Below are 57,347 nucleotides of genomic sequence, written 5' to 3'. Positions count from 1 at the left end.
AGAGAACGTGATGATCCGATTGATCACAGACAGTGGTGCTGATGCACCAAAAGACATGTTAGATGCATATGATTTTACGGTCATGCCGTTCGGCGTATTGATCGACGAAGACACGTTCTTCGATGGAGAATCGATATCTCCGAAACAACTATATGATAAGATGCGTGACGGTGCAGCACCGAAGACATTCCAGGTCGAAGTCAGCCGGATGGTCGAGGTGTTCACGCGTCACTTTGAACAAGGGGACCCCTTCCTCTACCTCGCTTTCTCAAGTGAATTATCAGGAACGTATCAAACAGCGAAGATGCTCGCGGATGAACTCGCCGAAAAATATCCGAACGTTCCTTACCTCGTACTCGATACGAAAACGGCTTCGACAGGACAAGGATTGTTCGTTCTCGACGTCGCAGAATATGCGAAGACGCATTCGTTCGAAGAAACAGTAGCTTACGCTGAAGCCAAGGTGAACACGATTCGTCATCTCTTCACGGTAGAATCACTCGAATATTTGATGCGCGGTGGACGCGTTTCGCGAGCTAGCGCCTTTATTGGTGGTCTCTTATCGATCTTGCCACTCTTGACAGTCGAAGACGGAAAGTTGATTCCAAAAGAAAAAATCCGCGGTCAGAAAAAAGTCATGAACCGGATCGTCGAGTGGATGGAAGAAGCACGTCCAGCGATTGACGGACACCGGATCATGATTGGTCACGGGGATTCGATCGAACGGGCAGAACAGTTAAAACAATTGATTGAAGCACAGTTTTCACCAAGCGAAGTCATCTTGACGATCGCCGGCGCAGCCATCGGTTCACATACAGGACCAGGACTCGTCGTCATTGGGTATGACCTTCCACGTTAATGGCATTCATCCTTATCTTATAGTATGACAAAACGGGACAGACTCTGTTTAGAGCCTGCCCCGTTTTTTTATGAATTGTATCCGAAGAACAGTAGTGCCATGCTTAAGCCGAGCGAGGAGACGATAAACACGATCGCCATCCCACCCATTCCGAAGACTAACAGCTTCGGTAAATCACGTCGCTTCTTAAGAAGGGCAGTCAATAACCCGACGTTAATCAAGAAGACGACGAGGAACGGAAGCAACAGCATCCAACGTTCTTGCAGTAGAAATAAACTATCCATTTCTTTGCTCCCTTCTTTCGGACTTAAAGAATGGTCGGAATAGATTCAGACATAGGAAACGGAATAAAACATAAGCGAACAGAAGTGTCGATACTACTTCGAAACCAACATATCCGACATCACGCCACGTGATTCCTGTTGTCACCCCAGCGAACCAATACGGGAAGTCGACCGTCAACAGACTGCACATCAAAGCGAGAACGGCTTCCTGACGTGTTTGTCGATCGTAAAGTGAGTAAGATACCTTCTTTATGTTGAATATATTCGCGATTCCTTCATCCGATGTGTACCCTTTGATGATGCCAATCGCGCCACCCAGTACCGCCAGTACATACCATGGAAGCGGCCAAGCGATGTGGAAAACAGGAGTGCGAACACAATCAATAAGACGCGGATTGCCATCAGTCTTCTGTTTTCGACGCTGCCACTGCATCATGGGAATTCAAGTTGACCGTCAACGGCTTTGCTGTTCCTTTACCGGAGAAGTTCTCGATCAACTCTTTGACATCGAGTCCTGACGACGCTTTTAACGTCTCTTGCAGTGATGCCATCAAATCTGTTGCGTAACCGGTGACACGGTTCGCACCGCCCCCTTCACCGCTACCTGTATCGACGACCGTGATCTTATCGATGTTACCGAGTGGTGTTGCAATTTCTTTTGCGTATTCTGGCATCATCCGAATGACCATGTCAAGGATTGCTGCTTGTCCGAATTGTTCGAACGCCTGCGCGATTTTTTCTTTCGCTTCTGCTTCCGCAAGACCTTTCAGACGAATGATCTCCGCTTCTGTTTCCCCTTGTGCCCGCTCAGCGTCCGCTTTCGCAAGACCATCGAGACGAATGCGTTCTGCATCGGCTTTTGCTGATGCCTCGATCCGGTATTTCGTTGCATCTGCTTCCGCATATTGCTTCGCACGATCCGCTTGGGCTGCTTGCTCAATCGAGTAACGATCGGCATCGGCGCGTTTTTTGACTTCCGCGTCGTATTGTTTCTCACGACGCAGAATTTCGCGCTCTTCAAGCTCGATTTGTTTTTGACGCTCAATGATTTTGATCTGCATCTGTTGCTCCGTGACTTCTTGTTGCGCACGTGCGTTTTCGAGATCATATGCTTGGTCGGCTTTCGCCTTCGCGATATCTTGTTCGCGGCGGTAATCTGCCATCTTCAACTGATTTTCTTTTTCCGCTTCAGCGATTTCCGTTGCACGTTCGAGTTCTGCTTTTTTCGCATCCTTTGAAGCTTCCGCCCGTTTGATGCGTGTCTCTTTTTCCGCGTCTGCCGTTGCGATGTCGGCATCACGGCGAACCTGTGCAATCCGCGGTTTCCCGAGCGATTCTAAGTATCCGTTCTTGTCACGGACGTCTTTGATCGTAAACGATACAATGACGAGTCCCATCTTCGCCAGGTCTTGAGACGCGACCCGCTGGACTTCTTGTGAGAACTTATCACGGTTCTTATAAATTTCTTCGACGGTCATTGACCCGAGAATCGAACGCAAATGCCCTTCAAGGACTTCACGCGCTTCCCCTTCCCGCTCTTCTTTCGATTTTCCGAGGAACTGCTCTGCTGCTGTCGCAATTTCAGAAATCGAACTGCCGATCTTGATGATCGCTGTACCGTCTGCCATGACCGGTACGCCTTGCTCCGTGTAGACTTCGGGTGTCGTGACTTCAAGCTTACTTGATAACAAGCTTAGCGGTGTCGCTTGTTGGAAGACAGGTAATACAAATGTTCCGCCACCACGAATGATTTTTACCCGGTTACCGGACTCATCGGTATTGACGTTGCGTCCTCCGAGATAACTCCCCGATACGATCAGCGCTTCTTCCGGACCAACTGTTCGGTACTTCGTAATGAATAAGACGATCAACGCAACGATCAATGCGACCGCGACGATTGATACGATTAACACTGGATTCATGTAAACATCTCCTTTTTCCATTGTTGGGGGTACGTCACGACAGACGCGACGCCTTGTTTGATCTCGATGACGAGCACCTTCGTGCCTTGTGGTAGGGCAGGTCCTTCAAACAGAACGGCTGACTTTGATACGCGTCCTGAGACGTCATCAAGTAAGATTTCACCATATCCTTCAGTCGGAATCGGCACGATGACGGTTGCACTGCGTCCTTCTAGCATCTGTTCCGAAAATCCAAGCGACTGTTCGGCTTGTGCCATCGGAACGAATAAGAAAATATGCATCAGCGTCGTCACTAATAACGCAATCACACTGCTGGTGATTAGAATCAATAGCGAACCAAGCGGACTTAGCTGTTCGAGCCCGAATCCGATCGCTGACGTGATGATGACAAAAGATAAGATCAACGTGGGATGAAAGATTTGATCGACGCCTGGAATGACGTCTGAGAATAGGATGGACACAAACACACCGCAAGCAGCAGCCGCTAACGCATATAAATAAAGTGTACTAACGTCCATCTTCGTTCACCTCGATGTAAGGATGTGAGCCATACAGTTCGTGGTAAGCCCTTTGATAAGCAGTCCGGTTTTCCTCAAACAATAAACGAGCCAATTCTTTGTCTCGTTGATCAATTGCCTCTTCTTGACGGCGTAAGTATTTTTTCTGTGCGGCAAAATGACGGGCTAATCTTGCCTCAATCGACGGTTTTCGTTCACGCTGCAACTCCTGTTTCATCGCTCCACTCCTTTCTGAAGTACTGGCTTTCTTTCTCTTCTACGCTTAATTTTTAGAAAATGTTTCAAAATGAATTCCATTTCTTTTCCTTTCATTAAAAGAAAAAACGCTCGTCCTATACATAGGACAAACGTTTTTGAATAATTAGCGTTTATGAACGATTCGGTCGACGAACAATCAGACCGTAATAGAGGATGAGCGCCAGGCAATCTAAGGTCATGATGATCAAACCCATCGGAACAGCCGATTGCTCCCCCATGATTCCGACGAGTGGTGACACGAGCGAGCCGACGAGCATTGGCAAGAGTCCTAGCAGTGCCGAGGCACTGCCTGCCGTTGCTCCATAATTTTGCATCGCTAAGGTAAAACCGAGCGTCGAGATCAAACCAACGCTCGAAACGACGAAGAACAGTGGAATCATGACGAAGATCAGCTGCTCCGTTAACGTCAAGGCGAGGAACAATAAGATACTCGCACTCGCAACGATCGTCAAACTAATTCGCATCAGCCGCTCTGAATCGACACGACCCGCAAGACGTCCAGCGATTTGTGCTGCTAAAATGATTCCGATTCCGTTTAAACCGAACAAAAAACTGAACTGTTGCGGCGAAGCGCCATAAATATTTTGTAAGACGAACGGTGAACCGGAGATGTAGGCAAACATCGCGCCCATGACGAATGCTTGTGCGAACGCATAGCCGATGAAGACGCGGTCCGTCAACAAGCGTCCGAACGTCTTCAACGTCGTCGTCAGGTTTCCTTCGACGCGTCTCTCAAGCGGGAGCGTTTCCGGTAAACGAAGTGCGACGGCAAGTAACATCATCGTGCTTAAAATCGCGAGCAAGTAGAAGACGAAATGCCAATCACCGAACCGAAGCAACTGTCCCCCGATGACGGGTGCGAGAATTGGTGCCGTTCCGTTAACGAGTGACAAGGCAGCAAAAAACCGCGTCAATTCAGGTCCGTCAAACAAGTCACGAACGATTGCCCGGGAAATGACGATTCCTGACGCTCCAGCTGCCCCTTGGATAAATCGAAGCGCGATCAACACTTCGATCGTCGGTGCCATCGCACAGGCGAGAGAAGCGAGCAGATATGCGAGCAGAGCAACCATCAGCGGTCGTTTACGACCGCGAACGTCACTCAGTGGACCAACGATCAATTGTCCGAGCGCCATCCCAAGCATACAAGCCGTCAAGCTCAATTGGATTAGTGATGCACTCGAATCAAATGAGCGTGACATATCCGGAAAAGCAGGTAGATACATGTCGATTGAGAGCGGTCCGAGTGCAGCGAGTGAACCGAGGATCAAGATCAACGTTAAGCGGCGTGGGGTCATGGTTTCTTTCGTCATGACGTCACGTAATCCAAATCATGCAAGACATAAGCGAGGAAAAAGACGACCGATGGATTTTCATATGTCATCTGAACCTTTTTGAGTTGTGCGCGGTAACCGGTCTCATACTCGACCCCGTTCAACTTCCGTTCCATGTTCATTTTAATCAATGCATCGAGTTTATCGATCACATCAACCATCTGTCCTTCGTATGTCTCGTCTTTTGCTTCCACGACGAACCGACGGAATGGTACTCGGATTTCTTTCGGTAAATTATTGATCAACGTCTCTCCTTCTGCCCGTTCGTAAGCTTCGAAGGCTGCTGCTGTGACCGGTGTCGCATGTTTGACAGGTCCGAGAACATCTCCTGTCGTGCCTTCAACGAGATCATGACACAACAGACGGGAAACGACTTCTTCGATATCGATCGTGACGCCGTATTTTTCTGATTCAATCAGACCATTGAAGATTCCAAGCGAGGCTGCTCGAAACGCATGTGTCGCATCGTTATCATCAATCGTATTAAAACGCCCTTTCCAGCGCCGGATCGTATCCATCATCAAGACGTTTTCAATGAAATGAGACATCTCGTCCTCTTCCATGACCGACTGTGTCAAGCGACGAACCGAAACGAGTGAGTGTCGTTCCAGAACAGCCTGTAATTCCGTTGCTTTTTGTTCGAAAAAGACCGACTCCGTCATCCGTGCTTCTCGGCGTGCGTACAACATCGCATCGAACGTATCGATGGCTTCGACGATTCGTCCCTCTGGCGATTCATCTTCTGCATGCACGAGGTATGTCGTGAACGCTGGTTGAAGCGACTTTGAGAGTAAGGCAACGAGTTGTTCACTTGCTTGTTGTTCCATTGCCTGAATGTGTGCATGTAACGTTGGCTCTTTTTTTGTCCGGTGTTTGATTGGTCCAGTGATGACTTCGTTCATGTCATGGAATAGAGCTTTTCCGAGCAATGTCAGGCGATCGACTGGTGTTTGCCCGTCTGCCTCTTCTAAATAGCTTGCCATCAAACTAAATAAGGCAACACGAAAGCTGTGACTGGCTGCGTTATCCGGAAAACGTGGTGCGTATTCATCCCACCGTGGAACGTTTTGCATCCGCGTCAGCATCCGAATGAAATTACCGTTTTGCATGAAATCTCTCCTAACGAAAGACGGACAGAGAGTACCCTGCCCGCCATTGTATTATTTTGCTGATTTGGTTGAACTGTTTCCGCTACGGAACCAACCAATGATTAAAATCAAGGCAAGTACGACCCAGAAGATCGTTTGCCATAGTGTACTCTCTGGAAACTCATGCGGCAAGACGTCGATCGATGGATGCGCAAGTGTCATGACGACCAGTTTTACTCCAACCCAAGCGACGAGCCAAAAGGCAGCTTCTTCGATACCTGGCCGTTTTTGAAGCAAGACGACGAACCAGCTCGCGAAGTAACGCATGATGACGAGTCCGATGATCCCACTGAAGAAGACGACCCAAAATTGCCCTGTATTCAGACCACCGATCGTTCCACCAATCATTGGTAATGTCGTTGCCATGGCGACAGCAGCAAGTGTCGAGTCGACAGCGAACGCCAAGTCAGAGAACTCAACTTTAACGACCGTCCACCAAAAATTCGGTGAGGCTTTTTGTTCGGCAATCGAATCCGGTACTTGGTGTTTGTTCGATCGTGCCTCGACGATTCCTTTAAACGCCACGTAGAAGAGATAAATTGCTCCGAGTGCCTGAAGCTCCCAAATCGTCGCTAAGTACGAGGCAAAGAAGATTGCCACGAAACGTAAGACGAGTGCTCCAACTAAACCGTAGAAAAGTGCTTTTTTGCGTTGATCGTCCGGTAGCGGACGGACCAGGACGGCCATGACCATCGCATTGTCGGCGGATAGTAATCCTTGCAAAATGATCAGTACGAGCCCGACGGTCGCATACTGTGTAATTAATCCAATATCCATACTAACGAATCCCCTTTTTTGTTCAGTCTATTCATTATATGCCGGTCGACCGGAAAGAAAAAGATGCAAGCTCAGCTCAAGTACTTAACCTTGTGTTTTATTCCCATTGTTTAAGAAAACCTAACACAAAAAAACGACCCGCCATCGACGGATCGTTCCATTTCTTATAAGTTTTGATCGACTTTCTTTTCAGCATCTGGATTTGGTTTTGTTTTTGGTGAAGAGAACCAACCCCAAAGAGCAAGACCGACCATGACTGTCCAGAAGAATGCCTGCCACGGTGTACTGTGGGCGAATCCTTCAGGAAGTTTTAAGGCTTCAAAGATTGTTCCTTCGATCGATGCGTGGTATTTCGGGTGCTCGAGCGCAAGAACGGCTAACTTTACACCGACCCAGGCAACGATTGCAAAGGCTGCTGTCTCAAGACCTGGGCGATCTGCAAGTAACTTCACGAAGACACGTGCTGCGAACCGCATCAAGACGACACCCATCAAACCACCTGTTAAGATGACGATGAAGTGACCTGTGTTCAAACCACCGATTTCACCTGTTCCCCAGTTTGGAAGGGCAACGGCAAGGGCAACGGCAGCAAGAATCGAATCGACTGCGAACGCTAAGTCTGCGAACTCGATTTTCGCAACTGTCCGCCAGAATTCACCTTTTGAAACTGGCTCTTCCGACTTCGGTTCTGCATCTAGCTCATTTTCAGCCCCATGGTTCTCACCGAGCTTCCTTGCTTTAACGGTCTTATAAATATGCCGTAGTCCCATGATGAGCAAGTACGCCGCTCCAAGTGCTTGGATTTGCCAAATATCGACGAGGAACGAAATCGCGAACAATGCCGCGAATCGTAAAACGAACGCTCCAGCTAGTCCATAAAAAAGTGCTTTCTTTTGTTGTTCTCCTGGTAAGTGCTTGACCATGACCGCGAGTACGAGTGCATTATCTGCTGAAAGTAATCCTTCAAGCGCGATCAAGACGAGTACGACCCAGGCATACTGTAATAGTAACTGCCAATCCATCTCTGTCATCCCTTTCTTTAACTACCTGTAAAATAAAAAAACTTCAATTTCTGACCATGACAAAAAAACAATGATTACACGTTCACCTGAACATATACTATAGGATAGTATACCCGATTGCAAGTAAGTTATTCCTACAGATATAGAATGTGTCGATTTTGAGTCGTGCGAGTTTCGTTTATCGAACGTTCGTGATAAAATTCAAGACAATACTTCTAGCGATGAAAAGATGAAACACATTTGCGGAATCATCAGACTTGCTCGTCTCTAGCATTCCTGTCATGTTATTACTATTGAAACACTACAAAAGGACAAAGGGGCCAATGAATATGTCTACCTACCCGATTACGTTACCAACAAAAGAAGAGCGCCATAAGCTGTTCGGTTCGGTACCACCGATCAAAGGAACAAAACCGACTGAAAAAGATAAGATGGTCGACTTGCAAAATACACCGAAGAACTTCCTGTTCGCACTAGATGCTGTCGGAATCTCGAACGTCAAACACCCTGTCGTCATCCAAGACGGAGACAACACACAAGCGACAGTCGCGACATTCGAATTGTCGACATCACTCGTACAAGACCGTAAAGGGATCAACATGAGCCGTTTAACGGAACAACTTGATCAATACCATAACGAAGGTTGGACGGTCACGAACGAGTCACTCATTCAATTCGCGCGTGATTTAGCAGACCGCATGGAACAAACGGAAGGTCAATTGACGATCCGTTACCCATGGTTCTTCACACGTAAAGCACCTGCAACAGGTCTTAGCGGCTTGATGAATGCTGAAGTATGGCAAACGGTCAGCGTCAACACGGAAACGGACGAAGCGACGTTGTCTGTCGGCTTGACGATCAACGTCACGACACTTTGCCCATGTTCAAAAGAAATCAGCGAATACAGTGCTCACAACCAACGTGGTTACGTCACGATGGAAGCATCGTTACGTGATGAAGCAGAAGACTTTGATTGGAAACAATCGTTGCTTGATGCTGCGGAATCAAATGCCTCAGCGCCACTTCACCCAGTACTCAAACGTCCGGATGAAAAGCGTGTGACAGAGATGGCATACGAAAACCCACGTTTCGTAGAAGATATGGTTCGCTTGATTGCTGCTGATTTGTACGAAATGGATCCAATCGCTTCGTTCTACGTCGAATGCCGTAACGAAGAAACGATTCACCAACATGACGCGATCGCACGGATCACGTTCGATAAAGACGCACAATAAGTAAGTCTGCCGTACTCTCTCTTAAACCGAGCGAGTACGGCTTTTTTGTATACCGGCATTGCTCTCCCTTTTGCGAGCGTTTACACTTAACTCGAATGGAGGAATGCACATGTTGGAACTGATTCCTTTTTTACTCGAACGACTTGGTATCATGATCATCTTAGCGTTCATCCTCGCCCAGTGGGGACCGACACGACGGCTGCTGCGTCAACCGGAAGCGGGCTGGCAATTTCGTGTCCTCGTCCTGTTTTTTGCGACGTACGGTATTTTAAGTAACTATACAGGGGTCAAAGTCGACTTAGCTGAATTCTTACCTCATGCTTGGCTCGAAGAAGTCGACGGAACATCAGCGATTGCAAACACACGAACGATGATCGTCGTCATCAGCGGATTGCTCGCTGGTCCGCTCGGTGGATTGATGACCGGATTGATCGTCGGGGTTCACCGGTATTCCCTCGGCGGATTCACAGCGTTCGCTTGCGCGCTTTCCACCGTCATCGCCGGTGGTGTCAGCGGTCTCTTACGCTCCTATTGGCGCGACCGTCTCAGTAGCCAAGCGTTATTGCCCGTGTGTCTGACTGCTTTTTTAATGCTGTTTGAAATGTCGTTGATTTTACTATTCGCCCGCCCCTTTGATGCAGCAGTCGAACTCGTCCAGTTCATCTTCTTACCGATGACACTGATCAACGTTCTCGGTGTCTGGTTGTTCTTATCAATCATCCGCCTTGCTGCGCGAGAAGAGGAAACGGTTCGGGCAAGAGAAGCAGAACGATCGTTGCATATCGCTGATTTGACGCTGCCGCATCTGACGCGTGGTCTACATATCCATACGGCAGAAGCTGTCGCGGAAATTCTGTTGCAGCAAACACGAGCCGAAGCCGTCTCACTGACGGATCGTTCCGTCATCCTGGCCCATATCGGTATAGGGAGCGACCACCATCAAGCTGGGAGTCACTGGACGACGAAACCGACCGAGCATGTCTTGCAGGACGGACAAGTCCGTCTTGTGACGGAACGACTCGACATCGGATGTCCCGTAACGGATTGTCCGCTTCAAGCCGGCATCATCGCTCCGCTGATTGTCGGAGAAACGACGATCGGGACGTTGAAAGTCTATTATCCTCATGCAGAATTGCTCGACGCCGTCGAAGTCGAACTCATTGAAGGGTTAGCGAAACTGTTCTCGACACAACTGGCACTCGGGAACGCAGAGCGGCAAGCCGGTTTACTGAAGGATGCCGAGATTCGGGCACTTGAAGCACAAATTCATCCACACTTCTTGTTCAATGCGATTAATACGATTTATGCACTGTGCCGGACGGATGTCGAACAGGCACGGACGTTGTTACTTGAATTATCAACCTTTTTCCGTAGTAACCTCCAAGGCGCACGATCGACGAAAATTCCGCTCCAAAAAGAACTCGAGCACATCGAAGCGTACACATCGCTTGAAGCCGCTCGTTTTCCGAATCGCCCGTTTCTCGATATCGATTTAGCAGACGAGACGACGTCTTTACTCGTTCCACCGTTCATCTTACAACCGTTGATCGAAAATGCATTCCTTCACGCGTTTTCTTCTGAACAGACAGGATATGTCGGGGTGACGGCATGGTGTGAGGCAGACCAACTTTGTCTCGAAGTCGTCGATAACGGACGCGGGATTGACGCCTCGCGTCTTGCCCGTCTCGGCCGAGAAGTCGTTCCGTCCTCAGGCACCGGTACCGCATTATTTAATACGGCAGAACGAATTCGAAGTTTATATGGTGAAAAGGGACAGTTTACGATCACGAGTGACGGTCAAAACGGCACGACGATCGCGATTCGTCTCCCGATTGAAGTCAGAAAGGAGATTCAGCATGCGCACCTTGTTGATTGAAGATGAACCGCTCGCACGTGACGAGCTCCGTTATCACGTGACCGCAGCCGGTCTTGAAGTCGTCGGGGAAACCGGTAGTGTCGAGGAAGCCGAACGACTCGTTCGCTCCCTTCAACCCGACTTAGTCTTTCTCGATATCGAGCTGACGGACGGAAGTGGTCTTGAAGTCGCTAAACGCTTAAAGTCGATGCCACGTCCTCCGGCTCTTTTGTTTGTGACGGCGTATGATGCTCATGCGCTTGAAGCGTTTGAGCTGAATGCTTATGACTACATCTTGAAACCCTATGATCCGGCACGGATTGTCCGTGCGATTGAAAAAGTGGCGCGACCGCTTCCGAAAAAAGCACCTCGACTTGAACGTTTAGCCGTCGAGACGGGCGAACAACTGAAATTATTGTCTCCTCAAGATATCGATTACATCGTCGCTGAGAACGGGAAGACGAAAATCGTCACGGAGCACCATGCGTATCCATCGAACGAGACCTTACTCGAACTCGAACGAAAGCTTCAAGATCATCGCTTTTTACGGGTTCACCGCTCATATCTCGTCAACTTATCAGCAATCGATGCCATCGAACCTTGGTTCAACGGGGCCTATAATTTAAAAATTCATCAGATTGATGTGCCAGTCAGTCGGACGTATGTCAAACTACTGAAAGAAGCGCTCGGTATTTAAGCGCTTCTTTTTTGTGATTCAAGGTCCATTTTCAACCTTTCATCGAACGAAACCGACAGCTCATCTAAAAATTAAAGAAAGCGTTTCCATAACTTGTATACTAAATCCATCATAGTTCATTCAAGAGGAGGAATTTTAGATGAGCGCTACTCCAATCGTTATTGCTGTCATCTGTATCTTATTAATCGCGTATCGTCTCTACGGCACGTTCATGGCCGCGAAAGTCTTAAAAATCAAAGATGATCGCGAAACGCCCGCTCATAAATTAGCGGACGGAAAAGATTACGTCCCAACGAACAAATGGGTCTCGTTCGGACACCACTTCGCAGCAATCGCTGCTGCCGGACCACTCGTCGGACCTGTCCTTGCTGCACAGTTCGGATATCTCCCCGGCTTACTGTGGCTTTTGATTGGTGCCGTTATCGGTGGAGCGGTCCATGATATGGTCGTTCTTTTTGCCTCGATGCGCCAAGACGGTCAGTCGCTGTCTGAAGTCGCTAAAAAAGAATTAGGTCCCGTCGCTGGTTTTTGTGCCGGTCTCGCGATGCTCTTCATCATCACGATCACGATGGCTGGTCTATCAATGGTTGTCCTGCACGCACTTGAACATAACCCATGGGGTACATTCGCTGTCTTCTCGACGATTCCGATCGCGATGTTCGTTGGGATTTACTTACGTAAAGGTGGCAATCTAGCCCTTGCTTCAACGGTTGGTTTCTTACTGATTCTAGCGGCAATTGGTTTTGGTCCTCAGTTGACGCAAACATTCATCGGCGATTGGTTCGATTTGTCGTCACGTCAACTCGCGATTGCTTTACCGATTTATGCGTTCTTTGCTGCTGCACTGCCAGTTTGGCTCTTACTCGCACCTCGCGACTATCTATCTAGCTTCATGAAGATTGGTGTTTTCCTTGCGTTGATCGTTGGTGTCTTCATCATCAACCCGGACATTCGATTCCCAGCATTCACGAAGTTCGTTGATGGCGGTGGTCCAATCATCGCTGGTCCAGTCTGGCCGTTCATCTCAATCACGATTGCCTGTGGTGCGATTTCTGGTTTCCATGCTTTCGTAGGTTCTGGTACGACACCAAAGATGATCAATCGGTGGAGTGACATCAAACCGGTTGCTTTTGGTGCTATGCTCGTCGAATGTCTCGTTGCCGTCATGGCATTGATCGCTGCGACATCCCTTGAAGTCGGTGATTACTTTGCCATCAACTCCACACCAGAAGTATTCGCGACGCTTGGTATGAGCACGGTTTATCTCGATGATTTATCTCGTGAAATCGGTCTTGACCTGGCAGGTCGAACAGGTGGTGCCGTCTCACTCGCCGTCGGTATGACGTTCATCTTCCGCGCCATCCCGTGGTTTAAAGAGATTGCCGGTTTCTTCTTCCAATTCGTTATTTTGTTCGAAGCGGTCTTCATCCTAACAGCAATCGATGCAGGAACACGTGTCGCCCGTTACTTGATTCAAGATTTCTTCGGAGAGTTCTACAAACCGCTCAAACGCGTCGACTGGATTCCAGGTGCGATCTTCGCTTCGGCACTCGGAACGTTCTTCTGGGGCTATCTCCTGTTCTCAGGTGACATCGGTTCGATTTGGGCATTATTCGGGGTATCGAATCAGCTGATGGCGTCGATTGGCTTGATCATCGGAACGACGATCATCTTGAAAATCGCCGACAAAAAAATCTATGCCCTGACGACGTTCATTCCGCTCGTCTACCTTCTAATCACGGTAACGTTCGCAGATATCTGGATGGTCGCAAACGTCTATGCGAATCCCGATTCTCCAGGTTTCAGCATCTTGAATACGGTCTTGTCCGTCACGATGGGACTACTCGCGATCGTCATCACGATCTCAGCCGTCAAGAAATGGATTGAACTGTTGAATTCACCACGTTGGGAAAATCAAAAACGATCTGCGTAAGTGGATCAGTGATATGACAAAAGGCAGTGGACGCATCCACTGCCTTTTTCGTATCTTATGCTTAAAACGGATTATAAAAGCGATTGCCATCATAGAAAGTGACGACGAATGACAAAACCGTCAAAAGTAGCACACAGCCGATCGCGACATAATCGATTCGTGTCATCGTCTGTTGGTTATACCACGTCCGTTTTCGCCCAGCACCAAATCCACGAAGGTCCATCGCGTTACTGACCGTCTCAATCCGCTCCAAACTCGTAAACAGCAAGGGAAGCAAAATCTGGATACTATTACGCGCCCGTTGCCAAAGCGAACCGTGCGAGACGGCAATTCCACGTGCTTCCTGGGCATTCGCGATCGTCCGAAAATCCGCTTGTACGTCTGGAATGTAACGGAGTGCTAAGGAAACCGCAAAGGCGATTTTATACGGAACACCAATACGATTCAATGAAGAAGCGAATTCCGTCGGATGGGTCGTGACGAGAAACAACACAGCAATCGGAACGATTACACTGTATTTTAAAATGAGATTAAACAGATAAAACAACTGTTCTGCCGTTACTGTAAAGCGTCCGATGCCTTCCAGTAAAACATGACGTGACCCGTAAATTGCTACACCCTGTTCTGGTTCGAACAGATAAACAGCAAGCGCATTGATCAGGACGAAAATTGCTGTAAAGATCAAGACGAACCGGACTTCCCTAAACTGGATACGCGACAATCGGAATAACACGATGCTGACTAATCCCATGACAAGTAGGACACGTGTATCATAGGTGAACATCGTTGCTGTCGTAAATAACAAGAATCCAATCAGTTTCGTCGTTCCCGTCAATCGATGAATCGGTGACGTTTTTTCAATATAGCCAAGCATTTCTACAGCCATTGTTCCCGCTCCTTTCGCTCCGCCGTAATCACGGACTCGACGAATCGTTCCGGATCGACTTCAATATGCTGTGCTATCGTAAAGAGCGATGTTTGTTTTAAATGGGCATGATGCAGCAATTGTTCTTGATTCAGTAGTCCAAACGACGTTCCGGCGTAACGGATGCGTCCGGCTTGCACGAGGCAGACTTGGTCGCTGTATTCTAAGACGAGGTGCATGTCGTGCGTGATGATGAGTAACGTCATCCCGTCCTGCTTCAATCCTTCTAAAAAGTCCATCATATCCGAATAATGACGGTAATCTTGACCGGCTGTTGGTTCATCGAGAATCAAGATATCCGGTCGTCGAACGAGAATCGAAGCGATCGTCACTCGTTTCTTCTGACCAAAACTCAGTGCTTGGATCGGCCAATTGCGAAACGGATATAATCCGCAACGACGTAACGTCTGCTCGAGACGTTCGTTTTCTTCCGCCTCACTTAATCCAAGCGCCTGCATCCCGTAGCGGATTTCCTCATGCACGAGGTGCTTTGAAATCATATGATTCGGATTTTGCAGGACGAATCCGATCGACCCTGCCCGTTCTGCGATCGATTGGTGCGTGATGTCGATCCCGTCAAGTAGGATTCGCCCGCCTGTCGTCCGTTGATAACCACTCAACACTTTCGCAAGCGTGGATTTCCCGGCACCATTCTGACCAACGATCGTCGTCAGTGTTCCCTTTTGAAAAGTCGCCGTCACATTCTCAAGCACCGGCGTTCCTTGACGATAATGAAACGCCAACTGTTCAAGTTCAAGCAATGCAGTAGAGGTTGCAGTCTCTTTTTGAGGCGCTTCCTCTAAACGCTCTAACACGTCCGTCTGGTTGAACTGCTTTAAAAAGGGATCGATGCGGCTCGGCTGGTCTGAAGATTGTACAGCCATTCCAGCCCAACGCGCGGCACTGACATAGAGGGGTTCACGCAATATCGCTTGTTGAAGCACTCCATTGCTTAAGATGACATCCGGATGATCATCGGCGATGATTTCTCCATCGACCATGACGATGATGCGGTCAAACGGGATAAACAGAACATCCTCGATTCGGTGTTCGACGACGATCAACGTGCGATTCGTCTCCCGTTGCAGTCGATCCATGAGCGCCATCGCCTCTTGTCCGGCTACCGGATCGAGATTCGCGAGTGGCTCGTCAAACAGTAAGATATCCGCATCTTCGACGAGGACTCCCGCTAATGCTGCCCGTTGCCGTTGTCCGCCTGATAGATCATTCAATCGTGCATGCAAGAGCGTCTCGACATCCGTCATTCGTGCGACGCGTTCGACGATTTCCTGCATTTCTGGTCGCCTAGTCTGTTTGTTCTCGAGCGCAAAGGCGATGTCTTCGCCAACCGATAAACCAACGAACTGCGCATCTGGATCCTGTAACACCGTGCCAATATGCAACGAACGATCAAATAACGATAACTCCCGGGCATCTTGTCCTTTGATCAAGACCTGTCCTTCCCACGTTCCCGGGTACGAGAACGGAATCAACCCATTGATGCACTGGGCGAGCGTACTTTTTCCTGAACCCGACGGTCCAACGATTAAGATGCGTTCTCCTGCTTGAATCGTTAACTGAATCTGCCGGAGTGTCGGTTCCGACTGACTCCGATATGTAAATGAAAAATCCTGAAATTCAATCACATTTGTCATGTCTTTCTCCCCCCAAGCCAAATGAGCTATGATCCTGCCGACTCTTCGCACAGGATCATAGCTCATTCGGTCAAACTTCGCGTTTCAAGCTGCCTGCTTTACTTCTTGTTTTGGCATACGTGACGAGTAACAACGTTCCAATGACACCGACTGTCAAGATATTTGATGTCGCAGCGACAGCACCTTGGACGAAGACTTTATTCGCTGGCTCCGAGTAAATTAAGATATCGAGTACCGGGGCGATGATGATCCAACCGATCGCTTGCACGATGGCTTGTGTCGCATTGAATAAGACGATTTTACGTGTCGTCAATCCACCTTCTTCTAAGCGAATCCGGTTAGCGATCAATCCGATACCAAACCCGACGAAGCCGGAGACGATGACCCAACTCCACCACGGGGAACCATATAAAATTGCATCTTTTAATCCATGACCGATTAAACCAATCAAACCGGCTGTGACCGGTCCGAACAAAACTGCCATGAATGCGAGAAATGCATAGGCTGTCTCGATTGACGTGTTCGGTACGCCTGTCGGAATCGCAGCGAATCGACTTAAAATGATGAATACAGCTGCTCCGATCCCGGTTGCGACGATCTGTTTTGTCGTAAATCCTTTCATGTTCGATCTCCTCCTTTGATTTGTTGTACGTTAACACTCCAATCATTTCCGATCCCAACCTCAAATGCATGCGCAAACGAACCTTGATTCAAGGCAAGAGCAATCTGATCTAGCGAATTGATGTAAACGACGCCTGAACCGACTGGTACGTCGGCGAACGAATGACCAAAGAGCAGTGTCTGTTCATAGACGATTCGTTCCCGATACGAAATCATTACCTTGACGTGGCTGCCGATGTCGAGACCCGCCTGACGGACGAGAGCGACGGGAATGTTCGTCCAGACATTTCCGAAGCGAACATCGAGAATCTCGACGATACCAGTAACACCGCTGTCCGACGACGAGGCAACTGTCCGGTCGAGCAAAACGATGTCCGAAGCAGGTAAAACAGGTCCCACTTCCTCGAAGGTGATGACATGGCTTGATAATCGAGCTCCCGTGAAGGCAAAGATATCTCGTCCGTGGAACGTATACGATTCCCCCATCCGCGGTAAGCGATGCCGTCGATCATCGAGTTGCCTCACTTCAGCAATGTATCCGGCTTGCCAAAGATGCGTCAACGTCCCGTTATCCGGTGTGATGATGTATTGATTCGCATGCGTCCGCGCGACGACACTCTTTCGACTTGATCCGACTCCTGGATCAACGACAGAAACGAACACCGTTTGCTCCGTCCAGTACGGCACCGTCTGCAGTAACCGATAGGACGCTTCCCAAATGTGGAACGGTGGAATGTCGTGCGTCAAATCAAAAATCCGAATCTCCGGATTGATGCTGTGGGCTACTCCATACATCGCACTCACTGCCCCGTCACTCACGCCAAAGTCTGATTGCAATACCAATGCTTCTGCCATCTCGTCATCCTCCTCCTGCGCGAACGTCCCCACAAAAAAGACACCACGCCCTCATCTCTCAGGACGTGATGTCTGATCACGTGGTACCACCTTCGTTCATGGCTCAACTCACGTTCAGCCACCTCTAGGAGTACGAGACTCCATGGAATGCTAACGGTATCCGTCCTACCGGTCGGTTCTACTGATGAACACCGTTCACGTTCTTCCGACTGCTCCGGGACCATCTTCAAATGACGAAATCGTCTCATTTCCAGCAACAGAGACTCTCTATCGATTTCTGATCATTTTACTCTTCCCGTCTACGCATGCAGATTTAGTTGTCTGAAAATTTAAATTAATAGTACAACCGTTTCATTCCTGACGCAAGGTTTTTTTATTCAGAAATTTTTAAATTCGTCGTCCGGATCGTTCCCCATGGTGACACATCCGCACGGACTTCTAGTGCTTTAGCTTTCTCGTATTGTTTTCCGCTTCCCTGTTCGACATAATACTGCGTCAACTGTGGAATCGACACGTATTGATCGTAATAGTCGCCAGCAACACTTCCGAAGAATCGTTCATTCGAAATCCGGTCGATTTGAGCATAACCGGAAGCATCTGTCTCGAAGCTGACATAAACACGCCCATTTTGAATCGTCGGACCTGGTTTTAAATCCGGATACTGAAGCATCACGTATTCACCGTAAACGGGATCAAACGGATCAAACGGCTCTGCCCGAAAACGGTACGATGTTCCGAACCAGGAGGTCGCAAAAAAGCTGACGATCAACAGACCAACGGCGCACGTCTGCAATACAGGCATTAGATAGCGCTTCATGACGTCACACCTCCTCTACGGCGTAACCACCATAAGACACCGGACAATAGGAAGATGAGGAGCGCACCGATGAGGAAAAACAAAGACATGTTCAAACGATCCCACGCATAGATGACGTATATCGCGATTTGAACGAGAATGAAATAGAGAAAGGCTGGCCAGATGACGGCATGACGACGTTCTTGATACAACAGATACAGTAGCGCGGATAGTTCAACGAGGATAGCGAGTAGAATGGCCTGTTCATCAAGCCACAGGACTCCAACGAATCCAAGCGGAACGATAAACAATAAGGAGCGACGTTTTTGATAGAAGAAAATGCCTAACCCGATGGATACGATAGCTAGCAAAATCGCTTCTGTCATGGATGGTAATGCGGCATTTGATTCCGCACGTACAGACAGATAGACGATCGAACTGATGGCAGCAACGACCAGATAGACCATTTCAACGATCCGACGATTGGACTCCTCACGAACAAGCCAGAGAACGGGAACGAGTAAAAATAGCGTCCAGACCGGCCACAGGAATCCGTCATACGATACGAGGAGAAACAAGGAGAGGCCACTGAAGAAGAGAAACAGCCAGCTAAACAAAAGCGATGGCAGACGTTGACTGAAGTAAAACCAACTGAACGACAACACGACCATCAGACCGAACGACGTCCAGTCGAGATAACTCGCCTGCTCCTGACCAAAACCACCAAGACTCGTAAAGATCGTCCATCCGGAAAGGAAGGCGACGACACCGTATGCTTCATGACGCCAAAGCACATAATGCACTAATGCGACGACAAACATACACCAGCTGAGCAGTGATCCTCCCATCGGCAAGTGAAAACTTTGGACAACAACGAGAATCGAGGCGCCAAACGCTAGGATTCCACCGATTCGGAAGACAATCGGATGCAACATACTCCGACGTTCCGAAAGATCCGCCATGACGTAACAGCTCCACATAAGTGCTACGACAAGTCCGATTTTCCAGCCGACCGGCATCGCTTGCCAGTTGGCAGCTAAAAAGCTGAACACAGCCAATACGACGAACGTACCCCCTACAATCAACAAGAGCGGGAGGCGTTGTTTCGTTGAATGTTGCTTTTCGTAGGTCATGATTCGTTCGACGGTTGATTCATCCAACAGACCCGCATCCTGCCACTCACGTATCTTGCGTAACTGCTTCACCGTACCCACCTCCTTCGAAGTGTTAGATACTTATTATTTTCCCGTTTTAACCCCGTCTCAAGCCCGGATTCACAAGGATTCCAAGCTATTTGTTCAGTTCGTCACAGAATAGTGACAGACGAAAAAAAGCAAGGAAGACTAGCTTCCTTGCTTTGTATAATCGATGGCTTAAACACGGAAACGAGCAACGAGTACCTGTAGCTCTTCTGCCATATCGGATAATGCTTTAGCGGATTGCGAAATTTCTTCCATCGCACTCAACTGTTCTTCCGTCGTCGCTGCGACTTGTTTCGACGCCGACGAATTCTCTTGCGCGATATGAGCGATTTCTGTCGCCGATGCTGACACTTCTTGAACGTTCGCTGCGATTTCCTCGACAGTTGCCGTCACGTCTTCGATTCGTGGTGTCATCTCTTGCGTCCGTTCGAGAATCTTCTGGAATCGCTCTGCCGATGCTTCTGTCGTCGTCAAACCAGCTTTCGTCTGTCCCGAGACTTCCTTCATCATCGTAACCGATTGATCCGTCTCCTGCTTGATGTTTTGAATCAGTTGCGCAATCTGCTTCGTTGAATCCTGTGACTGCTCTGCCAGTTTTCGTACTTCGCTTGCGACAACGGCAAAGCCTTTTCCGTTTTCGCCCGCGCGTGCCGCTTCAATCGCCGCGTTCAGGGCCAATAAGTTCGTTTGTTCGGCAATGCTATTGATGACATCGACGATTTTTCCGATCTCATTCGAACGATGTGCGAGTGAACTGATGACGCCACCGAAGTTTTGAACGGAGGCATCGATTTCTTTCATCTGCTGGACGTTCTGCAGTACAGCGACTGTTCCGTTCTCAGCTTCTGTAGCCGTTGAACGTGATAGCTCTGAAACGTCTGTTGAGCTCTCAGCAATTCGCATGATGCCGGCTGTAATTGACTGAAGCGAAACAGCATTCGTATCGAGTTGACGTTTCGATTGATCCGCCCCTGCTGCAACCTGTTGAATCGATCCCGCAATTTGTTCCGATGCGGACGTCGTCTGGGCAGAGTTCGCCATTAATTCCTGCGACGAACCGGCCACTTGTGTGATCGACTGATCGAGATTAATGATGATCGAGCGGAGTGAGTCGACCATGACGTTAAAGCTTTGTGCGACCTGTCCGACTTCATCGTTTGACTCAACGATGACGGGTTCTGTCAAATCACCAGATTGAATCCGTTCTGCCCCACGTGTCAAATGACCGAGTGGACGAAGAATCGAGCGAAGGATGAAGTAGATGAAGACGGCTGCGACGAGTAACATTCCGCCGATGACAGCAAGCGTTGTCCAAAGAATACTCGACGTCGCATCGGTGATTTCATTATCGTACAGTGTTCCGGCAACCTTCCACTTCGTTAAATCGTTCGTCATGAAGTCCATCTGTTTCCCTTCATTTTCGAATTCATATGAAAATTGTCCGGCTGGGTCATCGTAGAGTGGCGCAACCCAGTTCCCAGTTGCCTTTTCACCTGGTTTTAACGTCGGGTGCGTAACGAACTTTTTATTCGAATCAAGAATCGTCACATAACCTTCTTTACCAATTTTAATCTTTTTCGCGATTTCCGCGATCCGGTCGACATCGACATCAATCGCCACGACGCCTTTCCCGTTACCCGTCGTTTGTGACAATGTCACCATCATCTTGTTCGAAGCAGCATCAACGTACGGATCGGTGATGACGACTTTTCCACCTGCCGCTTCCGCTGACTGATACCACGGGCGTTCACGTGGGTCATAATTCTCGGGCATGACCTGTTCCGGGAAAATGTTCATATCCCCTTCCGTCGTCGCGAAATAAATGTTCGCTGCTTGCGGATGCATGTCGAGATATTCTGTCATTTTTTCTTTTAACGCCGCATTCGGTTTTCCTTTTTGATAAAGCGTGCCGTCAATCCGGTCCGCAAAAAAGGCGACATCGCGTCGCATCGGATCAATGATGTTCTGGATCTCATCGTTCATCCGATCGACTCCACCATGTGCCGATTGCAGAATTTGCTCCGTCATCGTTTGTTTCGCCTGATTGTAGGCAACAAATCCGATCACGAGCGCCGGGATTACTAATAAGAGAATCGATGTCAGAATTAATTTTTGTTTGATGCTCATCGTTCGTTTGATCTTTTGTTCCATGTGTCACTCCATTCTCGAGTGCAAGGACTCGCTATTCTACCTTCTCTATCGGAAGAATAACGAAAAATGTTCATAGAAAAATCGATAAACGTGTACTCGTTCACATGAAAAAAGACGACTCATTTCGAGTCGTCTTCCTTGATAACGCTTACCCTTATGCTTCTTGATCGCCTTTCCAGTTCATCATACCGCCTTCGACGTTGACGATATCATATCCGTACTGCTCGAGGAAACGACCAACGTTTTCGCTCCGTCCGCCTGCTTTGCAGATCAAGTAGTAGGTTTCACCTTCTTGCAACTCCGTATAGCGTTCGCCGATCTCAGACATCGGAAGGAAGCGGACGTTCGGAATGTGTCCTGCATCGTATTCATCCTGCTCACGTACGTCGACGACATGTAGCGCCTCGCCTGTTTCTAATCGCTCTTGTAACTCATCTACATGAATCGTTTTCATCTCGTATGACCTCCTGTATGGTTCTGTCGTAAGTGTAGCAAATCTATCGTTAAAACAAAACGAAACCGTTTGATACGAAGTGATGAAAAAGCGGACCCGTTTCCGGATCCGCCCGTTTCCTTATTCTCCTGATGCTTTCCGAATCGACTGACGTGTCTCCTTATGCATTCCCCGTGCATAATAGACAGCAATCAGAATTGCGTACCACAGTGGTCCAACGACCAAAGCGATGCGCGTACTTGCATCAAATGCCATCAAGACGATGACACCGGCAAGTGCTGCAAGTGCGATGTAGTTCGCGACCGGGAAGAACGGAACAGCAAATTCTGCTGAACCATGTACCTTCCGTGCCCGCATCTGAGCGATCAGAATCATCGCCCACGTCCAGACGGCTCCGAACGTCGCGATACTCGTTACGATTGCAAAAACATCTTCCGGTAAGAAGTAGTTCAAGGCGACACCAACTAGCAAGGCGACACCTGAAAGAATCGTCGCCAGTGCTGGAACACCGTTTTTCGAGATTTTCGAGAAGCGACGTGGTGCTTCACTGTTCTCGGATAAGTTCATCATCATCCGGGCTGTCGAGAAGATACCCGAGTTACATGACGAGAGTGCTGCCGTTAAGACAACAAAGTTGATGATGCCGGCTGCTGCCGGAATACCAAGTGAATCAAATAATAATACGAACGGACTACTGTTGTTCGCACCAACTTGATCCCACGGATAAATTGATAAAATGACGAAGAGCGCTCCGATGTAGAATACTAAGATCCGAAGGAAGACGTTATTGACGGCTTTTCGAATCGTTTTTTTCGGGTTCTTCGCTTCCCCTGCTGTGACCCCAATCACTTCAATTCCTAAGAACGCAAACATGACCATCTGCATGGCAAGGAGTACTCCACCGAATCCGTTCGGTAAGAATCCACCATGTGACCACAGGTTCGAAATCCCAACCGGTGTGCCACCGTTTCCAAGACCAATGACGATCGTCAAGGTCCCTAGGATGATCATGGCGACGATCGCGACGATTTTAATCAACGCAAACCAAAATTCGAATTCACCATAAAATTTAACAGCAATGAAGTTGATGCTCGTCATCAAGACAAGTGCTGCTAGTGCCCATACCCAGCCCTGGGAATCCGGGAACCATACTTTCATGTAAATACCGACTGCTGTGATTTCCGCCATACACGTAAAAATCCAGAGTAACCAATAATTCCAACCTGTTAAAAAACCAGCTAATGGACTGACATACTTCCGGGCATACTCCGCAAAACTACCAGCTACCGGCTCCCGCACCGCAAGCTCCCCAAGTGCTCGCATGATGATGAAGATGATAATACCACCGATCAGATAACCAAGTAAGATCCCTGGACCTGCCAGTTGGATCGCTTTCGCTGACCCGAGGAAGAGTCCGACACCGATTGCCGCCCCCAGCGACATTAGTGTAATATGACGTTCTTCCAGTCCCCGATTCAACTCTGTCTGTTGTTTCATTTTTACGACGTCCTTCCCGTCTCTGTTTGTTTCTTAGCAGTTCCCCGTACCGCTACGTTGTCAGTATAAAGAAGATGTGTCGATTTTGTAAACGTTTTCATCCAATATTTCTCACCAAATCCACATACTCGGAATATTCTGATTACAATAGCAATATAAAAAAAAGGAACCATCTGCTACTAAATAGTATACAGGATGGCTCCTTTCGGAAAGTTACAATTGTTAATCAACTTTAGCAAGTGGTACATCTGCTGTCTCGGACTTCCCGGTCAATCGGAAGATGCCATTCAGTAATAATGCCGTCAGCGATCCCGCGACGATTGGGCTATCGGTCAAGACACGGATTTGTGACGGGAGACCGGCTACGATCTCCGGATTCATGCTGATTCCTAAACCAATTCCGAGCGCGAGTGCCACCGTGATGACGTGTTCGTTCTTTGAAAAATCGACCCGGGACAGAATGCGAATCCCGCTCGCTGCGACTGTTCCGAACATGATCAACATTGCCCCACCCAGGACGGGTTTTGGAATCAACGTCGTAAACGTCGCCACTTTTGGTAAGAAGCCGAGCAAGATTAAAAATCCGCCCGCAAATAAGATGACTTTACGTGTCTTCACGCCAGTCAACTGAACTAGACCGACGTTTTGGCTGTAGGTCGTATACGGGAAACTATTGAAGATACCGCCAACGATCGTTGCAACCCCTTCTGCCCGGTAGCCACGCGCTAGATCCTTATCCGTCAAGCGACGATCCGTGATCTCACCGAGCGTCAAGAATACACCTGTCGATTCGACCATCGAGACGAGACCCACGAGCGTCATCGTCAAGATCGCTGTCGCATTAAATGTCGGTACACCGAAGTAAAACGGTGTCACCATTTGGAACCACGACGCTTCTGCCACCGGACTGAAGTCGATCATTCCCATGCCGAACGCAACGAGTGTACTGATCATCACAGCAATCAAGACAGCTGCTGCTTTTGAGAAAACCGTGCCGTAACGATTCAAGATTAAAATCAAGACGATCGTCAGTCCGGCGAGTCCAAGGTAACGCGCGTCACCAAAGTCCTTCGCGCCCTGTCCGCCTCCGATGTCATTGATCGCAGCCGGAATCAAGGAAATGCCGATGATCGTCACGACAGAACCAAGGACGACTGGCGGAAACAGGACTGCAATCTTACTAAACCAGCCTGAGATGACGAGAATGATCAGCCCACTCGCAATCAAAGCACCATAAATCGCCGTAATACCTTGAAGGCTACCGATCGCGATCATCGGACCGACTGCCGTGAAGGTACAACCTAGCACGACAGGAAGACCAACACCTGTGTATTTCGTGACGAGTACTTGTAATAAGGTCGCTACGCCACACATGAAAAGATCAATCGCCACTAAATAAGCGAGTTCTTCTCCCGACAATCCGATCGCACTCCCGACGATCAGCGGAACAACAGCTGCTCCGGTGTACATCGCAAGCACATGCTGAAGTCCGAGACTAGCGGCTTTGAAGTTTGATAGTCTCATACGGTCACCGAATTGACGAACGTCGCTTTTCCGTCCTTCAACGACTCCACGCGAGCGAGTGACTCGACGCGGAATCCAGCGTCGATCAGTTTTTGACGTCCCGGTTGGAACGACTTTTCAATAACGATTCCAAAACCGGCAACTTCTGCACCTGCCTGTTCAACGAGGCGAGCAAGACCAAATGCCGCTTCCCCGTTTGCGAGGAAATCGTCAATGATCAAGACACGCTCACCTGGTTGCAGGTATTTTTCTGCAACCGTAATCGTACTCGTCTGTTGTTTCGTAAACGAGAAGACTTCAGCTGAAATCGTCCCTTCATTCAAGGTGACGGATTTCGTCTTACGGGCATAGACCATTGGTACACCTAAACGGAGCGCCGTCATCATTGCCGGGGCAATACCACCTGCTTCGATCGTCAAAATCCGCGTGATCCCAGCATCTTGGAAGCGGTCCATGAACTCATAGGCGATTTCCCACATCAAGGTCGGATCGACCTGATGGTTTAAAAAGGCATCCACTTTCAATACTTGATCCGATAAGACAATTCCCTCTTGATTAATCATGTCGTGTAGACGTTTCATACATGCATTCTCCTCTGTAAAAACGAAAAAACGTACAGCCGCTACCCGGGGGCAGCCACTGTACGCCAAAAAAGAGAGCAGTAACTCACCACCCGTAGTCGGACCGTTACGGCGATCCGGTAGAGACTCGTGGGCCAATTCCCACTATTATACGAGCGTTGCTATACGTTTACGTTTCGTGATTTTCGTGATGTGTACCATTGTACGGGGTTTAGCGAAAAAGTAAAGACTTTTTCACACTGCGCTTAGGCTTGGCGTTCTTCGACCGCTTGTGCTGCTGTGATGATCGCGAGTTTGTAGACATCTTCTTCGTTACAACCGCGTGAAAGATCGTTGACCGGTTTGTTCAAACCTTGAAGGATCGGACCAATTGCTTCGAATCCACCAAGACGTTGTGCGATTTTGTAGCCAATGTTTCCAGCTTCAAGACTTGGGAAGATGAAGACGTTCGCTTGACCTGCGACATCTGATTCTGGTGCTTTTGATTTCGCGACGCTTGGAACGAATGCAGCATCGAATTGAAGTTCGCCATCGATTGCAAGCTCCGGTGCACGTTCTTTAGCAATACGAGTTGCTTCAACGACACGCTCTGTCTCTGGTGATTTTGCTGAACCTTTTGTCGAGAAGCTGAGCAATGCCACTTTCGGATCGATACCGAATGTTTTCGCTGTTTTCGCAGATGCGATTGCGTTCTCTGCTAGATCGTTTGCATCCGGTGCGATGTTGATCGCGCAGTCTGCAAAGACGTATTGCTCTTCGTCACGTACCATGATGAAGACGCCTGATGTTTTTTTATAGCCTTCTTGCATTTTGATGATTTGAAGTGCTGGACGAACTGTATCGCCTGTTGCGTGCATTGCTCCCGATACAAGACCTTCTGCTTGTCCTGTGTGAACGAGCATCGTACCGAACGTGTTCACGTCTTTTAAGATGACAGCACGTGCTTGCTCTTCAGTTGCTTTCCCTTTACGGCGCTCAACGAACGATGCGACGAGCTCATCGATTCCAGCGTAAGAAGCAGGATCAATCGTATCAAGTCCAGTGACATCGATTCCGTTTGCTGTTGCTGTTTCTTCGATTTGTACACGTGGTCCGATGACGACCGGTGTGACGAGACCGTCTTTCTTCAAACGGACAGCTGCGCCAAGAACACGCGCGTCAATTCCTTCTGGGAAGACGATTTTCGGTTGGTGCGCTTTAATCTTTTGTTCTAACATATCGAATAATTGCATGAGTTTCTCTCCTTTTTAGGTAAACACGACGTCGTCGATTTGATCGATTTTCTTTTCCATCGTTTATTATACACAGTTCTCAATCGTTGTTAAAACAATTTGCAAAAAAGTTATCTAACAAAAGCACTGAAGCCATATTCATCGACTATTACAGTCATTTTCAAGAATGGTACAGAGACTATTTCCAAGCAAAATAATCTCCCCTTCCCCTTTTACCCACTCTCTGCTTTTTTCATGTGTTACGACTTCATGGACAAAGACCTTTTCGGGCGAAGCCCATCCATAGAATGTGATAAGATAGGATATGGAAAAAGACAACTTATTTCAGACTCAGGAGGTCATCCCATGCAACATCAAACATCTGAACCGACTGCTACGCAACAAGCCGCTGAAACACTCGACGGCTGGTATACATTACATGATTTCCGCCGGATCGATTGGTCACGCTTGAAACAAATCGACGCGACAGACCGCGCGCGCATGATTGAAGAGTTCCAAGCCTTCCTCTCGGAGCTTTCTGCTGTCGAAGCAGCAAAAGACGGAAGCCATGCACTCTATACGATCATTGGTCAAAAAGCTGATCTCGTCTTGATGGTCCTTCGTCCAACGATGGAACAAATCCAAGACGTCGAAGTTAAAATGCAGAAACTTGATCTATACGATTACCTAATCCCGACGTATTCTTACGTCTCTGTCGTCGAACTCGGTACGTACCGTGGTTCAGGCGAAGGAAACCCATACGAGAATCCTTACGTGCGTGATCGTCTCTATCCAATCTTGCCGCAAGCGAAGCATATCTGCTTCTACCCGATGAGCAAATCACGTCGCGATGGCGACAACTGGTACACGCTCTCGATGGAGAAACGTAAAGAGCTCATGTATCGTCACGGGATGATCGGTCGGAGTTACGCTGGGAAGATTCAGCAAATCATCGGTGGATCAACAGGATTCGACGATTGGGAATGGGGCGTTACACTCTTCTCAGACGACATTCTTCAGTTTAAGAAAATCGTCTACGAAATGCGGTTTGATGAAGTCAGCGCGAAGTACGGTGAGTTTGGTGAGTTCTTCATCGGCAACCGTCTTGAAAGTGAACAATTAAATACTCATTTTGCACTTTAATGTGTTGAATGACGTTTGATTGAAATATCTCATGGGAATATACTCCTTGCGGCTACAAAACAGGCTACAAAACAGGCTATAAAATAGTAGGTTGATTACGTAAGGAGGAATTACCATGGGGAATGCTATGAACCGATCAACACGATCGCGTGAATTGCAATTCGCTGTGCTTTCAAAAGAGCTGAAACCGGTTGCAGATCGTGTACTGGATCGCTATGAGCAAGCATTATCGAAGCTAAACAAAACACAAACGACAAAACGATGAATTCGTTTTGATACCTACGCCTACTCCATCGCGAGTAGGCGTTTTTTATACAAAAAAAGACCGTTTTTCTTCATGACGGAAGAAAAACGGTCAATCATCATAATCCTTTATAGGCGCCAATTGCGACAAAAATCCATGCTGCGATGAATAAGACACCACCGATTGGTGTGATAGCACCCAGTTTTGTTACGTTCGTCAATGCCATGACGTACAGACTACCGGAGAAGAAGACGATTCCAGCGAGCATCAGCCATGCTGCTAATGACCATTGTGGGATCGATGCTTTTAATAAGAGTCCCCCGAGTGCTAGGATACCGAGCGAGTGTACCATCTGGTAAAGAACGCCTGTCTGCCAGTTCGCGAGCATCCGTTCCGTCAACATATCTTTTAAGGCATGGGCACCAAATGCCCCAAGTGCGACCGATAACATCATCGAGATCGCACCAATCATAATGAATACTTTCATGCTTATTCTCCCCCTAACCGACGTGCTGGTAAATTCCATTCATAATAATACGATAGCATACGTAAAACAGTGATGAGTCCGAGCAATGTGAACAAATGTAGAGGATTCGTCAATTGGAAACGATCAATCACGAGTGCTGCCATGACGGCCCACATCGCATAGATCTCTTTATGCAAGACGAGCGGTTTTCGACCCGCCAGCAAATCACGAATCACTCCACCACCGACACCAGTCAGAACAGCAGCCGAAATCGTCGCTGACAGTGGCAGTCCTTTTGCTGTCGCCATCAAAGCACCTTGAATCGCAAACGCCGACAACCCAAGCGCATCCGCGAGTACGCCCCAACGTGTCCAGTGCGGCAAAAACAACTGGGGTAACATGAAGATCAACAACGCAACGAGAATTGCGACTAAGAAGAGACCACCTTGCGACCAAAGAGCGGATACCGGTACACCAATCAGTAAATTACGAATGGCACCACCGCCGAATGCTGTGATCAAAGCAAGTAACCAGACACCGAATAAATCATATTTTTCTTCCATCGCAACAATCGCACCACTCATCGCAAAAGCGACCGTGCCGATGATATTCAATAAGTCCCAGGACATGCGCACATTTCACCTTTCTACAAAGAAATTCCAATACTTACTATACTCTCTTTTTAGTTTCCGTAAAGCATTAATTTTCTGTCACCGTTTCGACCGTTTGCGAGTGACGTTTTTAGGTAAAGTAACCTATACTGAAACAAACTGTACAGGAAGCTAGGTGACCGTATGAAACGTTGGGCGCTTTATCGCATCGTCGTCATCGTGACGATGTTCGCACGTTACATTTTTACGATCTATCGATTCACCCGGAAAAACCGGCCAGGTACGAACAACGAAGAGTTTGAGCGCATCATGATCCGGATTGCGCGTGACTATAAGAAAAAAGCATTACGGCTAGAAGGATTACTGATCAAGCTCGGTCAGTTCTTATCGATTCGAGCCGATCTGTTTCCACCATCCGTCTTGATGGAACTGACCGAACTGGTCGATAAAGTACCTTCAAGTAAACTTGGAGAGTCACGAAAGATCATTGAAGAAGATTGGGGCATGCCGATTGAAGAGATCATCTCGGACATCAGTCCCCGTCCTGTCGCTTCTGCCTCGATTGGTGAGGTGTACAGCGGAACCTTAAAATCAAACGGTAAAAAAGTCGCGATTAAAGTCCAGCGACCGAATATCGAACAAATCATCAAGACCGATTTCCGTGCCATGCGCATCGTCATCGCCATGTTACGTCGGACTTCATTAAACAAATCGACTGATCTACAAAGTCTGTACCGCCAAATGGTTTTCGTCATTGGTGATGAATTGAATTACCGAACTGAATTAAAAAACGGTCTCTACTTTAAAAAGATGTATGAGACGAATCCTGTCATCTATATTCCGAGTTATTATGAAGAACATTGTACGAATCGGGTGCTCGTCATGGAATGGATTGACGGGACACGTATCACCGATCTTGATTATTTAGCAGAACATCAGATTGACCGTGACGAACTAGCGCGTAATTTATTCTTAAACGCTGGGGAGCAATTATTGTTCGGCGGGAAATTCCACGCCGATCCACACCCAGGTAACGTCCTCGTTCAGTCTGATGGCAAAATTGTCTTGCTAGATTTCGGAATGATTGGAGCGACGACGCCTGATGACATGCGGGCGATTCAACGAATCCTCCAATCTTTCGTCACCTTGGATTACGATGCGATCGTCGATGGTTTAGAAGATTTACGATTCCTGTTGCCGAATGCGAATAAGCAAAACATCCGACAAGCGATTGAAAAAGCGGTCACGTTTTATCTCGAGAGTGATATGGAAAACGTCGATACGAAGCTGATTGAGAAGGTCTTATCCGATATCGAATTGCTCGTCCGAAACGAACCGATCCAGCTTCCTGCCGAGTTCGCGTTCTTCGGTCGTGCTGCCTCGACGATTCTTGGGATCCTTCAGATTCTTTCACCACAAATCAATCTACTCGAGTTAGCCAAGCCAATGGTTCGACGTTGGCTCGATGACGAAGGGAAAAACCAAAACCGTTACCTACAGATTGCCGGATCCTACGGTGCGCGATTGCTTGCCTTCCCGCGCCTTGTCAACGACGCTCTCAGCGAACCGACGCGTTGGCGGATCATGGAGCAACAAAAGTTCTCTCGCGTCGCCAACATCGAATCACTCAAAATCCGGCAGTGGACGAGTTCACTCGTCGGAATCATCAGCCTACCTTTTAGTTATCTCGGCTATTATTTTACGCAGTACGATGTCATGGGGATTTCCTTGACGATTGCGGTCATCGCTTTATGGAATGGTCGTCGGATCGGACGACAAATCGTTCGGATTGCTGACGAACCGTTCCGATAAACGAAATATCAGGAAACGTTCACTTCGGTGAGCGTTTTTTTATTTCAGAATAACTCTTCTTCGCGCTTCGAGGTTTTTCCTCGCGTCTCGCGGGGTACAGCTTCAAGTAGAGAGATAATAGTAAGGAGAGGTGAAACACTTGATTGATATTTTAATTGCCATCGTTCCTGCATTGATGTGGGGATCGTTGCCGCTCGTCGTCTCGAAAATCGGAGGTTCAACGGCGCAACAAATTATCGGTACGACTCTGGGTGCGTTGCTTTTCGCGATCGTCACCTTCTTTTTTGTCAGCCCAGAGCTGTCGACGACTGCTTGGGTCGCCGGATTCTTTTCTGGTGCCTTCTGGGCGCTTGGTCAAAAAAATCAGTTTGCTGCCTTTCGTCAGATGGGTGTCTCAAAGACGATGCCAATCTCAACAGGAATGCAACTCGTCGGAACATCATTGTTCGGTGTTCTCGCTTTCGGAGAGTGGTCAACGACAACTGCGTTGATTCTCGGAATCAGTGCCCTTGTATTGATCATTGCCGGAGCAGCTTTCACGTCTTACAAGGAAGATAAGAGTAAAGAAGATGAGAATATCGGAAAAGGTCTGACGCTCCTCCTCATCTCGACTGTCGGGTATGTCGGCTACGTCGTCATTGCCCGTTGGTTCGATATCAATGGCTGGGAAGCAGTCTTACCACAAGCTGTCGGGATGGTCGTGAGTGCGATTCTTCTTTCTTTACGAGAAGGAGATCTCTTCACGAAAAAAACAGCCGGCAATACGGTTGGTGGACTCATGTGGGCTGTCGGGAACGTCGCTTTACTATTTGCGACGGCAAAAGTCGGGGTCGCGACGAGCTTCTCCCTCTCCCAAACAGGGGTCGTCATCTCAACGATTGGCGGTGTCCTCTTACTGAAAGAAACGAAGACAAAGAAAGAGATGACCTTTGTCATCATCGGTTGTATTTTAGTCGTTGCCGGCGGGATCATGATTGGATTTACGAAACAATAATGAAGGAGTGAAGCATCATGTATGAAAGTTTAAAGGGAAAAGTAGCTATTGTAACAGGTGGATCAATGGGAATCGGTGAAGCCATCGTTCGCCGTTATGCAGAGGAAGGTATGCGTGTCGTCATCAACTATCGCAGTCATCCGGAAGAAGCAAAAAACATTGCGAAATCGATTCAAGATAAAGGCGGCGAAGCCATCACAATTCAAGGTGATGTCTCAAAAGAAGACGACATGATCAATCTCGTCAAAGAGACTGTCGCTCACTTTGGTCAGTTGGATGTTTTCGTCAATAACGCGGGAATCGAGATGCCATCAGCATCTCATGAGATGTCACTCGAAGACTGGCAAAAAGTCATCGACGTCAACTTGACAGGAGCATTCCTCGGTGCGCGTGAAGCACTGAAGTACTTCGTCGAACACGATGTCAAAGGTAGCATCATCAACATGTCGAGTGTTCATGAAATCATTCCATGGCCAACGTTCGTCCACTACGCTGCAAGTAAAGGTGGCGTCAAATTGATGACACAAACCCTTGCGATGGAATATGCACCAAAAGGCATTCGGGTCAATGCGATTGGACCTGGTGCGATCAATACGCCGATCAACGCTGAAAAATTCGAAGATCCGGAACAACGAAAAGAAGTCGAGAGCATGATTCCAATGGGCAATATCGGAAAACCCGAGGAAATTTCAGCCGTTGCCGCATGGCTTGCGTCGGACGAAGCTAGTTATGTCACAGGTATCACACTCTTTGCGGACGGCGGGATGACACTTTATCCGTCGTTCCAAGCAGGACGCGGTTAACCTATTTTGAATAGACAAGGAGAGAACCGCTCATGGCCACTTTTTTCTCATTGATCCGTCGCGGAAATAAGTCAGCACTTGCTGCTGCTGTCGTCAATACAATTATTGCCGCGATCAAGTTCGTCGCCTATATCTTGACCGGGAATGTGGCGATGTTCGCTGAAATGATGCATACGATTGGTGACGCGGCAAATCAGTTTTTCGTCTATATCGGTTCTGCTCTCAGTAAAAAAGCACCGACGAAACGGTTTCCGAACGGATTCGGTCGCCTTGTTAACCTCGTGTTACTGGCTGCAATCATCGTCGTTGCGTTGCTTGCGTATGAGACGATTCGGGAAGGCATCCTGCATATCACACATGGACCTGGTGAAGAGACGACTGGGCTTTGGATCATTTTGACGGCACTTGGAATTGGTGTCGTCCTCGAAGTCGGCGTCTTTTATAAAGCGATGATCGAGATTGCTCATGAAACTGGGCTTAAGTCTAGAGGGCTGACACTCGTTGGTCAAAGCTTCACCCATCTTGGGCAGGCAAAACCAGCTACACGTCTTGTCTTCATGGAAGATCTTGTTGCGACCCTCGGTGGTATCATCGCAATCATCGCCGTTCTGATTTCGCATTACACATCGTTTTATCAAGCAGAGGGCATTGCATCGATTTTGATTGGTCTGATGATGTTCTACGTCGTCTATAATGTCTTTATTCAAAATGCTGCTGGTGCGCTCGGTGAGATTGATGAAGTACTGACTGCTAAAATCGGTGAAATCCTATTACGTGATGAAGCGGTTCGGGATATTGAAAAGCTTGAAGTTATTAAGGAAGGGGATCACTTCCATGTCGAGACAGAGATTGAAGTGGATCCTAACTTAACGATTGCCCAAGCGGACGACATCAAGGACCGGCTTGAACTGCAAATCCGAATTCTTAAAGGGATCACCGATGTCACGATCTCCTTTGATGAAGATGATAAAGTACAGCAGTATCAACCACCACCACCATCTGTATGATCGATAAAAAGCCATCGCTTCCGATGGCTTTTTGTGTGCGCTTATCAGCGTGCGGCGTGGACGAATCCAGCTTCTTCTGCTTCTTTTTCCGTACAGAACCGTTGCTCTGGCTTCACTTCATCGTAGGACTGACCTCCCGGTACATGGTAGATTTTTTTACCCGACCGATTGATGTTACCTTTGATGTCGCAAGATTTCTTTTCTGTAATCGCTTGAGCATCGAAGCCACGATTCGTGACGTAGCCATCGTGCTCCCAAATCTTTGTTTTCGCCTGCTTGGCTTCCTGTTCGATCTGTTCGAACATATCGACATAACGTGTATCCGGCTCATAGACGAACGCTACACGTGCGAGCCCTTTTCGAAGTAACTCCTGATTCAACATCTTATCACCGTACCAGACGTATGCGAGTAATCTTCCGTATCGATCGGTCCGGGAATGATCACGCTCGACCCGAATAGCTGTTCCGCTCGGTAAGGTCTCTTTCGTAAACGCTGACGCTTCCGTTCCATATGGTTGAACCGGTGTATCCGGTTTGACGGTTTCTGGTGTATCGACAAGGAGTAGACGAACGTCCTCCGTTTTTCCATCCGCCAACTTTACTTTTAACGTATCCCCATCGATGACGCGCTCGACCGTCGCCTTCGTGACCTTTTCGTCATCCGGTTGTTTGATGCCAAGCACATCGGTTTCTTCTGGTGCACAACCGATGAGAACGAATAGAAAAAGTAGACTCATCATGGCGTATCGTCTCACTTTTGTTTCGCTCCTTTCCATGAAAATACGGATCCGGTCAAAGCCCGAACCCGCATATGCTATCTTGGTTATTCGTTAGTCTGCTGATAGAACCGTTTCGACTTCATTTCGGTTCGTATAAAGTTGATAGAACGCTTCCGCTACATTTTTTGGATCAAGTGCCGTGCCACGCTTCACTTCTCCGGCAATCGTGACAGTTCCGACGTAGACACCGTCTTCCTTCAATGTATCATGTAACATATGCGTCACTTGTCGAACGCCTGCCTTCCCGATTGAAAGCCCTGGCAACGATTTGATCGCTTGCATCGCAGCGCCGCCTCCAGTAATCAGGATCGCGCCGTCTTTCCGTTCTTGCATCGACGGAGCAACGAGTTGTGCGGCATGCAGTGCACCGAGCACATCGATTTCGAACTCTTTCGTAATCTGTTCTGCTGAGACTTCAAGGACAGACGCTTGATGTAAAATCGAAGCATTGTAGACTAAGACATCGACTTGTCCGTACTGTTCCTCTGTCCATTCGATGAGTGATGCGATATCGGCTTTTCGAGAAGCATCACATTCCACTCCGACCGCTTCCACACCCGCTTCTTTTAGTTCCATGATAACGGCTGCGAGTGTTTCTTGTGTCCGCGCCGCACAAACGACTTGAAAGCCTTCTTGTCCGAATCGTTTGCTGATCTCATATCCATTCCCTGGTCCTGCTCCGATGACGATTACTGTTTTCATGACACATCTCCCCTTCTGATTTCAACTGTGGTGGTTATTCCCTGAATCCCGTCATTTCATTCAAAAATCAAGCAATGAAGTGCCTTTTTCTTCTTTCTCCTGCGAAACGCCCATGAAACGCGCTAACATCGGATCGACTGTTGGTGTTGCCTGAGGTGTTGACGTAGGTAACGATATCGTTGAACTTGATGTCGCCTCAGATTCAAGTAATAGTTCACAGTACGCCTTCATTGCTGCAATCTGCTCTTTCTGCGAGGCTCCTGTCGTTTGCTCAATGCGTTGCATCGCTTGACGCATCTTTTCGATGATGTGTTGTTCCGTAATCATCTTGTATTCCTCCTTATGGTAGATTGAGGGTATGAACTTGAAAAGGATGTGTTTTCCATGATTCGTACCGCTTTAGTTGGTTTTGGTCTTGCCGGTCAGCATTTACATGCTCCTTATTTGCACGCACCTGATTATCAGTTAGTCGCTGTTCAGTCGAGTCGTCCGGAAGCAGTCGCTGCTTATGACGCGACGCTACCTGTTTATTCGACACTTGAAGCCCTGCTCGCTAAAGAACAGATCGATTTAGTCGTCATCGCGACAGCAAATGAACGACATTATCCACTTGCGCGTCTCGCTTTGCTATCGGGCTGTGATGTACTCGTCGAGAAACCGTTCACTGTCACGCTCGAAGAAGCCGAAACGTTGACAGAACTAGCACGTGTACACGATCGGTTACTGACAGTTTATCATAATCGTCGGTATACGAAGGACTTTCGAACGCTGATGACCTTACTCGAATCCGGACGTCTCGGCACGATACAAACGTTCGAAGCGCATTATGATCGCTATCGTCCAGACGTTGAAAATCGTTGGCGCGAACAGGACGTACCCGGTGCTGGTCTCTTGTACGATCTTGGATCGCACTTAATCGATCAAGCACTCGTCGCCTTCGATGAAATTCCAGATCGCGTCTTTTGTGATCAAACAATCCAACGGCAAGGTGGGATCGTTGATGACTATACACATCTGATTTTAGCATTCGGTACACGACGCGCTATTTTGCACATCGGTTCCATCGTTCCGGCTGTTGGTCCTTCGCTTATGGTACATGGGACAAAGGCTAGCTATTTCGTCGATGAAGTCGATACGAAACGCGCGACGTATCAATTGGCTGAAGCAAACGGTCCCCTTGAAGACTTTCCTTTTGTCTCCGGGCAATTTGGGGATTATTATACAGACCTTGCGCCAGCCATTCGACAGCGAACAACTCCACCTGTCTCTCCGAAAAAGGCTGAACTCGTCATGAAAATCATTGATTGTGCTCAAAAGAGTGCAAAATCGGGTACATGGATAAAAGTAGACTAACTATCCATTCAGACGAACAGGGGGAAGACAAGATGTTTTCAAGTACAGAACGGACAGCTTGGTTAGAAGAGATGGGACAAGAACTTTTAGATGTGCTCGTTATCGGGGGCGGTATCACGGGAGCCGGTATTTTGCTTGACGCACAAAGTCGAGGCATGCGGACAGGATTGATCGAGATGCAGGACTTCGCCGAAGGGACATCGAGCCGATCGACGAAACTCGTCCATGGTGGATTGCGCTATCTAAAGCAGTTCGAGATCAAACTTGTTGCCGAAGTCGGAAAAGAACGTGCCATCGTGTATGAGAACGCCCCACACGTGACGACGCCGGAGTGGATGATGCTTCCACTCGTCGAAGGCGGGACGTTTGGCAGCTTCTCGACCTCGATTGGCTTACGCGTCTATGACCAGCTCGCAGGCGTCAAACGCCATGAACGTCGGACGATGCTCAGTAAAGAAGAAACGTTACGTTACGAACCACTATTACGTTCGGAACACTTAGTCGGTGGTGGTCGTTATGTCGAATATAAAACGGATGATGCCCGATTGACAGTCGAAGTCTTAAAGGCAGCCGTTGGTTACGGTGGACGTGCCGTCAACTATACGAAGGCTGAATCGCTCGTCTACCACAATGGAAAAGTTGTCGGTGTCGAAGTCCGTGACGTCTTAAGTGAAAAAACGTATACGATTCGGGCAAAGAAAATCATCAATGCGACTGGTCCGTGGGTCGACGAACTACGCGAAAAAGATGGTTCGAAAGCTGGAAAATCACTCCACCTGACGAAAGGCATTCATCTCGTCATCGATCAAGCGCATTTCCCACTACAACAGGCCGTTTATTTCGACGTTCCAGATGGTCGGATGATCTTTGCAATTCCACGCGAAGGGAAAACCTACGTCGGAACGACCGACACGAACTATAAAGGAGATATTCTTGAACCGGGTGTCACCGTGGAGGATCAGGATTATATCCTAGAGGCGACGAATCAAATGTTCAACGTCGAGTTACGACCTGAACACGTCGAATCGACATGGTCCGGACTGCGTCCACTCATTCATGAAGATGGAAAGGATCCGAGTGAACTGTCCCGAAAAGACGAAATCTTCGTCTCGAAATCCGGGCTGATGTCAATCGCTGGTGGTAAGTTGACCGGGTACCGGAAGATGGCAGAACGAATCATCGATATGGTCGCAGACCAATTCAAGACAGAAGAAAATCGGATTTACCTCGCTTCCCGTACGCACGATATCTTGCTTGGTGGTGGTCATCCACAAGGAAGTAAAGGATTTGCCCGCTACTTGAAAGAACAACAACCAAAAGGAGAAGCACTTGGATTGTCACCGAATGAGGCGACATGGCTCATCCAACGTTACGGTACGAACGTCGAACGTGTCTACGAGTTGATTCGGACACGTGGCGACGAGGCAGCTCGTTATCAATTACCGTTACACTGGTTCGGCGCCCTTCTATATGGATTAGAAGCTGAACTCGTCATGCAACCCGGCGACTTCTTGAACCGTCGTGCCTCGGCCGTCTTCTTTGATTTCCCTCACGCTGAACAGTACGCAGATGGTGTTCTCGCCTTAATGCGTAGCGAACTCGGCTGGTCGGCAGAAGATGAAGCCAAAGCCAATGAAAGTATTCGTCGTGAATTCGATGCGGTCCGCGTCAAAGGACCTGTTCCACTTTCATAACATCAGAAGACCCGATCGCCTTCAGGCGATCGGGTCTTCTTGTGTGTTACTGTTCTTCTTTCGAAGCAGCGAGTTCCGCTGCCGGCATATTTCCTGGGTGTAAATTCGAACTCTTACGTGCAAATGTAAAGTAAAGGACTAAACCGATGGCAAGCCAGATTCCGAATGCAATCCATGTCTCGAGTTTCAAGTTGAACATCAAGAAGAGACATGCAGCGATTGCTGCGATTGGCACATATGGCATACCTGGACATTTGAACGCACGCGGGAGATCCGGCTGTGTCTTACGAAGAATCAAGACAGCGACAGAGATCAAGACGAATGCTGCGAGCGTACCCATGTTGACGAGGTTTGCGATGACATCGAGCGGAACGAAACCAGCAACGAGTGAGCTTCCCAGTCCGATCATCCAAGTCGCCTTGAATGGTGTTTGGTACTTCGGATGCACTTCAGAGAACACTTTCGGGAACATTCCGTCACGCGAGATGGCGAATGCAAGACGCACCATTCCGTAAGTCATGACGAGAATGACCGTTGTGATACCGAGGATCGCACCGAGATCGATGAATCCAGCTACCCAGCTTTGACCCGCCATTTGAATCGCAAGTGAGACTGGATGATCGACACCAGCGAACTGTTGGTACGGTACGATTCCTGTCATGATGGCTGCGACGATGACGTAAAGGACTGTACAAACAGCGAGTGAACCGATGATCCCGCGTGGCAAGTTCTTTTGCGGATCACGGACTTCTTCAGCTGCTGATGTGACGGCATCAAAACCAATGTACGCGAAGAAGACGATCGCGGCACCCGAGAAGACACCTCCCCAACCAAATGGTGTGAACGGTGTCCAGTTCGATGGCTCAACGTAGCCAACACCAACAACGATGAAGAGAATGACGACTGCAACCTTGATGACGACCATGATGTTGTTGACACGTTTCGTTTCCTTGATTCCCATCGACAACAATGCCGTAATGGCAAAGAGGATTAAGAACGCTGGAAGGTTGAAGTATGTCTTGGCTCCTTCGACTGCTCCAGGAGCTGCTGATAAGGCTGTTGGCACATGGATGTTGAATCCTGCGAGTAAGGACTGGAAGTACCCAGACCAACCTGCTGCAACGGCACTGGAGGCAAGTCCATATTCGAGGATCAAGTTCCAACCGATAATCCAAGCGAAGATCTCTCCCATCGTTGCGTACGTGTACGTATAGACGGATCCACTGACCGGAATCGTTGATGCGAATTCAGCATAAGCAAGAGCGGCTAGACCACAGGCGATGGCAGATAAGATGAATGATACGATAAGTCCTGGTCCTGCAGTCAATGCTCCTGTTCCCGTCAAAACGAAGATTCCGGTTCCGATGATGGCGCCAATTCCTAAAAACGTTAAATCCATCGCGCCAAGATTTCGAGCAAGTCCACTGTTTCGTTTACTTGCAGCAATCATAGCGGAAACATCTTTTTTCCGCGTCAAACTCATGATGTATTTCCCCCTGTACCCGTTATAATTCGTCCTACGGAGCGAGTCGTCCGCAAGAACTTAATCAAAAATTTACGAAGTTTTCTGATAAATTGATATAGGTCATTATACCTATTTCTATTTTGTTGAACGCTTTCATTCGTTAAACAAAAAAATCCTTACAAAAAAGATGGCTGTGTAACACATGTTACACAGCCATCTGACAAGCCTCAGTTTGTTAGGTTTTTAATTTGTTTTTCGAGTCTTCACCCACTCCAAAAACACTTGGTAATCCAGCTTTGTTCGTGTCACGTAGGCTTCTGACCAACGCTCGATTTGCTCTAAAAAAGCGGTGTCCGAAACACCAATGGCTTGGATGATTTCAACGTCGGCATGATGCGTTAAAATTTTTTCTTTAATCCCCGCATCCTGATCCGCCCGTGCATGGATTTTCGCGGTGATTTGACCTTGAATGCATAACACATTCTCGAGGTCATCCTGACTTTTGATGTGCTTTGCTTTTAGCTTTTTCTTATACGGTGAGCGCTCACGTACATAATATTCCTTTTGACCAATCGTCAAATAACCAAGATATGGATCTTCATGTGCCTGCATCGCTTTTTGGGACGTGATGATCCGGCGTCCTTGATGAACTGTTTCTGCTTCTGGACGATAGACGGGAAGGAACAATGAAGGGACAGAAGTTTGAGCTTGTTTCATCTCTAGAATCAAATCCTCTTCCCCTCCCTCCCCCTCAATCAGGATGTAATAGCGCTCAAGACCAATCGATGCCGTTCCACTATCTAGTTTCCGCACGATATCCTTGATTGTATAGAACGCTTCTTCACGACGATCCTCTGCGTCAATCGTCTCGATATAGGAGGACCAGGCAGACTCAATCGCTATTCGCGTCGGATCATCTACCGCTTCCATATCTGGTAATGTACAAAAGCGTCTCACGCCATCCACCAGTTCCGTCCGCTCTCCCATTAATTCCTCACGTTTCTTTTCTGCTTTTTTGATCAATTTCTTGATTGGTCCTTTCGTATTATCCCGCGTAAAACAGACATCGCTGGGATCTTTTCCGAGAGCGTACTTTTTTAAATCGTGTAAGTATTCAAGGACGTAATTTCGAATCGCAGGAGTCGGATCGTATCCTGCCTCTTCAGCGAACAACCGGACGGAGACCGCCATACGAATCAAATCATATAAATAAGATCCTAAGTACCCTTCATCAAAGTCATTGACGTCGTAGATGATCTCTCCCTTCGCATTGCCATGGACACCGAAATTCTCAAAATGAAGATCGCCCTGAATCCACGTCGGTTTATCACGAGGCGTATCAAAACCAAGGGGGATTCGCGTCACGTCATAATAAAACAGATGCGAACTCCCACGGAAAAAACGAAACGGACTCAAGCTCATCTTGTCGTACTTTTCCTGACGTGCTTGCTTATCGAGCTGACGGATTTCGTGATCATAGAAATCAAGTACCTTCGCAATCGTCATTTGTCGAATCTCTTCATATACGGGTCGAAACATTCAATTCTCTCCCTTCCATTTGAAAAAAGAGCAGTCAAAACGAAATCGTTTGACTGCTCCTTACGTGTTACTCGAAATGTTTTTTATATTCCCCATATCCTGCTGAATCAAGCTCTTCAAGCGGAATAAATCGTAATGCTGCTGAGTTGATACAATAGCGAAGACCACCAAGTTCTGTCGGACCATCATCGAAGATATGACCAAGGTGACTATCCGCATTCGCAGAACGCACTTCCGTCCGCGTCATCCCGTGGCTCGTATCGAGTTCGACTTCCATCTTGTCTTCTGAGATGGGTTTAGCGAAGCTCGGCCAACCACAGTTTGACTGGAATTTATCTTTTGATGTGAAGAGTGGTGTGCCATCGACGATGTCGACATAAAGACCTGGACGTTCTTCATCCCAATATTCGTTACGGAAAGCGGGTTCTGTCCCGTTCTCTTGTGTGACTTTATACTGAATTGGTGTCAGACGCTCTTTCAGTTCTTTTTCCTTACCATGATCCTTCCACGCTTCCTTGATGAATTTCGCGCGACCTGAGCCGACACTATACATCTGATAACGGAACGGATTCTTTTTATAATAATCTTGGTGATATTCTTCGGCTGGCCAAAATGGCTTTTCTGGACGAATCTCTACCGCGACTGGGCGTGAGAAGCGTCCTGATGCGTCAAGCTCTGCTTTCGAACGTTCAGCTGCTTCACGCTGTGCTTCATCGACATAAAAGATAGCCGGTTGGTAAGATTCACCACGGTCATTGAATTGACCTCCGCCATCTGTCGGGTCGATTTGACGCCAGAAAATATCGAGTAATTCTTCGTACGTAATGATGGACGAATCGTACGTGACTTCAACCGCCTCCAAGTGACCTGTCGTTTCCGAACAGACCTCTTTATAAGTCGGGTTCTCTGTATGACCACCGGTATATCCTGAAATGACCTGCTCTACACCATCATATTTATGGAATGGCTTGACCATGCACCAGAAACAACCACCTGCAAATATTGCTTTTGCCATCTATCTTCCCCTCCTCTGTATGTCTCTATTTTACCGCGTTCAGAGAATGGACTCGACTTTCCTGCTCATTCAATCCTCTGGGTTCGCTTTTAGACGACGCATGACGAAGTAAATCGCCGCAAAGACAAGGAGAAGTCCTCCAAGCGAATACCAGATGTTATTCAAACGATAAATCATTTGGTACAAGGCAAGCGTCACAAGCAATAATGCGATCGGTAAGAAGGCACGCTTAAAGTGATACCAGTAATTCACGAAGATCGCCTCCTGTTTTTCTTTCATCTTACCCGATATGTCATGCCTTCTGCGAGAGGATTATTCGGCTTGACGATACTCTTCTTCGAGATAGGACCGGTACTTCGCTTCCCAGGCGTTTAGCGACACACGCCATAATACGATCGTTGCGATGACAAGTCCTAACGTAACCGGCCAGAACCAACTCGATACGATGCCTGCTGCCGAAGCCAGTCCGATCTTTGAAAACAGAACGTATGTCCAAATGATGGATGTGCATAATAAGATCGAGACCGGAATCGCGAACTTCCATGGAGTAAGCTCGACAGACTGTCGTCGATTGATTTTTCTTGACTGGACGGCCGGGTAACGATATCCCATGAATACCATGAACAGCACTTCAATCACGAGTAGAATACCGTACCCATGAATATAACTAATGCCATGATCCCAGCCGAACAGTTGTTTGAAACCGAAGACAAATAAGTAATACGCGAACACGTGAAAGACAATGACGATTTTCGCCGCAATCGCCGGAATTCGTTTCATGAAAATCCCCATTAATACGATGACGAGAATCGGAATGTTGAAAAACCCTGTGAATTGCCGGATCAAACTCCATAAGCCGTCCGGCGCGTACATCAAGAACGGTGCGATGACGAAAGAAATCAAGGCAACGATCGTTCCGAACCATTTACTGACACGAATCAAATGTTCATCACTCGCCTCTTTCGCAAACACCGGCTGATAGATATCGAGGACAAAAAGTGTTGCAATGCTGTTGAGAAGCGAGTTAAACGAACTGAAGACGGCTCCGAGTAAGACAGCTAAGAAAAATCCCATCAGCGAGACCGGTAGTAACTCCGTGATAAGTCGAGGGTATGATAAATCACCGCTTGTTAGTGTGTTCCCATACAAGTGATAGGCGATGATACCAGGAATCAGCATGAAGATCGGAACTAATAACTTCAAAAATCCTGTCATGAGGACGCCCTTCTGTCCTTCCTTCAAATCTTTTGCCCCGAGCACACGTTGAATGACATATTGATTGAGTGACCAATAAAATAAGTTCGCAAATAGGATGCCCGTGAAAATCGAAAAGAACGGAACGGCATCGGTTGAGCTTCCGATAGCATTCAGCTTCTCCGGTTGTACAGTCGCAATCGTCTTCATTCCTTGAAGCAAATTCCCGTCACCCAGCGCGATAAAGCCAAGCACCGGAACTAGGAATCCAACGAAGACAAGCCCAATCCCGTTCAAGGTATCGGAGACAGCCACCGCACGTAATCCTCCAAAAATTGCATAAATCGCTCCGATGATTCCAACGACCCAGACGACTAACCAAAGGGATTGCGTATAACTGAGACCAAATAATTCCGGAACATCGAATAGCTGCAAGACAGCAATCCCACCCGAATAAAGCATCGAAGGAATCGTGACGCACATGTATCCGAGTAAAAAGAGTAAGACTGTCATCCGGCGAACCGTCTCATCATACCGGTGACTTAAGTATTCCGGTAATGTCGAGATACCAAGTCCGAGAAACTTCGGGAGCAGATAGATGGCCATGATGATCGCAGCAAATCCCGCTGTGACTTCCCATGCCATACTCGACATATTCCCCATGAAGGATTGTCCATTCAGTCCAATCAACTGTTCTGCCGACAAATTCGTCAGTAGTAGCGAACCGGCAATGAAAACGCCACTTAGCCCTCGACCTGCTAAGAAGTATTCATCGACGCCTTGTGTTTTCCCACGCGTCAATCGATAGGATATGTAGGCAACGAGCAACATGAAAAACGCTGCAGAACCTAATGTGAAAAATAATTCAGATGTAGTCATGCGTCTTCCCCCCTATTCTTCATTCATGTTTTCTATTCTTGAATATGTATTCATTGATTCCTTTTTTATACTTTTCCAAAACTATATTTTAGAAAACGTTTTCATTTAAAGAAATAAAAAAACCACCTTCATTATAGAAGGTGGTTCACACATTACGATTGACGCGGATGTTCTGGGAAGTCCATCTCGTCATAACGAACGATCGACGTCCGGTTTTTGAATTTATGTCCTAACCAGAAGGCAAGGAATAATGGAATACCGACATACGTTGCGGCAATTCCGACCCAATCGATTTGATCCGCGAGGAATGCGGCATAGTTTTGACCGACGATGACAAGGAAACAAAGACCGAATGCGAACAGCGGACCGAATGGGAACGCTGGTGCAACATATGGTAAGTCTTTCAACGAGTGACCTTGTGCAAGGAATCCTTTACGGAAACGATAGTGACTGATTGCAATCCCGAGCCATGCGATGAAGCCTGTCATACCGGAAGCATTGAGTAACCACAAGTAGACTTGTCCACCAAACATCGATGTTAAGAAACAGAGCGCACCGACCGCACCTGTTGCGAGCAAGGCATTACGTGGTACACCGTTTTTCGATACTTTCGCAAATAACTTCGGTGCATCCCCTTGGCGAGCCAGTGTATACAGCATCCGAGTCGAAGCATACATACCTGAGTTTCCGGCAGATAGAACAGACGTCAAGATGACGGCATTCATGAGTGCTGCTGAGAACGCAAGACCTGCTTTTTCAAAGACGAGCGTAAACGGACTAACCGCGACGTCCGTGATGTCATTTGAAACCAAGTTCGGACTCGTATACGGAATGAGCATCCCAATGACGAAAATCGCGAAGACGTAGAAAAGTAAGATACGCCAGAAAACTTGTTTAACTGCTTTTGGAACGTTCTTTTTCGGATCTTCCGACTCACCCGCGGCAATCCCGACGAGTTCCGTTCCTTGGAAACTGAATCCGGCAACGAGGATGATTCCGATGACGGCAGGAATACCACCGACGAACGGTGCATCGCCAAGAGCAAAGTTTTTAAAGCCAACCGGTGGCTCTGATGTAAAGACACCGAAAATCATCGCAACACCGACGACTAAGAAAACGATGACGGTAACGACTTTGATCATGGCGAACCAATACTCAGCTTCCCCAAATCCTTTAACGGAGAAGTAGTTCAAGCCAATCATCAGTAAGAGGAACAAGGCACTGAAATAAAATCCAGGAACATCCGGGAACCAATACGTCATGACGATTTGTGCTGCGACGAGTTCGACTGCGATCGTAACTGCCCAGTTGTACCAATAGTTCCAGCCGAGCGCAAAGCCGAATGATGGATCGACGAATTTCGTTCCATATGTCGAAAAGGACCCAGCGACCGGCATGTATGCTGCCATTTCACCAAGACTTGTCATTAGGAAATAGACCATCAAACCAACGATTGCATACGATAGGAGTGCCCCACCTGGTCCTGCTGCTGCAACGGAAGCACCGGACGCAATGAAGAGTCCTGTTCCAATCGCTCCACCGATGGCGATCATCGACATGTGACGGGCTTGTAATCCACGTTTTAATCCTTCTGCTGTCGAATCTGTTGTTTGTTTCACATCTAGATTGTTCATTTCGTTCGCTTCTCTCTTTAATAAATTTTGAGAGGACACTTTTTGAATAAAAAAAACAAAAAGCGCCCTCATCTTCCAGATGGAAGATGAGAACGCAACATAATAAAATGGATGCGCCTCATTCTACCGTCGTGAAAGATAGCTCTCCACAAGTAGGTGATACCCGACTTGTGACAGTATTAGACCTATTTGATCTAATCCCAATCGATCATCTTCAAAGCGATGATTGATTTCGGCAATTCTTCCTTTCAGGTCACCTCATCTGTCGCTTGACGACATCCGTAACCGTACTCTTAAGAATTGCAACCTCCATCCCACTGGTTGAGTGAGAACTGAATTAAGTTAGTTATTACTACGCCATATTACACAAATCGCCACGAAATTGTCAATTGCCTTTTTCGAATATCGGGTAGTCGATGGTAAAAATCCGATATGTTTAGTACACTAAATGGTAGAAGTCCACTGAGAGAAAGGATGCTGCTTGCATGCCACAGGAACGTGATTTGCTAACTTATCGACTCGAAGAACAAATGCGTGTCATTCTTCGTACCCTGCGACGTGAACTTAACCGGCTATTTGAAGGAACGGCGACCCGGAGTGAATTTTTCATCTTACGAAGCCTTTCCGAAAATGGTCCTCAGCGCCCGACGCTTCTCGCGGAACAATTTGAGCTCGCGACGAGTCAAGTCACTGCTTTGACGGATAAGCTGTATAAACAAGGATATGTCACCCGAACACGTTCGACGGAAGATCGTCGTTCAATCGTCCTCGCTTTGACGGAGGACGGGGAACGTGCATTTCGGGATCTCGAAATCGTCCGGAAAAACTATTTACAAGATCGCTTCGGCACATTGACAGAAGAAGAGCTTGAAACGATGGTTCATGTCTTTGATAAAATTTTACAGACGATGGATGAGGATACACTTACTTCGTCTTCTTAAAAACGGTAGATTTCCTACCGTTTTTTCTATTTTATCTAAAGATTTCCCTCTGTCTAACCGTTATCTACTTGAGTATACTGGAAGTATATATATGGAAATCTGTTAGCTGGGGGAGTTGGGAGGATTTGTTGTCCATCATGAATCAATTCATCATTAACTTTTGTCTACTGTTCACAACGATTACTCTCTTGTTCTTACCGTTTCGGAATCAACCGCGTATTTCGCTGAATTCTAGCTGGGGCACACGTCTTATACTCGGCGCGGTCTCTGGTCTGATTGCGGTTTTATTGATGTTTAATGGGATCCAGATCGATGTCGCCCGTGTTGATTTACGTATCGTTCCCGTCGCCATTGCCATGATGATCGGTGGTTTCCCAAGCGCCATCGTCGCCGGTGTGATGATCATCGGGACACGTTACTTTTTAACACCTGTTGATCAAATGGAAGGTTTTTATCTATCTACGCTGATCATCGTCTTGTTCATCACGACGATCGGGATCATGCGTCGCTTCGTTCACATCTCGATGCGTCATTTTCAACTCATGGTATTGGTCGGTATTCTCTATTCGTTACCCGCCATCTACATTCTGACGCACAGCTGGTCGACATTCTTCAAAATCTCGATTGCTTACATCTTCTTTAATCTATTAGCTGGATTTGTTGCCTTTCGACTATTGGCAGAATTACGCCGCCACTTCGAAAACATCCAGTATCAGCAGAAACTTGCCATGACGGATGCTTTGACAGGGCTTGCCAATCGTCGTCGTCTTGATGACTCGCTTTCGCTTGTCGGTTCGACCGACCAAGGCTATTCGCTTGTACTCATCGATATCGATTTCTTCAAGCATGTCAATGATACATATGGTCATGATGCAGGCGATGATGTATTACGCCAACTCGGCATGACTCTCGCTTCCTTGACGCGTCCAGACGACCTCGTCGGACGGTACGGTGGTGAAGAATTTTTAATCATCTTACCAAGTACGTCAGCAAAAGAAGCGCAAAAAATCGCAGAACTAGCCCGGACGACAGTTGCACGTAACCTGTTCCCGACAGCAGATGTACCTGATCTACAAATCACGATTTCGCTTGGAATCGCGCATTCTAGTGGTTCTCATACGTCACTTGAAGCATTACAACAGGCAGATAAAGCGTTGTATTACTCAAAAGAGAGCGGACGGAATCGGAGTACGATCTACACGAAAGAACTTGCATTCCGACAAGCTTAACCTGACTGGACACTTCCGTAGGGAAGTGTCTTTTTTTACGTCTTCATTCCGGCTCTTTAGGAAAACCGATGCTTTCTACTGTTCCAAAGACGATCATCCGACTTAATTGTTCTGCCATATACTCTGATGAATACGGTCGACCGTTTCGTAACCAAGAAATCAACAATCCCAACTGTCCACCAATGACATAGTTTAATAATAAGTCCCGATCGACGAACGTAGCTTCTTCTGTGATTTGCGGTCGAAACACTAGTCGGTAATTCTCTTTCAACGTATCGAGAAAGCGCGAGATGAACGTTTTGATCGGTCCTTGAACAAGCATCGTCTGATAGAATAATTCATTTTCTTCGATATGAATGAACAACCGAGCAAAATAGCGACTCACCTGCTCGACTGTCGGAAAGGCAGTTCCTGTACCGGTGATCCGAATCGCTTGTTCAAGTGCCTTCATTTGCTCCTCAACGATTTGGTCAAGCAAATCATACTTATCCGTATAGTGTGCGTAGAAGGTCGAACGGTTTACACCGGCTCCATCCGTCAACATTTTGACCGTAATACTTGAGAAGCTGTGCGTCTTCAGTAAACGAAATAATTCCATTGTAATACGGTCACGTGACCGTTTTGGTCGAGGATCGCGGCTCTCATTCATCTATATTTCACTCCTTTTTCATCATCTTTTCATTAATGAATCCGTTATCATCTATTTTTCCGACATTTTGTCGGAAATTGTCGGTTGTTTGTTAGCTAACGATCCATATAATTAACTATATTAATTACTCCTCCCCCCAGAGGAGTACTTTTTTTGAATCGATTGTACACAAGAAAGGATGCAAACACACCCATGAGTATGAAAAAATTATTGATCATCAATATCGTGACACTCATCGTCTTGATTGGTGGTGGTGTCGTTGGATACTACTATTACGATCAAGCAACGAGCTACGTCAAAACAGACAATGCAAAAATCGATGGCAAAATGATAACGATTGCGAGTCCAAGCGCTGGTAAATTAACAGACTGGTCGGCAAAAACAGGTGAATCACTCGACAGCGGTACAACACTTGGTCACGTCATGACTGCACAAGCTGGACAAAAGCCGACAGATCTTTCTGTTTCGATGCCTGCGAAAGCAACGATCGTTCAGTCGATGGCGACAAAGAACGGCTTCGTCGCAGCAGGTACACCACTTGCTTACGGTTTTGACTTAAACGACCTTTGGGTCACAGCGAACATCGAAGAAACAGAAATCGATGAAATCAAAGTCGGACAAACAGTGGATGTCTATGTCGACAGCTACCCGGACACGACACTTTCTGGTGAAGTCGAGCAAATCGGGATGACGACGGCTTCTACGTTCTCAATGATGCCTTCTTCAAACGGAAACGCGAACTACACGAAAGTCGCACAAGTCATTCCCGTTAAAGTATCACTCTCGCAAGAAAAATCACTCGACATTCGACCTGGTATGAATGTGACCGTCCGCATTCATAAGGATTAAGGAGGGACGTTCATGTCTACTACCTTCTTGTTCGGATATAGTGCGTTCACGATTCTGATCATCATCGGCGTCAACTGGATCGCCCGTCGAAGTCGCCAATCCGACATGGCACTGGCGACTGACGGACCAACACTTGAGGAATCCCTCGATGCGGAACCGACGATGACTGTGACACCACCAGTCGCAGCACCTTCAAAACAGGTATCGACGGAAAACGTCAGTATCCCGAAAGTACTGACGGTCTTACTAATCGGTATGTTCATTGCTATTTTGAACCAAACGTTGATTAATGTCGCGTTACCGGTTCTGATCAATGACTTCAATGTGTCGACGTCCACTGCCCAGTGGTTGACGACAGGCTTCATGCTCGTCAACGGGATCTTGATTCCGATCAGCGCCTTTTTGATGCGAAGCTATACGTTCCGCCAACTGTTCCTCGCTTCGATGACGCTCTTTTTCTTCGGATCCATCATTTGTTCGATGGCGATGAACTTCCCGGTCATGATGATCGGTCGTGTCGTTCAGGCAGCGGGTGCTGGTATCTTGATGCCACTCGGATCGAACGTCTTCATGACGTTGTTCCCACCGCATAAGCGTGGAGCTGCCATGGGGATGCTTGGAATCGCGATGATTCTCGCTCCAGCTGTCGGACCAACGATCACGGGATATGTCATCCAAAATTATGATTGGCACGTCATGTTTTACGCGATGTCGTTCTTTGGATTAGTGACATTGTTACTTGGTGCTGCTTGGTTCCGACTGACACAGCCCCTCTCGAAACCTTCTTTTGATGCACTGGGCGTCTTATTTAGTACGATCGGGTTCGGGAGTCTCCTTTATGGGTTCAGTGAAGCTGGGAATGACGGCTGGGATAGCCCGATCGTCATCAGCACGATCGTCATCGGTTTAATCGGAATTGCCGCTTTTGCGATGCGTGAACTATCGATGGAAGATCCGATGTTGAACATTCGCGTGTTGAAAGTACCGGAATTTTCGTTCACACTCTTCATCAACGTCATCGTCACGATGGCTTTATTCGGCGGGATGTTACTTTTACCGATTTATCTACAAAGTATTCGCGGTTTTTCACCGGTCGATTCCGGTCTGCTCCTCTTACCAGGATCACTGATCATGGGAATCACTGGACCGATTGCTGGTAGGTTATTTGACCGCTTCGGTATTCGTCCACTTGCCATCTTCGGTTTGACGTTAATGACTTACGGAACATGGGAACTGACGCAATTGAACATGGATACGTCGTATTACTCCATCATGGGGATCTACATGCTTCGGTCATTCGGTATGGCGTTCATCATGATGCCGATCATGACTGCCGGTATGAATGCCTTACCGATGAAGATGATCCCACACGGAAACGCGACGCAAAACACACTCCGTCAAGTCGCTGGATCTATCGGAACCGCGATTCTCGTCACCGTCATGACCCGTCAAACGACGGCTCATTTGGCAGACGACGCGAATCAGTTCACGACGCTCGACCCAACGCTTTCGCAACATTTAAATGATCTTGGACAACAGCTGGGTAGCTCACAAGCCGCTTCGACGAGTTGGTTTACGATGCTGACGAAACAAGCAACGATTCAAGGGATCACCGATGCGTTCTGGATTGCGACCGTTTTATCTGCGCTTGCACTGATTCTGTCCTTCTTCTTGCACGGAAAAAAAGAACCGAATCTGGATTGATTGACGACAGACCAGTTGATGTCCTATCAGCTGGTCTTTTCTTATACTTTACGAAAAGTTCTTCTTTGCACTTCAGCCTTAAAATCGATACACTAGGGACAATGAGTTTCATATCTAAAGGAGATGCTTTATGGTTGCCTTTCTGCAATTTTATGCGTTCATCTTTGCTTGTTGTTTTGCTTGGCAAGTTGGTCGACCATCCCCTTGGTCACAAAAGATCGTTCGTGCCTTTTTAACAAGTGTCAACGGGCTCTTCGTATTCGCACGTGCCTCGATTTCAATCTTTTTATTAGTTGGACCACTATTACTCGTCACTTATCTTGTCTTCCCACGGTTAATCGCTTTTGAAAATGGTTTAGCGATGGTGATCAGCGTGCTCGTCATCGGACTGGTTGATCGTCTCGTCAGTCTCGTCGTCCTGCCACTTATGCGTTCCTTTTTCTTAAAACGTCAACGCGTCATGCCACAATCGGTGGAAATGGTGCTCTATACGATGGCAATGGCTGTCTTGCTCTTCATTCAGCTCCATGCTGTCCCTGGCGTTCAAATTCATGTAGCATTAACGATTTTCCTTGGTTTTACGATCTATTTCGCCCATTATCTATTTGCCCTATACCGGATTCGTCTTATGAAAAAGAAACTAACGACCGTTGCTCAAGATCAAGACGAGGAACGAAAAGCTTCTTAATCCGAATCTAACGAAAGATGATTTCCTCTTGGGAATCGTCTTTTTTGTTTTCTGACAAATAACATTGACAATGATAATCGTTATCATTTATAGTGAAAAAGTACTCAGTGAGGAGATGAAACGGATGCATGCCCAACAAGTGATTGAAACACGCCGGTCGATCCGGTCCTATACGGAACAACCCGTTCCGGTCGAATTGGTAGAAGCATTACTCGACACGGCGATTTATGCCCCGAATCATAAATTACGAGAGCCTTGGCGCTTTGTTCTCGCAATCGAAGACGGACAAACACGGTATGTCGATGCCTTGATGGAATTGCTGACAGCACGTGGTCAATTCGAGACGAAAACGTCTGAACAACGTCAACAGGCTGAACAAAAATTACGGGAAGTCCCGGTTTATTTAACGGTACTTTGTCAGGTACAAGGAACACCAGATCAACAGCTAGAGGATACACTTGCAACAGCTGCGATGATTCAAAATCTGCAGTTGGTAGCAACAGAACGAGGTCTTGGTTGTTGCTGGAAGAGCGGGAAACACTGGTTCACACCAGAGTATGCCTCACTCGTTGACGCTTCTGAAAACGAACGCGTTCTCGGTGTCATTCAAATCGGCTGGCCTGCCATCGTTCCACCTGTCAAACCGAGAACGTCCGCAAAGGACAAGTTGACGCACTTTTAAGAGGTGCGCATTCTGCGAGCTACCCCTGCTCGCGCCAATCAAGCCCCAATTCAAAAATAAAAACGTTCCGATGACGTCTCTCTCCCCAAACGGAGACGCAATCGGAACGTTTTTCTGTATTCACACTGGCGTTTTCGTATAGACAGGCGCCTCTGGAATCGTGTCATATAACATATGATCGACGATTCGTTTGGTCGCTTCTCCGTCCTGATACGTAAAGAACTGATTCGCGAACGTCTCAATTTTATGTGTATCGAATTGCCCACGTTTAATCCAAGCAATGACGTCTTCGAACGTCGACACGATTGGTCCCGGTACGAAAGTTTCGTATGGGAAATAGAAATCGCGTTCTGCTTTATACGACTGCAGATCATTGACGAGGAAAATCATCGGCTTCTGCAACAAGGCAAACTCGAAGATGACAGACGAATAATCCGTAATCAGAATATCCGCAATCTGCATCAGATCATTGATGTCCGGATAGTCTGTCATGTTAATGATTTGATCCGCATACACGTCCGGTACGACTGGTGGATTGAGAACAAACGGGTGCATGCGAAGCAAGAGGACCGTATCCGGTCCAAGCTCCCGACGAAATTTCTCAAAATCGAGCTCTTGATCGTAATGTGCCGTTGTCTGTCCATTTCCTCGGAATGTCGGCGCGAGTAAGATGATTCGTTTCTTACGCCATTCTGGATATCGATCATACAACTTTTCTCGAACACGGGCTTGACGTGCTGTGTTCAGTAGCTGATCTGTCCGTGGAACCCCTAATGGATAAATCCGTTTCTGCTCCATTCCAAAAGCATCCGCATATGGGGCGATACATGCTTCACCAGAAACATAGACCTTGCTATAATTCCGGTGAATCTGGACCATCTTCAAATAATCATCATCCGGTGAATAGGATTTATCAAGCACACTATAGCCGAACTTTTTAAAGGCTCCACAGGCATGCCATAGCTGAATGACTTCTGTCCCTTCCCGTAAGGACGACACATATACAGGGTAATAATAATCATCGATGATGAAATAACGGGCAGTCGCTAATTCATACGTCGCTCGCATCATATGAAAGACATATTGAATTTGTCCCGCCAACGATTGAGGGAATCGCTTTAACAAAAAAACGTATTCATACCCTAAGTCACGTCGTTCTAGTTCATCGTAGACGGCACGAAAGTTATCGACAAGACGATCGGAACGGTACGTTGCAAAGACGACTTTTTTCGGTTGAATCGGTAACCGTTTCGTCAACCAGTACGTCACAGCAAGCAGATAGTGGACCGTCCGTCGTTGCAGTAACCGAATTTTTTGTTTCATAGACGATTCTCCTCTTTTTCAATGCATCTCGTTACATGCACCATTCCATGACCGTCTTTCCGAATCGATTCGTCAAATCATTTTCAAACGCTTTATGAATATCCTCGATTTGACGAATTTGGAATACACCCGAAACCAGATTCGACAGATAAGCTGGAATGTCAGGATGTGTTTGGTATAACTCCATCGTCCGTGCGAAATCAGCCGGCGTACTCCGACTTGAACCGTAGACACGAAGGCCTTTTTCAAGAATCATCCGTGTGTTGATCGCGACGGCATCTTCTGATACGCCGAGCAATGCCATCGTGCCTTCCGGAATGATGTAGTCGATCATCTGATTAATCGCGTATTGACTGCCAATTCCCCCAACACATTCAAAACCGTGATTGAAGGAGACATCGGCTGGAATCTGGTCGATGTGGTACGTCTCGTCTGCAAACGAGAAATAGTCAAGCTTCGACTGCGTTTTACCAAAGACGAGTAATTTTGCTTCCGGATACAACTTACGTAGCAAAAGTGCTGTGATGAAACCAAGGTTTCCGTCCCCCCATACTCCGAACGTCTCCCGACGAGGATGGGCAATCTTTTCAAAACGAGTCAAGGCATGGACCGATACACTGACGAGCTCGGTGAATGCCGCGACTTCAGGGTCAAGATCAGCCGGTACTTCGACAAGACGATCTGCTTTCAGGAACACATAGTCTTGCATATATCCATCGTATCCACTCGAACGGAAACGACTCGTCCGCAGATAGTTTTCACCGATGATGTCATCTTCTTCCGTCGGTGTATTCGGAACCATCGCGACAAGTGTCCCCTTCTTGAATGTTCCACTCGGATCATGCACGACTTTTCCGATGCCTTCATGAATCATGGCCATCGGTAATTTCTTCGCCAATACTTCCGCACTACGGCTACCCGTGAAGTAGCGTTGATCCGCGTGACAAATCGATAAATACGTCGGGCGTACGACGACCCGATCGGTATTCAATGACCGTTCATCATACGTCACTTCGATTTGACGCGGGGCGACGAGTTGATAGACTTGGTTAATCATTGGTGAATCCGCTCCTTCAAGATAGCATTCGCAATCCGTAGGTCGTATGGTGTCGTCACTTTAATATTGAACAGTTCCCCCGTAACGAGTGCGACATCTTCTCCTTTCAGAAGAAGAATCTTACACGCATCCGTCAAAATCGCGCGTTCTTCCGTTGAGAGTGACTCATAATGCGATTTTAACTTCGTGATTTGGAAACTTTGTGGTGTCTGCCCTTGGTACATTTGATCCCGTACCGGAATATCCGTGATCGTTTTACCGTTCGTCGAAGCAACGATCGTATCGATTGCTGAAATGACCGTGTCGCATGAGCCAAATTCTTGCGCTGCTTCGATGTTTTCCTTGATGATGCGGTGCGTCAAGAACGGGCGGACGGCATCATGTGTAACGATGATATCTTCATCAGACAGACCGTTTTTCTCTTCGATCCAGTTCACCGCTGCCATGATCGATTCATTTCGATCCTGTCCACCTGGTGTGATGACAAGACGCTCATCTTTTCCGATGTATTTCTCCAGAATATCGCGCGTATAGTTAATCCAAGCAGTCGGTGTGACGATGATGATGCGGTCAAAATCCTCATGTAATAGGAATTTCTCTACTGTATGGACGATGATTGGACGTTCTCCGATCGATAAGAATTGTTTCGGTCGATCGACGTTCCCCATTCGTGTTCCTTTTCCTCCAGCTAAAATGGCTGCATAAATCATCTTCTGACGCAGTGTCTCATTGAATCCTACAAACGAGACGACCTGCTTCCCTCCCTTATGAAATAATCGTATTTCGGTTTTCTCTCCCTAACGTTCAGGGTATGTCTAATGATGCAGTTTGTGTTGAAGTGTTATTTTACAAAAACACAAAAAAATAAAGAAATCCCTATCAATTTTAATGTCTCACGATATAATGAGTGGTGATTTCTAGTTTCACTATACTACGTTCACATGGATTTTAAAATTTTATCAGTATTGTGTAAATGTAATGTAATTATTCGAGCGAGGAGAGATGGTTTTGACAGAAGAGACACTTGCGCCTACTTTACAAGCAGAGGTCACCTACTTGGAGTTAGCCGGAACGACGTTTCGTTTCGAAGCACGTTTGAGCGGGTTGACTGATTTTTTGCGCGCCGAACAAACATTATTTGAAAATCCTGTATCGCAACAGCAACCTGAACTTGAGGAGCCGGGCGATGATTACATCCAGTCCGAACCTGCTGAAGCGTTGGTGCCTCTCGAACGTGCCATCGTCTTCCGTAATAAACGAAACAAACGGACGTTCATTTGCCGCTTTCCGTTCGAAGGAGACTGGACGGAAGAGTCCTTTGCAGGCGAATTGAATCTGAATCATATCACGCCGACAGGTCGTCCATTGCCGATGGGCTATTTTGATGCGTTCTTCGCCATCGTCCAAGGAAAGACGATCTTACATGAAGCGCCTTTTGGTGACACGCGTTCGTTAATCCCAGTCGCTTACCGCGTCGATACAAAACATAGTAACGCCTTGATCTTACTCGAATACGAACTTGTCGTGCAGTATTCGGAATACAGCAACTCTTTAGGTTTCCATTCCCTAAAGAAAGG

Annotated in this window: 56 protein-coding genes and 2 riboswitches (1 of these 58 running past the window's edge); of the genes, 20 read left to right on the top strand and 36 right to left on the bottom strand. The window is 47.5% G+C overall.

Features of this window, described 5'->3' with window-relative positions:
• Positions 1-10: 10 nt before the first annotated feature.
• A complete protein-coding gene (locus ACZGCQ_RS12375; RefSeq protein ID WP_481266444.1) occupies positions 11-859 on the top strand; it encodes a DegV family protein in 849 nt (282 codons plus the stop codon).
• A gap of 68 nt (positions 860-927) precedes the next feature.
• Here ACZGCQ_RS12375 and ACZGCQ_RS12370 read toward each other — a convergent pair whose 3' ends face one another.
• The 9 genes from ACZGCQ_RS12370 to ACZGCQ_RS12330 form a co-directional block, all read right to left on the bottom strand.
• Complete coding sequence (locus ACZGCQ_RS12370; protein ID WP_029343203.1) at positions 928-1,143, bottom strand: hypothetical protein; 216 nt, start codon at positions 1,141-1,143, stop codon at positions 928-930.
• Positions 1,136-1,579: a hypothetical protein gene (locus tag ACZGCQ_RS12365; RefSeq protein ID WP_481266443.1), complete on the bottom strand. Its 444-nt coding sequence runs from the start codon at positions 1,577-1,579 to the stop codon at positions 1,136-1,138. Before ACZGCQ_RS12365 ends, ACZGCQ_RS12370 begins: the two co-directional genes overlap by 8 nt.
• The gene (locus tag ACZGCQ_RS12360) at positions 1,545-3,065 is read right to left on the bottom strand and encodes an SPFH domain-containing protein (RefSeq protein ID WP_481266442.1); all 1,521 of its coding nucleotides are present in this window, start codon (positions 3,063-3,065) and stop codon (positions 1,545-1,547) included. The genes ACZGCQ_RS12365 and ACZGCQ_RS12360 overlap by 35 nt, the downstream gene beginning before the upstream one ends.
• A complete protein-coding gene (locus ACZGCQ_RS12355) occupies positions 3,062-3,583 on the bottom strand; it encodes an NfeD family membrane protein (RefSeq protein WP_481266441.1) in 522 nt (173 codons plus the stop codon). The genes ACZGCQ_RS12360 and ACZGCQ_RS12355 overlap by 4 nt, the downstream gene beginning before the upstream one ends.
• A complete protein-coding gene (locus ACZGCQ_RS12350) occupies positions 3,573-3,800 on the bottom strand; it encodes a hypothetical protein (RefSeq protein WP_047391922.1) in 228 nt (75 codons plus the stop codon). The genes ACZGCQ_RS12355 and ACZGCQ_RS12350 overlap by 11 nt, the downstream gene beginning before the upstream one ends.
• 151 nt (positions 3,801-3,951) lie before the next feature.
• The gene (locus ACZGCQ_RS12345; protein WP_481266440.1) at positions 3,952-5,154 is read right to left on the bottom strand and encodes a multidrug effflux MFS transporter; all 1,203 of its coding nucleotides are present in this window, start codon (positions 5,152-5,154) and stop codon (positions 3,952-3,954) included.
• Positions 5,151-6,284 (bottom strand): YfbR-like 5'-deoxynucleotidase, encoded by a 1,134-nt coding sequence (locus tag ACZGCQ_RS12340; protein WP_481266439.1) that lies wholly within the window; start codon positions 6,282-6,284, stop codon positions 5,151-5,153. The genes ACZGCQ_RS12345 and ACZGCQ_RS12340 overlap by 4 nt, the downstream gene beginning before the upstream one ends.
• A gap of 51 nt (positions 6,285-6,335) precedes the next feature.
• Positions 6,336-7,100, bottom strand: a complete 765-nt coding sequence (locus ACZGCQ_RS12335) for a TerC family protein (RefSeq protein ID WP_481266438.1) — start codon at positions 7,098-7,100, stop codon at positions 6,336-6,338.
• Between the two features lie 164 nt (positions 7,101-7,264).
• Positions 7,265-8,122, bottom strand: coding sequence for a TerC family protein (locus ACZGCQ_RS12330; protein ID WP_406748429.1), 858 nt, complete (start codon positions 8,120-8,122; stop codon positions 7,265-7,267).
• Between the two features lie 329 nt (positions 8,123-8,451).
• Here ACZGCQ_RS12330 and folE2 point away from each other — a divergent pair, with 329 nt between their 5' ends.
• The 4 genes from folE2 (at position 8,452) to ACZGCQ_RS12310 (ending at position 13,842) form a co-directional block, all read left to right on the top strand.
• Positions 8,452-9,357: a GTP cyclohydrolase FolE2 gene (folE2, locus tag ACZGCQ_RS12325; RefSeq protein WP_035399184.1), complete on the top strand. Its 906-nt coding sequence runs from the start codon at positions 8,452-8,454 to the stop codon at positions 9,355-9,357.
• Positions 9,358-9,466: 109 nt separating this feature from the next.
• The gene (locus tag ACZGCQ_RS12320) at positions 9,467-11,233 is read left to right on the top strand and encodes a LytS/YhcK type 5TM receptor domain-containing protein (RefSeq protein WP_481266437.1); all 1,767 of its coding nucleotides are present in this window, start codon (positions 9,467-9,469) and stop codon (positions 11,231-11,233) included.
• The gene (locus ACZGCQ_RS12315) at positions 11,214-11,909 is read left to right on the top strand and encodes a LytR/AlgR family response regulator transcription factor (RefSeq protein WP_214729667.1); all 696 of its coding nucleotides are present in this window, start codon (positions 11,214-11,216) and stop codon (positions 11,907-11,909) included. Before ACZGCQ_RS12320 ends, ACZGCQ_RS12315 begins: the two co-directional genes overlap by 20 nt.
• A gap of 139 nt (positions 11,910-12,048) precedes the next feature.
• Positions 12,049-13,842, top strand: coding sequence for a carbon starvation CstA family protein (locus ACZGCQ_RS12310; protein WP_481266436.1), 1,794 nt, complete (start codon positions 12,049-12,051; stop codon positions 13,840-13,842).
• Positions 13,843-13,903: 61 nt separating this feature from the next.
• Here the strand turns inward: ACZGCQ_RS12310 and ACZGCQ_RS12305 are convergent, their stop codons facing one another.
• The 12 genes from ACZGCQ_RS12305 to pta all read right to left on the bottom strand — a co-directional run bounded on the left by ACZGCQ_RS12305 (position 13,904) and on the right by pta (position 27,335).
• The gene (locus tag ACZGCQ_RS12305; RefSeq protein ID WP_480003473.1) at positions 13,904-14,728 is read right to left on the bottom strand and encodes an energy-coupling factor transporter transmembrane component T family protein; all 825 of its coding nucleotides are present in this window, start codon (positions 14,726-14,728) and stop codon (positions 13,904-13,906) included.
• Positions 14,719-16,422, bottom strand: a complete 1,704-nt coding sequence (locus tag ACZGCQ_RS12300; RefSeq protein ID WP_481266435.1) for an energy-coupling factor transporter ATPase — start codon at positions 16,420-16,422, stop codon at positions 14,719-14,721. The genes ACZGCQ_RS12305 and ACZGCQ_RS12300 overlap by 10 nt, the downstream gene beginning before the upstream one ends.
• A gap of 70 nt (positions 16,423-16,492) precedes the next feature.
• Positions 16,493-17,044, bottom strand: coding sequence for an ECF-type riboflavin transporter substrate-binding protein (locus ACZGCQ_RS12295; RefSeq protein WP_058704610.1), 552 nt, complete (start codon positions 17,042-17,044; stop codon positions 16,493-16,495).
• Positions 17,041-17,898: an SAM hydrolase/SAM-dependent halogenase family protein gene (locus ACZGCQ_RS12290; protein WP_214772019.1), complete on the bottom strand. Its 858-nt coding sequence runs from the start codon at positions 17,896-17,898 to the stop codon at positions 17,041-17,043. Before ACZGCQ_RS12290 ends, ACZGCQ_RS12295 begins: the two co-directional genes overlap by 4 nt.
• Positions 17,899-18,271: 373 nt before the next feature.
• Positions 18,272-18,715 (bottom strand): GDYXXLXY domain-containing protein, encoded by a 444-nt coding sequence (locus tag ACZGCQ_RS12285; protein WP_481266434.1) that lies wholly within the window; start codon positions 18,713-18,715, stop codon positions 18,272-18,274.
• A complete protein-coding gene (locus ACZGCQ_RS12280) occupies positions 18,712-19,899 on the bottom strand; it encodes a DUF2157 domain-containing protein (protein ID WP_481266433.1) in 1,188 nt (395 codons plus the stop codon). Before ACZGCQ_RS12280 ends, ACZGCQ_RS12285 begins: the two co-directional genes overlap by 4 nt.
• 168 nt (positions 19,900-20,067) lie before the next feature.
• Positions 20,068-22,047, bottom strand: a complete 1,980-nt coding sequence (locus ACZGCQ_RS12275; protein WP_481266432.1) for a methyl-accepting chemotaxis protein — start codon at positions 22,045-22,047, stop codon at positions 20,068-20,070.
• A gap of 154 nt (positions 22,048-22,201) precedes the next feature.
• A complete protein-coding gene (locus ACZGCQ_RS12270; RefSeq protein WP_481266431.1) occupies positions 22,202-22,501 on the bottom strand; it encodes a rhodanese-like domain-containing protein in 300 nt (99 codons plus the stop codon).
• 120 nt (positions 22,502-22,621) lie between these two features.
• A complete protein-coding gene (locus tag ACZGCQ_RS12265) occupies positions 22,622-23,998 on the bottom strand; it encodes an amino acid permease (protein WP_481266430.1) in 1,377 nt (458 codons plus the stop codon).
• 222 nt (positions 23,999-24,220) lie between these two features.
• Positions 24,221-25,522: a nucleobase:cation symporter-2 family protein gene (locus ACZGCQ_RS12260; RefSeq protein ID WP_029343183.1), complete on the bottom strand. Its 1,302-nt coding sequence runs from the start codon at positions 25,520-25,522 to the stop codon at positions 24,221-24,223.
• Positions 25,519-26,103 carry a xanthine phosphoribosyltransferase gene (locus ACZGCQ_RS12255; RefSeq protein WP_481266429.1) on the bottom strand — a complete coding sequence of 195 codons (585 nt, stop codon included), beginning with the start codon at positions 26,101-26,103 and terminating at the stop codon, positions 25,519-25,521. Before ACZGCQ_RS12255 ends, ACZGCQ_RS12260 begins: the two co-directional genes overlap by 4 nt.
• A 75-nt stretch (positions 26,104-26,178) precedes the next feature.
• A riboswitch (purine riboswitch) is annotated at positions 26,179-26,278 on the bottom strand.
• 70 nt (positions 26,279-26,348) lie between these two features.
• On the bottom strand, positions 26,349-27,335 hold the full coding sequence (pta, locus tag ACZGCQ_RS12250) for a phosphate acetyltransferase (RefSeq protein ID WP_029343181.1): 987 nt from the start codon (positions 27,333-27,335) through the stop codon (positions 26,349-26,351).
• A gap of 345 nt (positions 27,336-27,680) precedes the next feature.
• On the opposite strand from pta, the gene hemQ reads away from it, so the two are divergent.
• Positions 27,681-28,457 carry a hydrogen peroxide-dependent heme synthase gene (hemQ, locus tag ACZGCQ_RS12245; protein ID WP_481266428.1) on the top strand — a complete coding sequence of 259 codons (777 nt, stop codon included), beginning with the start codon at positions 27,681-27,683 and terminating at the stop codon, positions 28,455-28,457.
• A gap of 115 nt (positions 28,458-28,572) precedes the next feature.
• Positions 28,573-28,722 carry a hypothetical protein gene (locus ACZGCQ_RS12240; RefSeq protein ID WP_023466754.1) on the top strand — a complete coding sequence of 50 codons (150 nt, stop codon included), beginning with the start codon at positions 28,573-28,575 and terminating at the stop codon, positions 28,720-28,722.
• A gap of 97 nt (positions 28,723-28,819) precedes the next feature.
• On the opposite strand, the gene ACZGCQ_RS12235 is transcribed toward ACZGCQ_RS12240, so the two are convergent.
• Together ACZGCQ_RS12235 and ACZGCQ_RS12230 are read right to left on the bottom strand one after the other, a co-directional pair.
• Positions 28,820-29,188, bottom strand: coding sequence for a DUF423 domain-containing protein (locus ACZGCQ_RS12235; RefSeq protein ID WP_023466753.1), 369 nt, complete (start codon positions 29,186-29,188; stop codon positions 28,820-28,822).
• A 2-nt stretch (positions 29,189-29,190) separates the two neighbouring features.
• Positions 29,191-29,796: a trimeric intracellular cation channel family protein gene (locus ACZGCQ_RS12230; RefSeq protein WP_023466752.1), complete on the bottom strand. Its 606-nt coding sequence runs from the start codon at positions 29,794-29,796 to the stop codon at positions 29,191-29,193.
• Positions 29,797-29,961: 165 nt separating this feature from the next.
• Between ACZGCQ_RS12230 and ACZGCQ_RS12225 the strand changes: the two genes are divergently transcribed.
• From ACZGCQ_RS12225 to ACZGCQ_RS12210, 4 genes are all read left to right on the top strand, one after another.
• Positions 29,962-31,590, top strand: coding sequence for an ABC1 kinase family protein (locus ACZGCQ_RS12225; RefSeq protein WP_023466751.1), 1,629 nt, complete (start codon positions 29,962-29,964; stop codon positions 31,588-31,590).
• A gap of 142 nt (positions 31,591-31,732) precedes the next feature.
• A complete protein-coding gene (locus ACZGCQ_RS12220; protein ID WP_174514744.1) occupies positions 31,733-32,584 on the top strand; it encodes a GRP family sugar transporter in 852 nt (283 codons plus the stop codon).
• A 17-nt stretch (positions 32,585-32,601) separates the two neighbouring features.
• Positions 32,602-33,387 (top strand): glucose 1-dehydrogenase, encoded by a 786-nt coding sequence (locus tag ACZGCQ_RS12215; RefSeq protein WP_058704599.1) that lies wholly within the window; start codon positions 32,602-32,604, stop codon positions 33,385-33,387.
• Positions 33,388-33,419: 32 nt separating this feature from the next.
• Positions 33,420-34,394: a cation diffusion facilitator family transporter gene (locus ACZGCQ_RS12210; RefSeq protein ID WP_481266427.1), complete on the top strand. Its 975-nt coding sequence runs from the start codon at positions 33,420-33,422 to the stop codon at positions 34,392-34,394.
• 44 nt (positions 34,395-34,438) lie between these two features.
• Here the strand turns inward: ACZGCQ_RS12210 and ACZGCQ_RS12205 are convergent, their stop codons facing one another.
• The 3 genes from ACZGCQ_RS12205 to ACZGCQ_RS12195 all read right to left on the bottom strand — a co-directional run bounded on the left by ACZGCQ_RS12205 (position 34,439) and on the right by ACZGCQ_RS12195 (position 36,202).
• On the bottom strand, positions 34,439-35,134 hold the full coding sequence (locus tag ACZGCQ_RS12205; protein WP_481266426.1) for a thermonuclease family protein: 696 nt from the start codon (positions 35,132-35,134) through the stop codon (positions 34,439-34,441).
• Between the two features lie 90 nt (positions 35,135-35,224).
• Positions 35,225-35,875: an SDR family NAD(P)-dependent oxidoreductase gene (locus ACZGCQ_RS12200; RefSeq protein ID WP_481266425.1), complete on the bottom strand. Its 651-nt coding sequence runs from the start codon at positions 35,873-35,875 to the stop codon at positions 35,225-35,227.
• A 60-nt stretch (positions 35,876-35,935) separates the two neighbouring features.
• A complete protein-coding gene (locus ACZGCQ_RS12195) occupies positions 35,936-36,202 on the bottom strand; it encodes a DUF5327 family protein (RefSeq protein WP_058704595.1) in 267 nt (88 codons plus the stop codon).
• A 57-nt stretch (positions 36,203-36,259) separates the two neighbouring features.
• Between ACZGCQ_RS12195 and ACZGCQ_RS12190 the strand changes: the two genes are divergently transcribed.
• Together ACZGCQ_RS12190 and ACZGCQ_RS12185 are read left to right on the top strand one after the other, a co-directional pair.
• Positions 36,260-37,228, top strand: coding sequence for a Gfo/Idh/MocA family oxidoreductase (locus ACZGCQ_RS12190; protein ID WP_481266424.1), 969 nt, complete (start codon positions 36,260-36,262; stop codon positions 37,226-37,228).
• Between the two features lie 32 nt (positions 37,229-37,260).
• Complete coding sequence (locus tag ACZGCQ_RS12185) at positions 37,261-38,922, top strand: glycerol-3-phosphate dehydrogenase/oxidase (protein WP_029343170.1); 1,662 nt, start codon at positions 37,261-37,263, stop codon at positions 38,920-38,922.
• A 46-nt stretch (positions 38,923-38,968) separates the two neighbouring features.
• Here ACZGCQ_RS12185 and bcaP read toward each other — a convergent pair whose 3' ends face one another.
• The 6 genes from bcaP to ACZGCQ_RS12155 all read right to left on the bottom strand — a co-directional run bounded on the left by bcaP (position 38,969) and on the right by ACZGCQ_RS12155 (position 46,648).
• Positions 38,969-40,405, bottom strand: coding sequence for a branched-chain amino acid transporter BcaP (gene bcaP, locus ACZGCQ_RS12180; protein ID WP_047391976.1), 1,437 nt, complete (start codon positions 40,403-40,405; stop codon positions 38,969-38,971).
• A gap of 225 nt (positions 40,406-40,630) precedes the next feature.
• A complete protein-coding gene (locus tag ACZGCQ_RS12175) occupies positions 40,631-41,926 on the bottom strand; it encodes a DUF2252 domain-containing protein (RefSeq protein ID WP_481266423.1) in 1,296 nt (431 codons plus the stop codon).
• 67 nt (positions 41,927-41,993) lie between these two features.
• The gene (gene msrA / locus ACZGCQ_RS12170) at positions 41,994-42,941 is read right to left on the bottom strand and encodes a peptide-methionine (S)-S-oxide reductase MsrA (protein ID WP_481266422.1); all 948 of its coding nucleotides are present in this window, start codon (positions 42,939-42,941) and stop codon (positions 41,994-41,996) included.
• Between the two features lie 69 nt (positions 42,942-43,010).
• Complete coding sequence (locus ACZGCQ_RS12165; protein WP_035399267.1) at positions 43,011-43,193, bottom strand: hypothetical protein; 183 nt, start codon at positions 43,191-43,193, stop codon at positions 43,011-43,013.
• Between the two features lie 60 nt (positions 43,194-43,253).
• Positions 43,254-45,014 carry a solute:sodium symporter family transporter gene (locus tag ACZGCQ_RS12160; protein WP_481266421.1) on the bottom strand — a complete coding sequence of 587 codons (1,761 nt, stop codon included), beginning with the start codon at positions 45,012-45,014 and terminating at the stop codon, positions 43,254-43,256.
• A 152-nt stretch (positions 45,015-45,166) separates the two neighbouring features.
• Positions 45,167-46,648: an amino acid permease gene (locus tag ACZGCQ_RS12155; protein WP_023466735.1), complete on the bottom strand. Its 1,482-nt coding sequence runs from the start codon at positions 46,646-46,648 to the stop codon at positions 45,167-45,169.
• Positions 46,649-46,779: 131 nt separating this feature from the next.
• Positions 46,780-46,968: riboswitch (Lysine riboswitch) on the bottom strand.
• Positions 46,969-47,133: 165 nt separating this feature from the next.
• On the opposite strand from ACZGCQ_RS12155, the gene ACZGCQ_RS12150 reads away from it, so the two are divergent.
• Entirely contained in the window at positions 47,134-47,589 is a 456-nt protein-coding gene (locus tag ACZGCQ_RS12150; RefSeq protein WP_058265451.1) for a MarR family winged helix-turn-helix transcriptional regulator, read from the top strand.
• Positions 47,590-47,726: 137 nt separating this feature from the next.
• Positions 47,727-48,818: a diguanylate cyclase domain-containing protein gene (locus ACZGCQ_RS12145; protein ID WP_481266420.1), complete on the top strand. Its 1,092-nt coding sequence runs from the start codon at positions 47,727-47,729 to the stop codon at positions 48,816-48,818.
• Positions 48,819-48,861: 43 nt separating this feature from the next.
• On the opposite strand, the gene ACZGCQ_RS12140 is transcribed toward ACZGCQ_RS12145, so the two are convergent.
• Positions 48,862-49,467, bottom strand: coding sequence for a TetR/AcrR family transcriptional regulator (locus ACZGCQ_RS12140; RefSeq protein ID WP_481266419.1), 606 nt, complete (start codon positions 49,465-49,467; stop codon positions 48,862-48,864).
• A gap of 192 nt (positions 49,468-49,659) precedes the next feature.
• On the opposite strand from ACZGCQ_RS12140, the gene ACZGCQ_RS12135 reads away from it, so the two are divergent.
• From ACZGCQ_RS12135 to ACZGCQ_RS12120, 4 genes are all read left to right on the top strand, one after another.
• Positions 49,660-50,316: an HlyD family secretion protein gene (locus ACZGCQ_RS12135; RefSeq protein ID WP_481266418.1), complete on the top strand. Its 657-nt coding sequence runs from the start codon at positions 49,660-49,662 to the stop codon at positions 50,314-50,316.
• A 12-nt stretch (positions 50,317-50,328) separates the two neighbouring features.
• Positions 50,329-52,020: a DHA2 family efflux MFS transporter permease subunit gene (locus ACZGCQ_RS12130; RefSeq protein ID WP_481266417.1), complete on the top strand. Its 1,692-nt coding sequence runs from the start codon at positions 50,329-50,331 to the stop codon at positions 52,018-52,020.
• Positions 52,021-52,150: 130 nt separating this feature from the next.
• Positions 52,151-52,708, top strand: a complete 558-nt coding sequence (locus ACZGCQ_RS12125; protein WP_023466728.1) for a hypothetical protein — start codon at positions 52,151-52,153, stop codon at positions 52,706-52,708.
• Between the two features lie 124 nt (positions 52,709-52,832).
• Entirely contained in the window at positions 52,833-53,390 is a 558-nt protein-coding gene (locus tag ACZGCQ_RS12120; protein ID WP_023466727.1) for a nitroreductase family protein, read from the top strand.
• A gap of 120 nt (positions 53,391-53,510) precedes the next feature.
• Here ACZGCQ_RS12120 and ACZGCQ_RS12115 read toward each other — a convergent pair whose 3' ends face one another.
• Genes ACZGCQ_RS12115 through ACZGCQ_RS12105 form a run of 3 tightly spaced genes read right to left on the bottom strand, consistent with a single transcriptional unit; the run spans position 53,511 to position 56,480 of the window.
• Entirely contained in the window at positions 53,511-54,713 is a 1,203-nt protein-coding gene (locus tag ACZGCQ_RS12115) for a CDP-glycerol glycerophosphotransferase family protein (protein ID WP_481266416.1), read from the bottom strand.
• A 31-nt stretch (positions 54,714-54,744) separates the two neighbouring features.
• Entirely contained in the window at positions 54,745-55,770 is a 1,026-nt protein-coding gene (locus ACZGCQ_RS12110; protein WP_029343156.1) for a ribitol-5-phosphate dehydrogenase, read from the bottom strand.
• A complete protein-coding gene (locus tag ACZGCQ_RS12105) occupies positions 55,767-56,480 on the bottom strand; it encodes an IspD/TarI family cytidylyltransferase (RefSeq protein ID WP_481266415.1) in 714 nt (237 codons plus the stop codon). Before ACZGCQ_RS12105 ends, ACZGCQ_RS12110 begins: the two co-directional genes overlap by 4 nt.
• Positions 56,481-56,772: 292 nt before the next feature.
• Here ACZGCQ_RS12105 and ACZGCQ_RS12100 point away from each other — a divergent pair, with 292 nt between their 5' ends.
• On the top strand, positions 56,773-57,347 hold the start of the coding sequence (locus ACZGCQ_RS12100; RefSeq protein WP_481266414.1) for a CDP-glycerol glycerophosphotransferase family protein. The gene runs 1,198 nt beyond the window's last position; the window shows 575 of its 1,773 coding nt (coding positions 1-575); the start codon lies at positions 56,773-56,775; its stop codon lies beyond the right edge, outside the window.

The organism is Exiguobacterium sp. HSB13, from assembly GCF_056764755.1.
Note: the sequence above shows the minus strand (reverse complement) of the source record. Positions and strands in the feature narration are given on the sequence as shown.

What these genes read in the sequence shown, in the direction of transcription:
- ACZGCQ_RS12195 (WP_058704595.1), bottom strand. Translation starts at nt 36,202, where the DNA reads ATGATTACGGAACAACACATCATCGAAAAGATGCGTCAAGCGATGCAA.
- ACZGCQ_RS12370 (WP_029343203.1), bottom strand. Translation starts at nt 1,143, where the DNA reads ATGGATAGTTTATTTCTACTGCAAGAACGTTGGATGCTGTTGCTTCCG.
- ACZGCQ_RS12330 (WP_406748429.1), bottom strand. Translation starts at nt 8,122, where the DNA reads ATGGATTGGCAGTTACTATTACAGTATGCCTGGGTCGTACTCGTCTTG.
- ACZGCQ_RS12215 (WP_058704599.1), top strand. Translation starts at nt 32,602, where the DNA reads ATGTATGAAAGTTTAAAGGGAAAAGTAGCTATTGTAACAGGTGGATCA.
- ACZGCQ_RS12285 (WP_481266434.1), bottom strand. Translation starts at nt 18,715, where the DNA reads ATGAAGCGCTATCTAATGCCTGTATTGCAGACGTGCGCCGTTGGTCTG.
- ACZGCQ_RS12140 (WP_481266419.1), bottom strand. Translation starts at nt 49,467, where the DNA reads ATGAATGAGAGCCGCGATCCTCGACCAAAACGGTCACGTGACCGTATT.
- ACZGCQ_RS12160 (WP_481266421.1), bottom strand. Translation starts at nt 45,014, where the DNA reads ATGACTACATCTGAATTATTTTTCACATTAGGTTCTGCAGCGTTTTTC.
- ACZGCQ_RS12240 (WP_023466754.1), top strand. Translation starts at nt 28,573, where the DNA reads ATGGGGAATGCTATGAACCGATCAACACGATCGCGTGAATTGCAATTC.
- ACZGCQ_RS12115 (WP_481266416.1), bottom strand. Translation starts at nt 54,713, where the DNA reads ATGAAACAAAAAATTCGGTTACTGCAACGACGGACGGTCCACTATCTG.
- ACZGCQ_RS12255 (WP_481266429.1), bottom strand. Translation starts at nt 26,103, where the DNA reads ATGAAACGTCTACACGACATGATTAATCAAGAGGGAATTGTCTTATCG.
- ACZGCQ_RS12210 (WP_481266427.1), top strand. Translation starts at nt 33,420, where the DNA reads ATGGCCACTTTTTTCTCATTGATCCGTCGCGGAAATAAGTCAGCACTT.
- ACZGCQ_RS12190 (WP_481266424.1), top strand. Translation starts at nt 36,260, where the DNA reads ATGATTCGTACCGCTTTAGTTGGTTTTGGTCTTGCCGGTCAGCATTTA.
- ACZGCQ_RS12260 (WP_029343183.1), bottom strand. Translation starts at nt 25,522, where the DNA reads ATGAGACTATCAAACTTCAAAGCCGCTAGTCTCGGACTTCAGCATGTG.
- ACZGCQ_RS12335 (WP_481266438.1), bottom strand. Translation starts at nt 7,100, where the DNA reads ATGGATATTGGATTAATTACACAGTATGCGACCGTCGGGCTCGTACTG.
- ACZGCQ_RS12155 (WP_023466735.1), bottom strand. Translation starts at nt 46,648, where the DNA reads ATGAACAATCTAGATGTGAAACAAACAACAGATTCGACAGCAGAAGGA.
- ACZGCQ_RS12105 (WP_481266415.1), bottom strand. Translation starts at nt 56,480, where the DNA reads ATGATTTATGCAGCCATTTTAGCTGGAGGAAAAGGAACACGAATGGGG.
- msrA (WP_481266422.1), bottom strand. Translation starts at nt 42,941, where the DNA reads ATGGCAAAAGCAATATTTGCAGGTGGTTGTTTCTGGTGCATGGTCAAG.
- ACZGCQ_RS12185 (WP_029343170.1), top strand. Translation starts at nt 37,261, where the DNA reads ATGTTTTCAAGTACAGAACGGACAGCTTGGTTAGAAGAGATGGGACAA.
- ACZGCQ_RS12365 (WP_481266443.1), bottom strand. Translation starts at nt 1,579, where the DNA reads ATGATGCAGTGGCAGCGTCGAAAACAGAAGACTGATGGCAATCCGCGT.
- ACZGCQ_RS12200 (WP_481266425.1), bottom strand. Translation starts at nt 35,875, where the DNA reads ATGAAAACAGTAATCGTCATCGGAGCAGGACCAGGGAATGGATATGAG.
- ACZGCQ_RS12265 (WP_481266430.1), bottom strand. Translation starts at nt 23,998, where the DNA reads ATGAAACAACAGACAGAGTTGAATCGGGGACTGGAAGAACGTCATATT.
- ACZGCQ_RS12340 (WP_481266439.1), bottom strand. Translation starts at nt 6,284, where the DNA reads ATGCAAAACGGTAATTTCATTCGGATGCTGACGCGGATGCAAAACGTT.
- ACZGCQ_RS12125 (WP_023466728.1), top strand. Translation starts at nt 52,151, where the DNA reads ATGGTTGCCTTTCTGCAATTTTATGCGTTCATCTTTGCTTGTTGTTTT.
- ACZGCQ_RS12315 (WP_214729667.1), top strand. Translation starts at nt 11,214, where the DNA reads ATGCGCACCTTGTTGATTGAAGATGAACCGCTCGCACGTGACGAGCTC.
- pta (WP_029343181.1), bottom strand. Translation starts at nt 27,335, where the DNA reads ATGCAATTATTCGATATGTTAGAACAAAAGATTAAAGCGCACCAACCG.
- ACZGCQ_RS12175 (WP_481266423.1), bottom strand. Translation starts at nt 41,926, where the DNA reads ATGTTTCGACCCGTATATGAAGAGATTCGACAAATGACGATTGCGAAG.
- ACZGCQ_RS12235 (WP_023466753.1), bottom strand. Translation starts at nt 29,188, where the DNA reads ATGAAAGTATTCATTATGATTGGTGCGATCTCGATGATGTTATCGGTC.
- ACZGCQ_RS12355 (WP_481266441.1), bottom strand. Translation starts at nt 3,583, where the DNA reads ATGGACGTTAGTACACTTTATTTATATGCGTTAGCGGCTGCTGCTTGC.
- ACZGCQ_RS12270 (WP_481266431.1), bottom strand. Translation starts at nt 22,501, where the DNA reads ATGAAAACGATTCATGTAGATGAGTTACAAGAGCGATTAGAAACAGGC.
- ACZGCQ_RS12150 (WP_058265451.1), top strand. Translation starts at nt 47,134, where the DNA reads ATGCCACAGGAACGTGATTTGCTAACTTATCGACTCGAAGAACAAATG.
- ACZGCQ_RS12275 (WP_481266432.1), bottom strand. Translation starts at nt 22,047, where the DNA reads ATGGAACAAAAGATCAAACGAACGATGAGCATCAAACAAAAATTAATT.
- ACZGCQ_RS12290 (WP_214772019.1), bottom strand. Translation starts at nt 17,898, where the DNA reads ATGGCAGAAGCATTGGTATTGCAATCAGACTTTGGCGTGAGTGACGGG.
- folE2 (WP_035399184.1), top strand. Translation starts at nt 8,452, where the DNA reads ATGTCTACCTACCCGATTACGTTACCAACAAAAGAAGAGCGCCATAAG.
- bcaP (WP_047391976.1), bottom strand. Translation starts at nt 40,405, where the DNA reads ATGAGTTTGACGCGGAAAAAAGATGTTTCCGCTATGATTGCTGCAAGT.
- ACZGCQ_RS12345 (WP_481266440.1), bottom strand. Translation starts at nt 5,154, where the DNA reads ATGACGAAAGAAACCATGACCCCACGCCGCTTAACGTTGATCTTGATC.
- ACZGCQ_RS12230 (WP_023466752.1), bottom strand. Translation starts at nt 29,796, where the DNA reads ATGTCCTGGGACTTATTGAATATCATCGGCACGGTCGCTTTTGCGATG.
- ACZGCQ_RS12295 (WP_058704610.1), bottom strand. Translation starts at nt 17,044, where the DNA reads ATGAAAGGATTTACGACAAAACAGATCGTCGCAACCGGGATCGGAGCA.
- ACZGCQ_RS12205 (WP_481266426.1), bottom strand. Translation starts at nt 35,134, where the DNA reads ATGATGAGTCTACTTTTTCTATTCGTTCTCATCGGTTGTGCACCAGAA.
- ACZGCQ_RS12320 (WP_481266437.1), top strand. Translation starts at nt 9,467, where the DNA reads ATGTTGGAACTGATTCCTTTTTTACTCGAACGACTTGGTATCATGATC.
- hemQ (WP_481266428.1), top strand. Translation starts at nt 27,681, where the DNA reads ATGCAACATCAAACATCTGAACCGACTGCTACGCAACAAGCCGCTGAA.
- ACZGCQ_RS12225 (WP_023466751.1), top strand. Translation starts at nt 29,962, where the DNA reads ATGAAACGTTGGGCGCTTTATCGCATCGTCGTCATCGTGACGATGTTC.
- ACZGCQ_RS12360 (WP_481266442.1), bottom strand. Translation starts at nt 3,065, where the DNA reads ATGAATCCAGTGTTAATCGTATCAATCGTCGCGGTCGCATTGATCGTT.
- ACZGCQ_RS12350 (WP_047391922.1), bottom strand. Translation starts at nt 3,800, where the DNA reads ATGAAACAGGAGTTGCAGCGTGAACGAAAACCGTCGATTGAGGCAAGA.
- ACZGCQ_RS12110 (WP_029343156.1), bottom strand. Translation starts at nt 55,770, where the DNA reads ATGATTAACCAAGTCTATCAACTCGTCGCCCCGCGTCAAATCGAAGTG.
- ACZGCQ_RS12300 (WP_481266435.1), bottom strand. Translation starts at nt 16,422, where the DNA reads ATGACAAATGTGATTGAATTTCAGGATTTTTCATTTACATATCGGAGT.
- ACZGCQ_RS12130 (WP_481266417.1), top strand. Translation starts at nt 50,329, where the DNA reads ATGTCTACTACCTTCTTGTTCGGATATAGTGCGTTCACGATTCTGATC.
- ACZGCQ_RS12310 (WP_481266436.1), top strand. Translation starts at nt 12,049, where the DNA reads ATGAGCGCTACTCCAATCGTTATTGCTGTCATCTGTATCTTATTAATC.
- ACZGCQ_RS12120 (WP_023466727.1), top strand. Translation starts at nt 52,833, where the DNA reads ATGCATGCCCAACAAGTGATTGAAACACGCCGGTCGATCCGGTCCTAT.
- ACZGCQ_RS12305 (WP_480003473.1), bottom strand. Translation starts at nt 14,728, where the DNA reads ATGGCTGTAGAAATGCTTGGCTATATTGAAAAAACGTCACCGATTCAT.
- ACZGCQ_RS12145 (WP_481266420.1), top strand. Translation starts at nt 47,727, where the DNA reads ATGAATCAATTCATCATTAACTTTTGTCTACTGTTCACAACGATTACT.
- ACZGCQ_RS12135 (WP_481266418.1), top strand. Translation starts at nt 49,660, where the DNA reads ATGAGTATGAAAAAATTATTGATCATCAATATCGTGACACTCATCGTC.
- ACZGCQ_RS12375 (WP_481266444.1), top strand. Translation starts at nt 11, where the DNA reads ATGATCCGATTGATCACAGACAGTGGTGCTGATGCACCAAAAGACATG.